The organism is Arthrobacter sp. NPDC093125 (assembly GCF_044754225.1).
Classification (GTDB): Bacteria; Actinomycetota; Actinomycetes; order Actinomycetales; family Micrococcaceae; genus Arthrobacter.
In genome coordinates this window covers 1-56,782 of record NZ_JBIVOQ010000001.1, presented here as the reverse complement: position 1 = coordinate 56,782, position 56,782 = coordinate 1, and the positions used below count along the sequence as shown (strand labels likewise).

General features: G+C 64.9%; 50 protein-coding genes and 2 tRNA genes (1 of these 52 cut by a window edge). 31 read left to right on the top strand and 21 right to left on the bottom strand.

From position 1 onward, the window contains the following. Positions 1-1,844, bottom strand: the 5' portion of a protein-coding gene (locus ACIP9X_RS00260; RefSeq protein WP_400477721.1) for a prolyl oligopeptidase family protein. 529 nt of this gene lie to the left of the window's left edge; 1,844 of the gene's 2,373 nt are visible here — the first part of the coding sequence; the start codon lies at positions 1,842-1,844; the stop codon falls past the left edge of the window. A gap of 61 nt (positions 1,845-1,905) precedes the next feature. On the opposite strand from ACIP9X_RS00260, the gene ACIP9X_RS00255 reads away from it, so the two are divergent. Beyond that, the gene (locus ACIP9X_RS00255) at positions 1,906-3,843 is read left to right on the top strand and encodes an FAD/NAD(P)-binding protein (protein WP_400477720.1); all 1,938 of its coding nucleotides are present in this window, start codon (positions 1,906-1,908) and stop codon (positions 3,841-3,843) included. A gap of 130 nt (positions 3,844-3,973) precedes the next feature. Here ACIP9X_RS00255 and ACIP9X_RS00250 read toward each other — a convergent pair whose 3' ends face one another. The 4 genes from ACIP9X_RS00250 to ACIP9X_RS00235 form a co-directional block, all read right to left on the bottom strand. Beyond that, on the bottom strand, positions 3,974-8,515 hold the full coding sequence (locus ACIP9X_RS00250; protein ID WP_400477719.1) for an ExeM/NucH family extracellular endonuclease: 4,542 nt from the start codon (positions 8,513-8,515) through the stop codon (positions 3,974-3,976). Positions 8,516-8,794: 279 nt separating this feature from the next. Next, positions 8,795-9,586 (bottom strand): VOC family protein, encoded by a 792-nt coding sequence (locus ACIP9X_RS00245; protein WP_400477718.1) that lies wholly within the window; start codon positions 9,584-9,586, stop codon positions 8,795-8,797. 105 nt (positions 9,587-9,691) lie between these two features. Further along, positions 9,692-9,823: a hypothetical protein gene (locus ACIP9X_RS00240; protein ID WP_400477717.1), complete on the bottom strand. Its 132-nt coding sequence runs from the start codon at positions 9,821-9,823 to the stop codon at positions 9,692-9,694. Positions 9,824-10,089: 266 nt separating this feature from the next. Further along, positions 10,090-10,177 (bottom strand) — tRNA-Ser (locus ACIP9X_RS00235). A 114-nt stretch (positions 10,178-10,291) separates the two neighbouring features. Here ACIP9X_RS00235 and ACIP9X_RS00230 point away from each other — a divergent pair. From ACIP9X_RS00230 to ACIP9X_RS00200, 7 genes are all read left to right on the top strand, one after another. Beyond that, entirely contained in the window at positions 10,292-11,275 is a 984-nt protein-coding gene (locus ACIP9X_RS00230) for an NAD(P)H-quinone oxidoreductase (RefSeq protein WP_400477716.1), read from the top strand. Next, entirely contained in the window at positions 11,275-11,823 is a 549-nt protein-coding gene (locus tag ACIP9X_RS00225; protein ID WP_400477715.1) for a PadR family transcriptional regulator, read from the top strand. Before ACIP9X_RS00230 ends, ACIP9X_RS00225 begins: the two co-directional genes overlap by 1 nt. Before the next feature lie 132 nt (positions 11,824-11,955). Further along, the gene (locus tag ACIP9X_RS00220; RefSeq protein ID WP_400478508.1) at positions 11,956-14,247 is read left to right on the top strand and encodes a carbon starvation CstA family protein; all 2,292 of its coding nucleotides are present in this window, start codon (positions 11,956-11,958) and stop codon (positions 14,245-14,247) included. Between the two features lie 14 nt (positions 14,248-14,261). Beyond that, positions 14,262-14,453, top strand: coding sequence for a YbdD/YjiX family protein (locus tag ACIP9X_RS00215; RefSeq protein ID WP_400477714.1), 192 nt, complete (start codon positions 14,262-14,264; stop codon positions 14,451-14,453). 163 nt (positions 14,454-14,616) lie between these two features. Next, positions 14,617-15,276 carry a bacterial proteasome activator family protein gene (locus ACIP9X_RS00210; protein ID WP_400477713.1) on the top strand — a complete coding sequence of 220 codons (660 nt, stop codon included), beginning with the start codon at positions 14,617-14,619 and terminating at the stop codon, positions 15,274-15,276. A gap of 6 nt (positions 15,277-15,282) precedes the next feature. After that, positions 15,283-15,744 carry a hypothetical protein gene (locus ACIP9X_RS00205; RefSeq protein ID WP_400477712.1) on the top strand — a complete coding sequence of 154 codons (462 nt, stop codon included), beginning with the start codon at positions 15,283-15,285 and terminating at the stop codon, positions 15,742-15,744. Between the two features lie 108 nt (positions 15,745-15,852). Then, positions 15,853-16,698 (top strand): aldo/keto reductase, encoded by an 846-nt coding sequence (locus ACIP9X_RS00200; RefSeq protein WP_400477711.1) that lies wholly within the window; start codon positions 15,853-15,855, stop codon positions 16,696-16,698. Between the two features lie 142 nt (positions 16,699-16,840). On the opposite strand, the gene ACIP9X_RS00195 is transcribed toward ACIP9X_RS00200, so the two are convergent. Then, entirely contained in the window at positions 16,841-17,020 is a 180-nt protein-coding gene (locus tag ACIP9X_RS00195) for a hypothetical protein (RefSeq protein WP_400477710.1), read from the bottom strand. 39 nt (positions 17,021-17,059) lie between these two features. Beyond that, positions 17,060-18,055, bottom strand: a complete 996-nt coding sequence (locus ACIP9X_RS00190) for a hypothetical protein (protein ID WP_400477709.1) — start codon at positions 18,053-18,055, stop codon at positions 17,060-17,062. Between the two features lie 218 nt (positions 18,056-18,273). On the opposite strand from ACIP9X_RS00190, the gene ACIP9X_RS00185 reads away from it, so the two are divergent. Together ACIP9X_RS00185 and ACIP9X_RS00180 are read left to right on the top strand one after the other, a co-directional pair. Beyond that, the gene (locus ACIP9X_RS00185) at positions 18,274-18,675 is read left to right on the top strand and encodes a hypothetical protein (protein WP_400477708.1); all 402 of its coding nucleotides are present in this window, start codon (positions 18,274-18,276) and stop codon (positions 18,673-18,675) included. 150 nt (positions 18,676-18,825) lie between these two features. Next, positions 18,826-19,299, top strand: coding sequence for an SRPBCC family protein (locus ACIP9X_RS00180; protein WP_400477707.1), 474 nt, complete (start codon positions 18,826-18,828; stop codon positions 19,297-19,299). 102 nt (positions 19,300-19,401) lie between these two features. Here ACIP9X_RS00180 and ACIP9X_RS00175 read toward each other — a convergent pair whose 3' ends face one another. Together ACIP9X_RS00175 and ACIP9X_RS00170 are read right to left on the bottom strand one after the other, a co-directional pair. Continuing rightward, positions 19,402-19,845: a cyclase gene (locus ACIP9X_RS00175; RefSeq protein ID WP_400477706.1), complete on the bottom strand. Its 444-nt coding sequence runs from the start codon at positions 19,843-19,845 to the stop codon at positions 19,402-19,404. A gap of 68 nt (positions 19,846-19,913) precedes the next feature. Continuing rightward, positions 19,914-20,750 (bottom strand): DUF427 domain-containing protein, encoded by an 837-nt coding sequence (locus ACIP9X_RS00170; protein WP_400477705.1) that lies wholly within the window; start codon positions 20,748-20,750, stop codon positions 19,914-19,916. A 144-nt stretch (positions 20,751-20,894) separates the two neighbouring features. Between ACIP9X_RS00170 and ACIP9X_RS00165 the strand changes: the two genes are divergently transcribed. Beyond that, positions 20,895-22,469 (top strand): sodium-dependent transporter, encoded by a 1,575-nt coding sequence (locus ACIP9X_RS00165; RefSeq protein ID WP_400477704.1) that lies wholly within the window; start codon positions 20,895-20,897, stop codon positions 22,467-22,469. Further along, positions 22,466-22,603 (top strand): methionine/alanine import family NSS transporter small subunit, encoded by a 138-nt coding sequence (locus ACIP9X_RS00160; RefSeq protein WP_400477703.1) that lies wholly within the window; start codon positions 22,466-22,468, stop codon positions 22,601-22,603. Before ACIP9X_RS00165 ends, ACIP9X_RS00160 begins: the two co-directional genes overlap by 4 nt. A 344-nt stretch (positions 22,604-22,947) precedes the next feature. Here the strand turns inward: ACIP9X_RS00160 and ACIP9X_RS00155 are convergent, their stop codons facing one another. After that, complete coding sequence (locus tag ACIP9X_RS00155; protein ID WP_400477702.1) at positions 22,948-23,364, bottom strand: CBS domain-containing protein; 417 nt, start codon at positions 23,362-23,364, stop codon at positions 22,948-22,950. A gap of 521 nt (positions 23,365-23,885) precedes the next feature. Beyond that, the gene (locus ACIP9X_RS00150) at positions 23,886-24,017 is read right to left on the bottom strand and encodes a hypothetical protein (RefSeq protein ID WP_400477701.1); all 132 of its coding nucleotides are present in this window, start codon (positions 24,015-24,017) and stop codon (positions 23,886-23,888) included. A 172-nt stretch (positions 24,018-24,189) separates the two neighbouring features. Here ACIP9X_RS00150 and ACIP9X_RS00145 point away from each other — a divergent pair, with 172 nt between their 5' ends. Continuing rightward, complete coding sequence (locus tag ACIP9X_RS00145) at positions 24,190-24,741, top strand: hypothetical protein (RefSeq protein WP_400477700.1); 552 nt, start codon at positions 24,190-24,192, stop codon at positions 24,739-24,741. A gap of 17 nt (positions 24,742-24,758) precedes the next feature. Here ACIP9X_RS00145 and ACIP9X_RS00140 read toward each other — a convergent pair whose 3' ends face one another. Next, positions 24,759-25,157 (bottom strand): nuclear transport factor 2 family protein, encoded by a 399-nt coding sequence (locus tag ACIP9X_RS00140; RefSeq protein ID WP_400477699.1) that lies wholly within the window; start codon positions 25,155-25,157, stop codon positions 24,759-24,761. Between the two features lie 109 nt (positions 25,158-25,266). On the opposite strand from ACIP9X_RS00140, the gene ACIP9X_RS00135 reads away from it, so the two are divergent. Beyond that, on the top strand, positions 25,267-25,707 hold the full coding sequence (locus ACIP9X_RS00135; protein ID WP_400477698.1) for a hypothetical protein: 441 nt from the start codon (positions 25,267-25,269) through the stop codon (positions 25,705-25,707). A gap of 149 nt (positions 25,708-25,856) precedes the next feature. Here ACIP9X_RS00135 and ACIP9X_RS00130 read toward each other — a convergent pair. The 4 genes from ACIP9X_RS00130 to tmk all read right to left on the bottom strand — a co-directional run bounded on the left by ACIP9X_RS00130 (position 25,857) and on the right by tmk (position 29,457). Next, positions 25,857-25,929: transfer RNA gene (locus ACIP9X_RS00130), tRNA-Thr, on the bottom strand. 94 nt (positions 25,930-26,023) lie between these two features. Next, complete coding sequence (locus ACIP9X_RS00125) at positions 26,024-27,601, bottom strand: alpha/beta hydrolase (RefSeq protein WP_400478507.1); 1,578 nt, start codon at positions 27,599-27,601, stop codon at positions 26,024-26,026. 60 nt (positions 27,602-27,661) lie between these two features. Further along, the gene (locus ACIP9X_RS00120) at positions 27,662-28,804 is read right to left on the bottom strand and encodes a DNA polymerase III subunit delta' (protein ID WP_400477697.1); all 1,143 of its coding nucleotides are present in this window, start codon (positions 28,802-28,804) and stop codon (positions 27,662-27,664) included. Beyond that, positions 28,801-29,457, bottom strand: coding sequence for a dTMP kinase (gene tmk / locus ACIP9X_RS00115; protein WP_400477696.1), 657 nt, complete (start codon positions 29,455-29,457; stop codon positions 28,801-28,803). Before tmk ends, ACIP9X_RS00120 begins: the two co-directional genes overlap by 4 nt. A gap of 83 nt (positions 29,458-29,540) precedes the next feature. Here tmk and ACIP9X_RS00110 point away from each other — a divergent pair, with 83 nt between their 5' ends. Together ACIP9X_RS00110 and ACIP9X_RS00105 are read left to right on the top strand one after the other, a co-directional pair. Beyond that, the gene (locus tag ACIP9X_RS00110; RefSeq protein WP_400477695.1) at positions 29,541-30,725 is read left to right on the top strand and encodes a trans-sulfuration enzyme family protein; all 1,185 of its coding nucleotides are present in this window, start codon (positions 29,541-29,543) and stop codon (positions 30,723-30,725) included. Between the two features lie 9 nt (positions 30,726-30,734). Then, a complete protein-coding gene (locus ACIP9X_RS00105; protein ID WP_400477694.1) occupies positions 30,735-31,091 on the top strand; it encodes a DUF2516 family protein in 357 nt (118 codons plus the stop codon). Positions 31,092-31,110: 19 nt separating this feature from the next. Here the strand turns inward: ACIP9X_RS00105 and ACIP9X_RS00100 are convergent, their stop codons facing one another. Continuing rightward, a complete protein-coding gene (locus ACIP9X_RS00100; RefSeq protein WP_400477693.1) occupies positions 31,111-31,941 on the bottom strand; it encodes a class I SAM-dependent methyltransferase in 831 nt (276 codons plus the stop codon). A 70-nt stretch (positions 31,942-32,011) separates the two neighbouring features. Between ACIP9X_RS00100 and ACIP9X_RS00095 the strand changes: the two genes are divergently transcribed. Beyond that, positions 32,012-32,758, top strand: a complete 747-nt coding sequence (locus ACIP9X_RS00095; RefSeq protein WP_400477692.1) for a phosphoglyceromutase — start codon at positions 32,012-32,014, stop codon at positions 32,756-32,758. Positions 32,759-32,857: 99 nt separating this feature from the next. Here the strand turns inward: ACIP9X_RS00095 and phoU are convergent, their stop codons facing one another. After that, positions 32,858-33,523 (bottom strand): phosphate signaling complex protein PhoU, encoded by a 666-nt coding sequence (gene phoU / locus ACIP9X_RS00090; RefSeq protein WP_400477691.1) that lies wholly within the window; start codon positions 33,521-33,523, stop codon positions 32,858-32,860. Positions 33,524-33,730: 207 nt separating this feature from the next. Here phoU and ACIP9X_RS00085 point away from each other — a divergent pair, with 207 nt between their 5' ends. Both ACIP9X_RS00085 and ACIP9X_RS00080 read left to right on the top strand, forming a co-directional pair. Beyond that, a complete protein-coding gene (locus ACIP9X_RS00085; protein WP_400478506.1) occupies positions 33,731-34,912 on the top strand; it encodes a sensor histidine kinase in 1,182 nt (393 codons plus the stop codon). Beyond that, positions 34,909-35,589, top strand: a complete 681-nt coding sequence (locus ACIP9X_RS00080) for a response regulator (RefSeq protein ID WP_400477690.1) — start codon at positions 34,909-34,911, stop codon at positions 35,587-35,589. Before ACIP9X_RS00085 ends, ACIP9X_RS00080 begins: the two co-directional genes overlap by 4 nt. 114 nt (positions 35,590-35,703) lie before the next feature. Here ACIP9X_RS00080 and ACIP9X_RS00075 read toward each other — a convergent pair whose 3' ends face one another. Next, on the bottom strand, positions 35,704-36,270 hold the full coding sequence (locus ACIP9X_RS00075; RefSeq protein WP_400478505.1) for a hypothetical protein: 567 nt from the start codon (positions 36,268-36,270) through the stop codon (positions 35,704-35,706). A gap of 328 nt (positions 36,271-36,598) precedes the next feature. Between ACIP9X_RS00075 and ACIP9X_RS00070 the strand changes: the two genes are divergently transcribed. The 6 genes from ACIP9X_RS00070 (at position 36,599) to rlmB (ending at position 41,607) form a co-directional block, all read left to right on the top strand. Continuing rightward, entirely contained in the window at positions 36,599-37,081 is a 483-nt protein-coding gene (locus tag ACIP9X_RS00070) for a CarD family transcriptional regulator (protein WP_400477689.1), read from the top strand. A 158-nt stretch (positions 37,082-37,239) separates the two neighbouring features. Continuing rightward, positions 37,240-38,022, top strand: coding sequence for a 2-C-methyl-D-erythritol 4-phosphate cytidylyltransferase (gene ispD, locus ACIP9X_RS00065; RefSeq protein WP_400477688.1), 783 nt, complete (start codon positions 37,240-37,242; stop codon positions 38,020-38,022). 77 nt (positions 38,023-38,099) lie between these two features. Next, the gene (ispF, locus tag ACIP9X_RS00060; protein ID WP_400478504.1) at positions 38,100-38,585 is read left to right on the top strand and encodes a 2-C-methyl-D-erythritol 2,4-cyclodiphosphate synthase; all 486 of its coding nucleotides are present in this window, start codon (positions 38,100-38,102) and stop codon (positions 38,583-38,585) included. 102 nt (positions 38,586-38,687) lie between these two features. Further along, the gene (locus tag ACIP9X_RS00055; protein WP_400477687.1) at positions 38,688-39,017 is read left to right on the top strand and encodes a hypothetical protein; all 330 of its coding nucleotides are present in this window, start codon (positions 38,688-38,690) and stop codon (positions 39,015-39,017) included. Between the two features lie 39 nt (positions 39,018-39,056). Continuing rightward, on the top strand, positions 39,057-40,511 hold the full coding sequence (cysS, locus tag ACIP9X_RS00050) for a cysteine--tRNA ligase (protein WP_400477686.1): 1,455 nt from the start codon (positions 39,057-39,059) through the stop codon (positions 40,509-40,511). 103 nt (positions 40,512-40,614) lie between these two features. Further along, on the top strand, positions 40,615-41,607 hold the full coding sequence (gene rlmB / locus ACIP9X_RS00045; RefSeq protein WP_400477685.1) for a 23S rRNA (guanosine(2251)-2'-O)-methyltransferase RlmB: 993 nt from the start codon (positions 40,615-40,617) through the stop codon (positions 41,605-41,607). A 266-nt stretch (positions 41,608-41,873) separates the two neighbouring features. Here the strand turns inward: rlmB and ACIP9X_RS00040 are convergent, their stop codons facing one another. Next, positions 41,874-42,683: a carbon-nitrogen hydrolase family protein gene (locus tag ACIP9X_RS00040; protein ID WP_400477684.1), complete on the bottom strand. Its 810-nt coding sequence runs from the start codon at positions 42,681-42,683 to the stop codon at positions 41,874-41,876. Positions 42,684-42,802: 119 nt separating this feature from the next. On the opposite strand from ACIP9X_RS00040, the gene glgX reads away from it, so the two are divergent. From glgX to ACIP9X_RS00025, 3 genes are read left to right on the top strand one after another with little or no spacing between them, the layout of a single operon-like run. Then, the gene (gene glgX, locus ACIP9X_RS00035; RefSeq protein WP_400477683.1) at positions 42,803-44,923 is read left to right on the top strand and encodes a glycogen debranching protein GlgX; all 2,121 of its coding nucleotides are present in this window, start codon (positions 42,803-42,805) and stop codon (positions 44,921-44,923) included. Between the two features lie 35 nt (positions 44,924-44,958). Next, positions 44,959-45,489, top strand: coding sequence for a ribonuclease domain-containing protein (locus ACIP9X_RS00030; protein ID WP_400478503.1), 531 nt, complete (start codon positions 44,959-44,961; stop codon positions 45,487-45,489). A gap of 4 nt (positions 45,490-45,493) precedes the next feature. Further along, complete coding sequence (locus ACIP9X_RS00025; protein WP_400477682.1) at positions 45,494-45,850, top strand: barstar family protein; 357 nt, start codon at positions 45,494-45,496, stop codon at positions 45,848-45,850. Between the two features lie 58 nt (positions 45,851-45,908). On the opposite strand, the gene glgP is transcribed toward ACIP9X_RS00025, so the two are convergent. Continuing rightward, positions 45,909-48,527, bottom strand: a complete 2,619-nt coding sequence (glgP, locus tag ACIP9X_RS00020; RefSeq protein WP_400477681.1) for an alpha-glucan family phosphorylase — start codon at positions 48,525-48,527, stop codon at positions 45,909-45,911. A 188-nt stretch (positions 48,528-48,715) separates the two neighbouring features. On the opposite strand from glgP, the gene ACIP9X_RS00015 reads away from it, so the two are divergent. The 3 genes from ACIP9X_RS00015 to ACIP9X_RS00005 are packed head-to-tail and all read left to right on the top strand — an operon-like array spanning position 48,716 to position 56,269. Continuing rightward, the gene (locus ACIP9X_RS00015; protein ID WP_400478502.1) at positions 48,716-50,731 is read left to right on the top strand and encodes an alpha-1,4-glucan--maltose-1-phosphate maltosyltransferase; all 2,016 of its coding nucleotides are present in this window, start codon (positions 48,716-48,718) and stop codon (positions 50,729-50,731) included. A 5-nt stretch (positions 50,732-50,736) separates the two neighbouring features. Next, positions 50,737-52,533, top strand: a complete 1,797-nt coding sequence (gene treS / locus ACIP9X_RS00010) for a maltose alpha-D-glucosyltransferase (RefSeq protein ID WP_400477680.1) — start codon at positions 50,737-50,739, stop codon at positions 52,531-52,533. Between the two features lies 1 nt (position 52,534). After that, positions 52,535-56,269, top strand: a complete 3,735-nt coding sequence (locus ACIP9X_RS00005) for a 1,4-alpha-glucan branching enzyme (protein ID WP_400477679.1) — start codon at positions 52,535-52,537, stop codon at positions 56,267-56,269. Positions 56,270-56,782 lie beyond the last annotated feature (513 nt).

Genomic DNA, 56,782 nt, shown 5'->3' with positions numbered 1-56,782 from the left:
TGCCGGTTCTCCTGCAGCGCCGCCCGATGCCAGGATGGCCCGTATTCGCCGCCGCCGCGGATATTCGCCACGACGTAGACTCCGCCCCGCCGGTGTGAAGCGGCTGAGCCGTCACCAGAAGCGCTAACACCCGCTCCGTCACCAGAAGCGCTAACACCCGCTCCGTCACCAGAAGCGCTGCCAGCCGCTCCGTCCCCGTTGGCGCTGGCAGGCACCGTCCGCCGCTCCAGCCAGGCGCGGCCCACGGCCCCGCTGTAGGCAGGGGTGCGGGAGACTTCGAAGCCGCCGTACCCGGACAGTTGGGTGGGGTTTTGTCCGTCCAGCACGAGGTCGCGCGAGGCGATCTGGAAGTACGGCACGCGGGTGCCGTCCTCGGATACGGCGAAGTGCTGCTGCACCTCATAGGCAGCGTCGTTGAAGAACGACGGCGATGCCTTGACCACCGCATGGCTGCTCACCACGCCGGCGTCCCCGGCAGGTACCGCGTCCAGTTCAGGGATGGAGCCACCGGCAGGAACTGCCCGTTTCAGGGTTCCGCGCGTCAGGGTGGTGGGGGTGGTGAAGCCGGTCGCGACCAGCCAGAAATCATCCCCGGCTCCTCGGGGAGCCCCGGAGGAAAGGCTGTCGGCGTCGTCCTCATCGTCCACGGCGTAGGCATTAACATCATGCAACGGCGGGCAGGCGTCCAGGAGCGAGGAGGCCCAGGCGCCGTCACCTGTGGAGGCGCTGCGGGACGGATCCAGCACGCGGATTTCGGAGGAGACGTCCCGCAGCAAGTTGAGCAGCAGGAAGTTCCGGGTCCAGCTCCAGGACTGCAGCGACGTTTGGGTGTCCGGCGTAAAGAGGACCGTGAGCCGGCGCTCGCCTGCGAGGTAGCGGTCAAAGTCCGCCGCGAGCAGCGATCCTGCTGGGTAGCTCGTGCTGTCCACCGTCCACTCGCCCTGGGGACGGAAGAGCAGCCACTCCCGGTGCAGGCTGAGGTTGACGTCAGTGGGCACGTCGATGGCTGTCCACGAGTCGCCGCACAGCACAGACGTAGTCCTGTTGAAGAAGTCGATCCAGTCCACGGCGAGGGTCCGCTCAAACCCCGGCGTATCGTCGTGAGCCACGATTGCCATCATGTGGTCCTCCGGGATCTCAAAGATCCGCGGTGCCTCGGTCAGCGACTGTCCGCGGCGCAGCCGGACCGCCGTCCGTGCATAGGAAGAGACTGTCCGCGGCAGGCCGTCGGCAGTGCTGGCCACCAGCAGCGTGTCCGCATCCAGCCACGAAACGTTCCCCTTCGCCGTCGGGAGGTCAAAACCTCCGCCGGCGGGGTCAACGAAAGTGCGGGTCTCGACGTCGAACTCGCGGTAGCGGTTGGCGTCGCCGCCGTCGGGCGAGAGGGCCAGCAGTGCCAGCCGGTAGGGCTGGCCGGGTTCGGGCCGGAGGAAATTCGCCCCGTGGAAGACCCATTCCTCACCCTCCGCTGCGGCGAGCGCGTCCACGTCCAGCAGGACGTCCCACTCGGGGTCGTCGCTGCAGTAGCTCTCCCACGTGGTGCGCCGCCACAGGCCCTTCGGGTTCTCCCGGTCCTTCCAGAAGTTGTAGTACCAGTCGCCGCGCTTGGTCACCATCGCGATCTTGTCCGTGGAGTCCAGCACTTCGAGGATCTCGCCTTCAAGGCGCTCGTATTCGGCGTCCTGGAGCAGGTCCTCGGTCCGGGCGTTCTGTTCACGCACCCAGGCCAGCTGTTCTTCGCCGTAGATGTCTTCCAGCCAGATGTTTTCGTCGGTAGGCTCGGGCGCGGTCCCTGTTGGAACGGCGTCCGGCGCGGAGGCTGAATCAGCTGCGGTGATGGTCATCGCCCCATCCAAACAACTTCGCGGCTCAGTCAGCAAGTCACATGCCGATACTCTGGATGCCGTGGTCACAACGCAAAGCATCCGGACGGTACTGATAGGTGCCGGCCCGAGGGGTACCAGCGTGCTGGAGCGGCTGCTGGCCAACTGGGCCGCCGCCGGTGCTGCCACCTCGGGCGCAGGCCTGCATATCGATGTGGTCGATCCCTACCCGGCCGGGCCCGGCCATGTCTGGCAGCCGGGGCAGTCGCGGCTCTACCTGATGAACACGCAGTCCTTCTACCCCACCCTCATCCCGGAGGACCCGCAGCTGGCCGCCCCCCTTGCCGGCACCACCTTCGACCGCTGGCGCGAATGCCGGCAGCAGGACCCGCTCCCCACCCTGACGGATGACGAACGGGCGGAACTAGCGGTCCTCAGGGCCGGCGATTTCCCCAGCCGTGCCCTGTACGGCCGGTACCTCCGGTCCACGCTCGAGGAGCTGCTCGCGGTGCTGCCCGACGGCGTCACAGTGGACTTCCACGAAACCGTCGCCACCGCGGCCCGTCCGGCAGGGGACGGAAAGTTCGACGTCGAACTGGCGGACGGCGCCCCGCTCACCGCTGACTCGGTAGTCTTCGCCCTGGGCCACCTGGACTCACGGCTGAACCCGGAGCAGCGCCAGCTGCACGCAGCGGCTGCCGAGCTGGGGCTGCGCTACTTCCCGCCAGCCGCTCCCGCCGACGTCGACTGGTCCGACGTTCCGCCGCGCGAACCGGTGCTGGTCCGCGGCATGGGGCTGAACTTCTTTGACGTCATGGGCCAGCTCACCGAGGGGCGTGGCGGCAAGTTCGTCGAGACTGGTGAGGTTTTGGAGTACGTGCCCTCAGGCCAGGAGCCACTGATCATTGCGGCTTCCCGCCGTGGCACTCCATACCGGGCCAAGGCGGCGCTTGAGGGCTATTACCCGGCCTCCGTATCCCTGAAGTACTTCACGCGTGTGGCGATGCAGCGCTTCGAGACCACCGGCATCGTCCCGGCCTTCGACCACGACCTCTGGCCCCTCCTGCACCGCGACGCCCTCTGGGCCTACTACTCCACGCTGGTGCGTTCCGAGCCTGATGCGCTGGCGGACTCCGCCGCCTTCCTGAAAGAACTGGATGAGGCGATGCACCCGCACGCCCACACGACGGTGAAGTGGGAGGAAGCGGTCCGTGCCGTCGTCGAAAGCCATGTCCGGGAAGAGGACAGGATCGACCTGCTGAGCCTCGCGGCGCCGCTGGCCGGACGCAGCTTCAGCTCCCGTGCGGAGCTGGACGCCGCCGTGATGGACTACCTCCTCGACGACGCCCGCCGGTCCGCCCGCGGCGAGGACGACCCCGTGAAAATGGCGATCGGTGCCCTGCACCATGGCCGTGCCGTGCTGAAATCAGTGGTGGCCGACGGCGGCATCACTGACGAGTCATGGGTCGCCGGCCTGCGCGGCTGGTTTGAGTCCTTTGTGGAAGGCCTGGCCAGCGGCCCCCCGGCGCTCCGGGCCGAGCAGCTGGCGGCGCTGGCGCAGGCCGGGGTGGTCAGCTTTGTGGGGCCAGACCCCAAATTCGGCGTGGATCGGAAAGCCGGACTGTTCACGGCCGTATCCCCCTGGGTAGACGGCGGCGCAGCGGAGGCCCGGACCATGGTGGAAGCCCTGGCCCCGGCCAACCGCGTGTCCGTCAATGAGTCCCCGCTGCTGGAACAGCTCCTGGCCGACGGCATCGTGCGGCCGCGGACCATGATGACGGTGGAAGGCACCCCGGTGCAGGCGACCGGGCTGGATGTCAGGCCGCACCCCTACCGTCCCGTGGCTGCCAATGGGGAAGTGGCCCACCGCCTGTTCGTGCTGGGTCTCCAGCTTTCGGCCACGCAGTGGGGAACGGCGATCGCCGCCGAGGCCGTGCAGCAGGGCGGCCCGGTCTACCCCAGCGGCCAGCGCACCCTGCGCGACGCCGACGAGATCGCCCGCGCCATCCTCCACCTCTGACGCTCCCTCAGACCCTGCCGCCCACTTCCGGACGCTCCCTCACGTCTCGCGGCCCTAAACCGGATGCTCCCTCAGATCCTGCGGGTTTTCCGGGAACGCTCTCGCAGCCATTATCTGTTGAGCCGTCAGGCTAACCTCTCAGGCACCTCCGGTACTCGGTCCACGCGATGGCGTACCTGATCCACCCCGCCAAGTCGTACCAGTTGACCGGCGGAACGGGGGCGGCGCACACCGGCGGGACAGGTCCGCTGGCTGCAACGGTGACGTCGGTTCTGACCACCGTTCCGGACTCTGCCGCCGTGAGGACCAGCGTTCCGACGCCGGCTGCAGCCTTGGCGGGAACCCTCAGATTCACTGTGGCTGCACCATCCGACACCGGAATGGTGCCAAGCGCAGTGGACGCTCCGGCGGAATCGGTGAACACCGCGCTCAGGGACTTGTTGACGGGGCTGCCCAGTGATGTCAGGTCCAGTTTGGAGAGCTGCAGCGTCATGGCGTCCCCTCCCTTGACCTCAGCAGCGGTGGAGTTGACCACGGCAATGGAGCGCCGCCGGAAGTCCGGTGCCACGGGGTTGTGCCCCTGGAGATACCTGATCCAGGCATCCCGGTCCACGAGTCCTGAATCCTCGGTACCCGAGCCCTCCTTGAAGATCCGGAAGTTGTCGCCGCCGGTGGCCAGGAAGCTGAACGTGCCGATCCGGTAAGACTTCGCAGGATCGATCAGGTTCCCGTTCACCCGGATGGACGTAATGCGGTCCCCCTCGGGACGGGCGGCATCGTAGGTGTAGTTCACGTTCCTGGACAGGCCCAGCTGCTGGTAGGGGCGGCTGGGAACCGTCCCGTCAGGGTTGGTCTGCCATTGCTGTTCCAGAAGCGTCTTGAATTGTGCACCCGACAGGGACGTGGTCCAGAGGTTGTTCACGAAGGGCAGGACCGAGTTGGCCTCCGCGTAGGTGATGGTTCCGTCCGGCACGAAGTACAGCTCATTCCGCAGTCCGCCGGGGTTTACGACGCCGATCTCGGCCCCACCGGCATCGGGAGCGTTGAGTGCGTCCACGAGGGAGTCAGCGACGAGGTTGCCCAAGGTGGACTCGCTGGCCCGGTCGTCCCGCTTGGCCGGTGTTGTCTCGGTGGCAGGCGTAAATGCCGTCGTGATATCAGCTGTCACCTTGCCCACAGGCTGGCCGCCAATCTCTGCCGCCTCCGCGAGGGCCCTCTTGACGATGGCGTCAACGGTGGCAACCCGGGGGTAGGCGGCCACCAGGTCGGCAGCCGGCGCGGTGGTGCGCTTGACGTTGCCGGCCTTGTAGCCGGTGACCTCCTTGGTCGCGGTGTCGATGGTCAGCTGGATCTGGCCGATGTTTTCCCCATAATTGCCCGTTTGGACGACGGGGCGGGTCTTGCCTGGAACGCCGGGCACCGGTGCGTCCCAGGCGTACTCCTTGTGCGTGTGGCCGTTGAAGATTGCGTCCACGTCGGCGGACGTTTCGGTGACCAGCTTGGCGAAGGGGCCGCCGGCGGCCACTTCCTGCTCCAGGGTGGCGCCTTCCGGCGTTCCGGCACCGGCGCCGTCGTGGTTTTCCACGATGATGACGTCGGCATGCTGCTCAGCCTTGATCCTGGCGGCGACACGGTTGATGGCGTCGACGGGGTCCCCGAAATCCAGCTCGCTGATCCCGGCGGGCGTGACCAGGGTCGGCACTTCCTGAGTCACGGTTCCGATGACGGCCACTTTGATGCCGCTCATCTCGAGGACCGTGAATTCCGGAAGGGCCGGCTCGGTGGTCCCCTTCTTGTACACATTCGCACCCAGGTACGGGAACTTGGCGCCGGTGGCGACGCGGTCACGCAAGTCAGCCCAGCCGCCGTCGAACTCGTGGTTGCCCACGGCGGAGGCTTTCACCTCGAGCGCGTTGAGGACATCAATGGTGGGCTGGTCTTTTGCGACAGCGGAGGCGAACAGCGAAGCTCCGATGTTGTCACCGGCGGAGAGGAATGCGGTGGCCCCGGGTGCGGCCTCGGCCCGCAGCTTCTCGATGGTGCCGGCGAACAGCACGGTGTTCGTGTCGATGCGGCCATGGAAATCGTTGATGCCCAGGAAGTTCAGGTCAACGGTCGCCGGCGTGACGGGCAGATCCAGGCCGACCACCACGGGGTCGTGGTCGCTGGCCCGGAACGGGTCCGCTGCATAGTAGTTGGTCACGTTGTTGTTATACCTGCTGTACTCCAACGCAACGGACTCTACCGAGTTGATGTTCCAGATGTCGGCGCCCGTTACCGCGGCGTCGGCGGCAGGCGAGGCCAGAACGTAGTCGAGCGAGCCCGTCAGGCCGCCAAAGAGGTACGAGTGCTTGGCCGTTCCATCGGGGTTCTTCGCCTTCTCGTCCTGGTTGACGTAGCCCGCGGCGGTGAGGACGTTGATCGGATCCTCCTTGGCGTAGGCGTTGAAGTCGCCCATCAGGAAGACCTTTTGCGTTCCCTTCGAGGCCTTCAGCCCGTCCGCGAACGCCAGCAGGGACTTCGCCTGCTCGGTGCGCGCAAGGTTTGAGGCTCCTTGCCCCTTGTCGGTGTCTTCCGGAGTGGCGGCTGATCCCTTGGACTTGAAGTGGTTGGCGATGGCGATGAACTTCTTGTCATCCGTGGCGCCAACCGGCTTGAACACCTGGGCCAGGGGCTTGCGTGCGCTCGCAAAGGCCACGGTGTCGTTATGAATGACGGATTCGCCCACCGGCTCAGCCACACCCTTCTTGAAAATGAAGGCGGTGCGGATCATGTCCTCGTCGGCCAGCGGGGGAGCGTTGGCCGGTGAGCGGACGTAGTCCCAGATTCCGGGGGTTGCGATGTTGAGTGCTTCCACGAGCTTCGCCAGGGCCTCGTCACGGTCCTTGCCGAACTGCGCGGAGTTTTCCACCTCCATGAGGGATACGACGTCGGCACCGGACTTTGTGATGGCCGCCACGATCTTGTCTTGCTGGCGTTTCAGGTTGTCCGCGTCCGCTGCCCCGCGAACGTCGCAGCCGTCCTTGACCGTGATGGGGTTGCCTTCCCGGTCAGTATAGAAATTGCAGCCCGCCACCTGGTCACCGGTGGTGGTGAAGTAGTTGAGCACATTGAAGGAGGCGATCTTCAGGTTTCCGCCCACGGCAGCGGGGGCATCCGTCCGCGTGGCGCCGAAGGATGCCGGCTGGACGGCGTCCGCATTTGCCGCCGTCAGGTGGGCCAGCGGCTGGAGTTTCCAGGCGTTGTTGGCGTAGCCGAGCACCACATTGGTTGTGAAGGTCACCGGGGAACCGACCCGGACGGGATCTGTGGGTGTCAGGTACGGCAGAACCTGGGCCTTCGTGGCGCTGTCTTTCAGGAAATTGGTGCTGGCGCCGTCGTCGAGCTTGATCCCGCGGGCGGCGTTGGCCGCAACTGCCGCTGCGTGCTCGGGCGAACCGTACGGAGCCACGGCAGTGGGCTGCGCGAGCGTGGTGGTACCGCCGGACAGGCCGATTTCGCCGTACTGGTTCAGGGCGTAGTTGTCCGTGACAGTGAATGGCCCCTGTGGCCTGAGCAGCATTCCTTCGAGCGCCTCGCGGTACGCCTCACCCGCGGGCAAGGAGAACCCGGTGGCCTTGACCTCGGGCGCCGCCTCCGTGAGCCTGGTCAGGCCGGCGGCGCTCGTGACCGAGATTTGGGTCATTCCATAGAACTCGCTGACAGTGCCCGTGATCTCCACGTACTCCCCGGCCCGGACAGCGTCCACAGTTGACGGGGAGAAGACGAAAACAGCGTCCGACGCCGCGTGGTTGGCGGGCGTAAGATCGCCGCCGGTTCCCGGCGTCTGCAGGTAGTAGCCAGCGAAGCCCCCGGTCGGGAAAACCGCAGTGACCCGGCCCCTCGTGGTCACCGCGGACCCGGCCAGCGGGCTCGCGGTCCCCGTTCCCTGGATCTCGGCGATGGTCTTTGATGCGGCGCCGGGAGCCGGGTCCGCGGGTTCTGAGGGAGCCGTGCCTTCCGTCTGGTTTGCTGCTCCTGGTGTGATGGCCGTGCTGAGCGTGAAATCGGCGGCGTTGTTGTTGCTGTCCCTGCCCGACGTGCGGTTCAGGCTCCGGACGTCTGTGGTGCTGGAGGGCGCTGCTGCTGACTGGGTCTCGAACGTGTTGGATGTTCCGTAACCCAGCAGGTCAGCGACGTTGTCCTGCTCCACGACGGAACCCGTCGGAAGGGGGTTGACGGCGGTGGACTGCCTGGCAAGCACGATGGTGCCGGTGGTTCCCGAAGGACTGAACCCTGGGGCGGATACATCTGCGGAGGGAAGATCGGGGGCCGTTGAAGCAGTGCTGTTGGTTCCGCCTTTGACGAGGAAGTAACCCTTCGCGGGGACTGTGCCGCTCAACTGTCCGGTGTAGCTGGGGGCTCCGGTCGCTGATGCCGCGCGGTACTGAAGAGACCAGCCCTCCAGCGAAACGGGAGTGTCCGAGGAGTTGTACAGCTCCACGAACTTGTTCTTGTAGGCTGCTCCGGCGCTGCCGCCGCTGAGGTAGGCCTCGTTGATGGTGATGGGCGATGATCCTGCAGCGGCCGGCGAGACCTCCACTGCATTTGCGGGGACAGCGTTCAGCGGGGCTGCAATGAGCCCCGCTGACAGCACTGCGCCCAGCGTAAATTTCCAAGGTGTTCGTTGCATCCGCTCTGGCTCTCACTAGGGTGTCCCGGGTAAGGGACCCAATGGAATGTGCACTCGTACTGCCAGCAGATGGACCGGACCTGGCATCTCGTGAGGCAGTTCCAGGCCATCAAAACAGGGCCGGATGAACGCGTGGTTGATGGCGCGTGCATTTGGCGGAACGCTCCCCAGCGGAACGGACTGCCCCCAGCCAGCACAAAGACTACCGGCCGGTAGCTCCATGGGAGGCTGCCGGCCGGTAATTTCTCCGGAGAATTTACTTGTGGATTTCTGGGACGCTTAGCCCTGGGCCCCCTGCCCGGTGTCCGCGACGATCTTGAACATCGCCCCGGTGGGGTCCGTCAGTGTGGCAATCCGCCCAAAGGGAGTGTCGTCCGGTCCCTCGACGACCTTGCCGCCCATTTCCACAGCTTTTGCGAGCGACGCATCAGTGTCCGAGACAGCGAAATAGACCTGCCAGCTCGACGGCATCTCTGCAGGAAGATAGCCGGAGGCGTCCAGAATGCCGGCCTTCGCCTCAGCGCCGGCGCCCAAGGTTGTGTAGCGGAACTCCGGGGTATCGCTCATGACGTCCGTGTTCCAGCCGAAAACCTGCTGGTAGAACTGCACGGCGGCGTCATAGTCCTTGGCGTGGAGCTCATGCCAGGCGGCGGTGCCGTCCTCCGCCACCAGTTCGTAGCCGCGCATTTCACGCGGCTGCCAGGCGCCGATGGAAGCGCCGGAAACGTCGCCGAAGATGGCCATGTGGCCCTGCTCCGGAACGTCCATGGGCGCGACAAACACCTGCCCGCCGTTGGCTGCGACAGCGTCGGCGGTGGCTGCGGCGTCATCGGTGCGCAGGTACGTGGACCACATATCGGGCAGGCCAGCCTGGTCAGCATCCTTCTGCATGATGCCGGCGACCATCTTGCCCTTCTTCAGGGCGGTGATGTAGCCGCCGTACTTCTCCTGGTCGCCGGACTGGAAGTCCCAGCCGAACAGTTCGCCATAGAACTGCTTCGCTGTGTCCGTGTTGGAGGTCATCAGATCAATCCAGCAAGGCGCGCCGGGCGTGATATCAGGGGTGGGCATAGTCAGCTCCTGGTGTCTGCCGCGGAGCACGTCCGCAGGTCAAAGGGATGTGGAGACAGCTCCGACCCTATGCCCGGGCTATGACAGTTTCAATGGTTCCGGCAGTCAGATCCGGTCCGAGTAGGACGTCCCGGGCTCGTTGTCGTCGTCTGCTTCCACCCATTCGATGAAGTCCTTGAGTGACATGCACCAGTAGTAGTCCGAGTACCTCAGGCCCTGCTTTTCTGTCTTGCTCACGACGGCGACCTCCCCCCGAAAAATCGATGCTGCCTGTAATGGTGCCCTTCCCGGACGGGGCAGGGGCACCGTGGTCTTACTAGTGAACGCCTCCGCCGCGGTTCGCGCATGAGTGGTGCGTACTCGAATTTTCCGGGTGCAGGTACTCGCCGGTACTTGTTTTTCAGGGCAGGGATTCCGTCCTACCTGTCCATGAAAAAAGGCCTGCCGGGCCAACCTCGCGGTTGGCCCGGCAGGCCTCTCATGTGCGCTCAGAATGCGCTGTGCGGAAGGTAAGAGATTCGAACTCTTGGTACGGGGTTACCGCACACTGGTTTTCAAGACCAGCTCCTTCGGCCGCTCGGACAACCTTCCTTGACTAGTAGTGTTTCATAGGCAGTTGGCTGCAACAAAAACTGAAATGTGGCAGTTGGTGCCGGCACACACTACTTTTGGGGCAGTAATCAGCAAGGAAATCGGGAGTTCTCCATGAAAGCCGTCTACATCTCTGAGCCGGGAGGCCCGGAAACGCTGGAAATCCGCGAGGTCCCGGCCCCGGTTCCAGGCCACGGCGAAGTCCTGATCGATGTTGTGGCGGCAGGGTTGAACCGCGCGGACGTGCAGCAGCGGAGGGGCTACTACCCGCCCCCTCCGGGCGCTTCGGAGGTCCCCGGCCTGGAAGTTTCCGGCCGCATCGCAGGCTTCGGCGAGGGAGTCACCAAGCCATTTTCCATCGGGGACAAAGTTGTGGCCTTGCTGGCCGGCGGCGGTTACGCCCAGCAGGTCTCGGTCCGCGCGGAGCAGGTTCTGAGAATTCCCGACGGCGTTGACCTGGTTACCGCTGCTGCCCTTCCGGAGGTCGCGGCGACGGTCTACTCGAACCTCGTCATGACAGCCCAGCTGCAGGCCGGTGAAACAGTCCTGATCCACGGAGCCACCGGCGGGATCGGGACCATGGCCATCCAGTTCGCGAAGGCAATCGGCGCCACTGTCGCCGCTACGGCCGGTACCGACGAGAAAGTCAGCACGGCCAAGGCCTTCCTGGGGGCCGACATCGCCATCAATTATGCGGAGGAGAACTTCGCGGAGAGCCTTCGGGCCCAGAATGACGGCAAAGGCGCGGACGTGATCCTGGACGTTGTGGGCGCCAAGTACCTGCAGCAGAACGTTGACGCGCTCGCAGATTATGGCCGGCTCGTCGTCATTGGCCTGCAGGGCGGCGCCAAGGGCGAACTGGACCTCGGGCAGCTGCTGCGGAAGCGCGCCGCCGTTGTGGCCACGGCGCTCCGGCCCAGGCCCGTCGAGGAGAAGGGCGTGATCATGACCGCTGTCCGGGATGCCGTCTGGCCCCTCGTCGCTGACGGCCGGATCCACCCCCTCGTGGCTAGGACGTTCCCGCTGGACCAGGTCAGGGCCGCCCACAAGTACTTCGATTCAGGCGAGCACGTCGGCAAGATCCTGCTGGTGATGTAGTGTCGGTCCGCCACAGCCTCCTTGCCCTGCTGCAGGAACGGCCGCGGTACGGATACCAGCTCAGGAGCGAGTTCCAGGACCGAACGGGCGCAGCCTGGCCGCTGAACATCGGGCAGGTCTATACGACGTTGGAACGCCTGGAACGCGACGGCCTCGTACGGAAGGAATCCGGCGCCGACGGCGGACAGGTCGTGTACAGCATCACCGACGAAGGGGCAGGCCAGGTCGATGCCTGGTTCTCGGCCCCCGTTGAACGTTCCAATCCGCCCCGGAATGAGCTGGCCATCAAGCTCTCGCTTGCCCTGTCGCTGCCCGGGGTGGATGCCGGGGCCATCATCCGGGCCCAGCGCGCAGCGTCGCTTGCCGTGCTGCAGGAGCACACCAAGGTAAGGCGCGACACCGCCACCAACCCGCGAAAGGCCGATCTTGCCTTGCTGCTGGTCCTGGACTCGCTGATCTTCCAGGCCGAGGCTGAGATTCGCTGGCTGGACCTCTGCGAAGCCCGCATGGCGCAGCTGGCTCCCAGTGGAAACGCCGCTGGCCGCTGATCAAGGACCGCTGGGCGCACCATTTCCCAACACCAGGTGATTCTGCATTCCGAACGCTTGCCCCCGTTGGTAGGGTGCGCCTGAGGGAATTGTCACATTTTGTAATCTCGAGGAGGAGACATGAGCAGCAGCATGCCTGGCGGCAGGGCTGGGACGGCCGATGAGGATCTGGAGCTGACGCACGATCCGTCGCTGCCGCCGACCGCGGTTGATGACGCAGTCCGCGAAGCCGAGGAGCGTAAGTGGACGCCCACGAAGATCGCGATCTGGTCGGCGATAGCACTTCTGGGCGGCGTGGCCTGGTTCATGCTGGCCATCATCAGAGGCGAGACCGTCAATGCGATCTGGTTCGTGTTTGCGTCCGTCTGCACCTACTTGATCGCCTACCGCTTCTACTCGAAGGTCATCGAGCGATACATCACCAAGCCGAACGACCGGCGCGCCACCCCGGCTGAATACAAAGCCGACGGAAAGGACTACGTCCGAACAGACCGCAACGTCCTGTTCGGCCATCACTTTGCGGCGATCGCGGGCGCCGGTCCGCTCGTGGGTCCGGTCATCGCGGCACAGATGGGGTACCTGCCCGGAACAATCTGGATCATCCTCGGCGTCGTCCTCGCCGGTGCTGTGCAGGACTACCTCGTCCTGTTCTTCTCCATGCGGCGGGGCGGCCGCTCCCTGGGCCAGATGGCCCGCGAGGAACTGGGCGTGATCGGCGGAACCGCCGCCCTCATCGCCACCCTGCTCATCATGGTGATCATCGTCGCGATCCTCGCCCTCGTCGTCGTGAACGCCCTGGGCGAAAGCCCGTGGGGCGTCTTCTCGGTGGGCATGACCATTCCCATTGCCCTCTTCATGGGGGTGTACCTGCGGTTCATCCGCCCGGGCAGGGTCCTGGAAGTTTCCCTGATCGGCTTCGTCCTGCTGATGGCCGCCATCATCGGAGGCGGCATTGTCGCGGAAACCGAGTGGGGCGCGGCGTTCTTCCACCTGGACAAGGTCACCATCGCCTGGGGCATCATCGTCTACGGCTTCATCGCCGCAATCCTGCCGGTCTGGCTGCTCCTCGCCCCGCGTGACTACCTCTCCACGTTCATGAAGATCGGCGTTATCGTCATGCTGGCGCTGGCCATCATCGTGGTCCGGCCCGAGATCAATGTCCCGGCGTTCAGCGAGTTCGCCAGCCGTGAGAACGGCCCGGTATTCCCCGGGGCGTTGTTCCCGTTCCTGTTCGTCACGATTGCCTGCGGCGCGCTCTCGGGTTTCCACGCCCTGATCTCCTCGGGCACCACCCCGAAACTGGTCGAGAAGGAACGCCAGACCCGCCTGATCGGCTACGGCGGCATGCTGATGGAGTCCTTCGTGGCCATCATGGCGCTCGTGGCGGCCATCTCCATCGACCGCGGACTGTACTTCGCCATGAACTCGCCGGCCGCTTTGACCGGCGGAACCGTGGAAACCGCGGCCACCTGGGTGAACAGCCTGGGGCTGTCCGGGGTGAACCTGACACCGGAGATCCTGTCGCAGACTGCTGCCAACGTCGGTGAGGAAAGCATTGTTTCCCGCACCGGCGGTGCACCCACGCTGGCCGTGGGTCTGGCCCACATCATGCAGCAGTTCATCGGCGGTACGGCGATGATGGCGTTCTGGTACCACTTCGCCATCATGTTCGAGGCGCTGTTCATCCTGACCGCGGTGGACGCCGGCACGCGCGTGGCCCGCTTCATGCTGCAGGACTCGATTGGCAACTTCGTCCCCAAGTTCAAGGAACACTCCTGGCGGCCGGGAGCCTGGCTCTGCACTGCCATCATGGTGGCCGCGTGGGGTGCGGTGCTGCTGATGGGCGTCACCGATCCGCTCGGCGGCATCAATACGCTCTTCCCGCTTTTCGGCATCGCCAACCAGCTGCTGGCCGCCATTGCCCTGTCGGTCTGCCTGGCCATCGCGGCCAAGCGCGGCTCCTTCAAGTACATCTGGATCGTGGCGCTGCCGCTGGCCTTCGCGGCCGTGGTCACCATCACCGCCAGCGCGTACAAGATCTTCTCGCCGGTGCCCGCCGTCGGGTACTTCGCCAACAACGCGGCCTTCTCCAAGGCCCTGGCCGAGGGGAAGACTGAGTTCGGCACCGCGAAGACCGTGGCGGCCATGGAGGCCGTGGTCCGCAACACCATGATCCAAGGATGGCTTTCGGTGATTTTCGTGGTCCTGAGCATCATCGTCATCATCACGGCGCTGATCGCCACGGTGAAGGCCTTCCGGAACGAAGGCGGCGGGATTGCCCACACCGACCACGAGGACCCGGCTCTGCCGTCGAGGGTCTACGCGCCGTCAGGCTTCATCCCCACTCCGTCGGAGCGTGAGCTGGTGGCAGAGTGGAACAAAGTCCCGGCTGAACAGCGGCTCGAAAAGCCCGTGCACCACTGAGGCGGAGCCCGACAATGAGCGCGATAGTCGAAGGATTACGGGGCGTTGCCCGGTACCTTGGCGGTGTGATGGGGGCGGACGCTTACCAAAAATATCTGGAGCATTATGCCGCCGCCGGGCACCGGAGCCCGCCCCTGACTGAGCGGGAATTCTGGCGGGACCGGACCGATCGCCAGGACAGCAACCCGCAGGGCCGGTGCTGCTGACCTGACGATGTCACCGTGGCGCCGCCGGACACTCCAACGTCCGACGGCGCCACGGCCTTTTCTGCCGAGGCCACCGTTCTCTTTCGGCTGGCAATGGGCAGACGCCCATCAAGAAGCTTCATCGACTGGACTCCCGGTTCCGGGGCCGTGAGAGTATGAACCCATGAGCGATCCGAACGACACTCAAACCACCCCCGCTGACGCGTCAGATGCAACTTCCGAGGCGCCCCAGCCCGGCGACGACTTCCCGGTGGAGGGCACCGCCATTGAGGCTGAACCGCTGCCGCTGGATGGCGACAAGCCGGCTGACCCGTCCAAGCCCAAGGGCAGCAGCCTGCAGGATCTCGTGGATGAGCCCGCCAAGGTGATGCGGATCGGCACCATGATCCGGCAACTGCTGGAAGAAGTGAAAGCCGCGCCGCTGGATGATGCTGCCCGCGGTCGGCTCGCCGAAATCCACGAGCGCTCCATCAAGGAACTCGAGGACGGACTGGCCCCGGAGCTCGTCGAGGAGCTGGATCGGATCAGCTTGCCTTTCCCGGATGATGCCACCCCGTCGGACGCTGAACTGCGGATTGCCCAGGCCCAGCTCGTGGGCTGGCTTGAAGGACTGTTCCACGGCATCCAGACCGCCATTGCCGCGCAACACGCGGCGCGGGAACATGCCATGACGCAGTTGCGGCAGCTCCCGCCTGGGACTGTCATTGCTCCGGGCGTTGTGATCGGCGAGAACGGCGAGCCGCAGCGGGCCAAGTCCCCCCAGCAGCCGGCCGGTCCCCTGCCGCCGGAGACCCCGGACCACGGCCCGGGTCAGTACCTGTAGGTGGGCTTGGGGTTCTTCACTGCCGCCCGGCAAGGGCGGAAAGACGACGCCGAACTCGGCAAAGGCCTGTGGCGCCGGGCGCACGACCGTTTCCACCGTGGACTGGACCGCTACCACCAGGTCCTGGAGGGCGTTGAGGACGAGCCCCTGTACGCGGAACTCGTCGACATCGCCAACCAGCTCGCGGAACTCTCGGGCCGTGTCCGGAGAGTCTGCGTGGAAGCCCAGCGGCTTTCTCCGAGCGAGGGGCTGGACATCCCGCACTCGCTCTCCGGCGTCCACCGGGCACTGTCGAAGGCGGGCAACTCGCTGGCCGCGACGGCCGAGGCGGCAGCCATGCTCCGGCTTGCTGTCGGGCCGGTTCCGGTAGGCGCGGCGTCGGTCTGGAGAAGGGCGGAGATGGTGTTTGAACAGGTGGCGGAGGCCGAGCGTCTACTCGCCGCGGCAGGCCCGGTTCCGGAGATGTGATTTGGGAGTCGGGGGTGCCGAAATATTCCCTGCCGAGGGCATTAAGCGCCTAGCTTACTTGCCGGTAATTTCCTGTGTCCGCCCGGCCCCGCTTGGCAGTATAGACAAATGACTTCTTCACCGACACTGACATTCAATGACGGCAACACCATCCCCCAGCTCGGCTACGGAGTATGGCAGGTGGAAGACGACGTGGCCGAGAAGGTCGTCTTCCAGGCGTTCCAGGCAGGGTTCCGCCACATCGACACCGCAAAGATCTACGGCAATGAGTCCGGAGTGGGCCGCGCCATCGCGAGCTCCGGGCTGTCGCCGGAAGAAATCTTCATCACCACCAAGCTGTGGAACTCGGACCAGGGCTACGAGTCGACGCTCGCGGCGTTCGAGGAGTCCATGGAGCGTCTTGGCCTGGAAACGCTGGACCTCTACCTGATCCACTGGCTCCAGCCGAAGCAGGACAAGTACGTGGACACCTGGAAGGCGCTGATTGAGCTGCAGAAGCGCGGCAGGGTGAAGTCGATCGGCGTCTCGAACTTCACGATCGAGGGGTTGCAGCGCATCATCGACGAAACCGGCGTGGTGCCCGCCATTAACCAGGTGGAACTGCACCCGTTCTTCAACCAGGCTGAATTGCGGGAGTTCAATGCGTCCAAGGGAATCCTCACGCAGGCCTGGTCCCCATTGGGCCAGGGCGGCGAGCTTCTGGAAGACCCTACCGTCACGGCCATTGCGGACAAGCACGGTGCAACGCCGGCGCAGGTGGTTATCGCGTGGCACCTGGCCATCGGAAACGTGGTCATTCCCAAGACGGTGACAGAGTCCCGGATCCGTGAAAACTACACGGCCCTGGAGATCACCCTCGATGCCGCTGACATCGAATCCATCAATGGGCTGGACCGTACGGCTTCGGGAACCGGACGCATCGGCCCTGACCCGGCGATCTCCGACTTCGCCTAGCCAGCCCGGACGACATAGCCAGCCCGGACGACATAGCCAGCCCGGACAAACGTCCCGGGGAGCAGGCCCCGTCGCACTGAACTGCTGTTTCGGCAGCGGTTTCCAGCGCGGCGGGGCCTGCCCCATGCCGGCACCAATGCGGTCAGGCCGCGACTTGCTCCTGACGGACGGCCACTGCATCGACAATGGCCCAGTCGTCCTCGCATGCCAGGCGGCGGCTGATGAACCGCTCGGCCTCAGCCGAAGTATCGAAGATCTCGGTCCTGATCCGTCCGCAGTCGGCTTCGAAGTACGTGACGTGGAATTCGTGGTTCATTTCCATGACTCCATGGTGCAGCCGGGGTCTGACATTTTTAGTTCTTCAGTCCGGTGTGTTGCGGAGACGGAGCACACGCTCCTTCGCCAGCACCGCTGTACGCCGGCTCTTCTCGGCGGAGCGGGCATGTTGCTTTGCCTCTGCCGCTGCTGTTTCGCGCTCTTTCCGCACGGCGTCCAAGGACTCTTCCAGCGTTCTCAGCCGTTGTCTGGTCTCACTGATGTCGGCTGTCAGGCGGGCGAACTCCTCAGCCGCCTCGTTAACGGCGTCCTCACGCGCCTCGGCCTCCGCCACTGCCGCCGAGGCCGCGGCTTCTGCCTCAGCGAGTGCTGCTTCGGCTTTCTCCAGAAGAGAGGGCGACGGCGGCCGCGGGGTCCGGTTCACGGCCTGCAGACGGGGTTTGTCCGGACCGGCCGCGGGGCGGCGTTTGGATTGCGCCTGGGTCTCCGGGCGGGTCCTGGCAGGAGGTTTCGGGCCCGCAGCTTTGCGGGCGGTCGGTTTGGGCGGCTCAGGGACGTGACCGAGGGCGGAAGGGACGGCGACCGCGCCTTCGAGATCAACCCGGTCCACGCCGTCGGCGTTGAGAACACGCAGGAGCATTCCGCTTTGCACGGCAGCCGCAGCGGCGGCATCGGCAGTTGCAGCCCGCAGTGTTTCCTCCACCTCGGCGGCCACTGGGGCGCTGACCGGCCTGCCCTGTTGCTCTGCTGCGAGGCGGGCTGCGCTGACGGCTTCGGTGAGGAGCTTGCGCCGCTCCCGTGACAGCTCCCGCAGGGCTGCGGCGTCAAGCGCTGCCTGGGCGCCCTGCATCGTTTGGCCCAGGTCGCGGAGCTGCCGGACGGCGTCCGGATCGTGGTGGGCCAGCATGTTGACGGTCCAGGCTGCGGCGGACGGCTTGGGCAGGGCTTTGATGGCTTGGGACAACTGGCGGTTCGATTCCGCTGCCGCAGCCTTGGCCGCAGCGGTTCGGGCAGCGACGAATTCGTCGAAGGGCAGCGCATAAAGGCGCCCGGCAACGTCGGCAAGCTCCTGCTCTTCCATGCCAGCCATCTTAGGACGGCGGTGATCGGGAACTGATTAAGGGCCGACGGCGGCTGGGGGACACCGCCCTGGTCTCAGACAGGCGGTTCCGCCGCCGGCCCAGCTCCGGTGTTCCATTTCTTATTATCGTCTTTTTCCACGTGTAGAGAAGAGGGCGGCATCTTCCGCAAATACGCTTCGGTGTGTTGGTATGGCCTGACCGTGAGAAAGGCGTGACCATGACTGAAGAGAATCTTCCGGATGAAGAACTTGAAGTTGTCCAGGATGACGACGTCCTGCTTGACGCGACCCCGGGTGCGGCGTCCTCGTTGGAACTGGACCCTGTTTTCGGAGAGCCGGACAGCTACCCCGGGGCTGCGGAGAATAATCCTGACCGGTGGCAGGAGGATCCGCTGTTGCAGGAGGAAGCAGTTTCGGGGGAGGAAGAGGATTTCCTGAGTGAGCAGACGCTGCGTGATGAGACCCGGGGAACGGCAGACGTACCGACCATCGGTGAAGCCGCTGCCGACGTGGATTTCGGCGAGGTTCCTCCGGGCGAGGAAGCGGATGCAAGTGACGACCAGGCGAATTTTGGCGGGTCTCCGCTTAGTCAGTTCGATCCGGACGACCTCGAGCGCTGACGCCCCCGGGACTCGCGGGAGGGGAACCTGCCGGGTCTGGACACAGATAGACAGCAGACTTACCGTTCAGGAGTAGTGGTTGCCTGCTCCGTTGGGGCGGGAACTGCTGCCGGTCCGATTCGGGCCGCCCGTTACGACAGGAGGAAGCAGATGGAAACCGTTGAAGAGACTGTTGATGTCGCAGTCCCGGTCCGTACGGCGTATAACCAGTGGACGCAGTTCGAATCCTTTCCGCAGTTCATGTCCGGGGTGGAATCCGTGACACAGCTGACCGACACAACCAATCACTGGGTTACGAAGGTCGGCGGTGTGAAGCGCGAGTTTGACACCGAGATTGTTGACCAGGAGCCTGACGACCGGATCGCCTGGCGCAGCACTGACGGCAAATCGCATGCCGGCATCATCAGGTTCACCCCTCTGGATGCCAACCACACCAAAGTGAAGGTCCACTTCGAGTGGGCTCCGGAAACCGTCACTGAGAAAGCAGGAGCGGCTCTCAAGATTGACGAAATGCAGGTCAAAGCCGACATGCGTAAGTTCAAGGACTTCATCGAATCACGCGGCACCGAAACCGGTGGATGGCGTGGGGAAGTCGAGGACACCGGCCCGACCGGGCAGTTCTAAATCTGCAGCTACCGGAGAGGAGCTAAGTCTCCTTCTCCAAGGAGTTCTCCATCGAGCGTCGGGGCTTCTCTGTACTGATCCGTACAGGCGTCCCGGCGCCCGTCATGCCGCCGCGATGTAGCTGTTGCGGGCCGCAATCAGGCGCTGCAGGTACTTGGCGAGGATGAGTTGCTCCAGGACGCGTCCGATGATCCCGAAAGGCGCTGAGAACTCGATCCGGTCAACCATGACTGCACCGCCGCTTTCGGACGTGAACTCGTGGACGTGCCGGAAATGCTTGAACGGACCACGGACCTGCTCATCGACGAACCGCAGAGGCGCCTGCATCTCAGAGATGCGGCTCGTCATCCGCAGCGGGATGCCGAAGTGCCAGGCCCGCCACGTCACCTCCTCGCCTTCGGAGATGACTCCGGAGGTAACGCCAGCGATCGCGGTCTCCCGCGATTTGGCCATTGACCCGGTATGGGCGTCGATGCTCCGCGACAGGTCGAACAACCGCTCCCGGCTCATGGTCGTCCGCGTCGTGCACTCGAAGTAGACCGTCATAGCTGAAGTATGCCAGCAGGCTGGCAGCGCATTTGGTCCTGGGCGGGGTCCAATCGTTTTCCCTGAGGCTAGGACCAGGGCGTCACCGGATGTTGCTGCGGCTCGCCGTCCACAAACAGGTCCGCCCGCTCATTGAAGAAGCAGATGAGCCCGTGGATCTGCTGCGCATCGATGAGCCGGGAGTCATAGGCCCAGGCGATGTTCCTGCCGCCGTCTGATCCGGGGAAGCTCCAGTACCTGGCCTCGCCCTTGTAGGGGCAGACGGTACGGCGCGGGCTTGCCTCGAGCAGGTCCAGCCGTACGTCCTCTGCCGGGATGTAGTAACGCACAGGGAGCAGGGTTTCGTAGAGTAGCTGTGCGCCCGTAGTGTCGGCGAGCGTCACGCCGTCGAACTTAACTTCGATGCGCCGCCGCGTGGCGCGGATGTCCACGCGGTGGAACGGGTCGCGTGGGTGGCCGATTATTTCCTCGTCGTCCTCGAGCCAATGGAAAGCGCCGAAATCCAGCACAACGTATCCCTCCAGATCCGGATCGGAGGGCCGGAAGGCTGCATATGGGGCCGTCAACGTGGAAGTAGCGACGTCGAGTTCCTCACCGTGCGCTGTGTGCCGCCTGAACCCCGTTCGCGGGTCCAGCCCGGGTGGTGCTTCACCCATAAGCCGGACGGGATATTCGTCCTGCGCACTGTCCTCGCCAGGCGAGGCCGGGAGCTCCAGCTGTACCAGCAGGTCTTTCTCGGGAACAGCGAAAACAGGCGTGACGCGTTTCGGTACCCAGATCAGGAGCGCCTCTTGGGTATCGACGACGGGACTTCCGTTGATGTCCGCCCGGACCCTTTTGGATGTGGGCTGGTACCGAAGGTCCGGGAAAGCGCCGAAGATAAGCTCAGACAGTTTTGTGGCCATGCATTCAGCGTGGGCACAAGGACGCCAAGCGTCAACGCCTGATCGACTTGAGGCGCCGACCGGTGCGCGTGGAGAACCGCCGATCCGGGGGTGGTGTGCCCGGCAGGACTTTCGTGCAGTGACTGCACGAAGTAGAGCCCCGGAATGAGCACTTCATCATCAGCCCGCCCCTCGGCGCCGGTGAAGAGGGAAACCTTCTCGTCGCGAAGGCTTTTCATCCTGTCCGCCATCGGCTCCGCAGTCGGCCTCGGCAACATCTGGCGCTTCCCCTACATCGCCTATGACAACGGTGGCGGGGCCTTCCTGCTTCCCTACCTTGCGGCTCTGCTGACAGCCGGCATCCCGCTGCTGTTCCTTGACTATGCCGTCGGGCACAAGTTCCGGGGCTCAGCACCGTTGGCCTATCGTCGGCTGCACAGAGCCGCCGAGCCGCTGGGCTGGTGGCAGGTGCTGGTCTGCTTCGTCATCGCGGCCTATTACGCGGTGATCATTGCCTGGTCGCTGATGTACATGATCTTCTCCTTTACTGAAGCCTGGGGCGACGACGCTGAGGGCTTCTTCTTTGGGAACTTCCTGGCTGTTGCCGAAGCGCCGGGCCTGGGCTTCGAGTTCGTACCCTCGGTGTTCTTCCCGCTGCTGCTGGTCTGGGCTGCTGTCATTGCCATCATGGTGGCCGGTATACGCAAGGGCATATCGCGCGCGAACGCTGTCCTGCTGCCGCTGCTGATGGTGATGTTCCTCCTGCTGGTGGTCCAATCCCTCTTCCTGCCCGGGGCGGCGGATGGCCTGAACGCATTCTTCACCCCAGACTGGTCCGCTCTCGGCAACCCGTCAGTATGGGCTGCGGCGTATGGACATATCTTCTTCTCACTCTCCGTGGGCTACGGCATTATGGTCACGTACTCCTCCTACCTCAAGCGCCGGACGGACCTGACCGGGTCCGGCATGGTGGTTGCCTTCTCCAACTCCGGCTTCGAGATCCTGGCGGGCATCGGCGTCTTCGCGGCCCTGGGCTTCATGGCGCAGGCTTCCGGAGCTGCAGTGGGCGACGTGGTGACCCAAGGCATTGGCCTGGCCTTCATTGCATTTCCCACTATCGTGTCGCAGGCTCCCTTCGGCGCACTCATGGGAGTGCTGTTCTTCGGCTCCCTGGTGTTCGCCGGCATCACATCGTTGATTTCCGTGCTGGAGGTGATTGTCGCCGCCGTGCAGGACAAGCTGGGCTGGGGCCGGGTCCAGGCCTCCGTGGTGGTCAGCGTCCTGGTTGCAGCGGTCTCGCTGGGGCTGTTCCCGACGGCGACAGGCCTGTACCTGCTGGACACCTCCGATGCCTTCGTCAACAGCTTCGGCATCACGCTCGGAGCCCTGGTGACCGTAGTAGTGCTGGCTTGGTTCCTGCGCAAGCTTCCACTGTTGTCCGCCCACCTCAACCGGATTTCGACCATCAAGATGCGCCGGACCTGGATGGTGCTGGTGGCAGGCGTCGTGCCGCTCGCGCTGATCTACATGGTGGCCAATGAATTCATCACCAAGATCTCCACCACCTACGAGGGTTACCCCGCCTGGTTCGTCGCAATATTCGGCTGGGGCATGGCCGGTGGCCTGATCTTCCTCGCGCTGGCACTGACCTTCATTCCATGGAGCAGCCGGTCCAAAGCCCACCTCGACCCTGAATACGACTCTGTGGTGGCAAACGAAGCAAAGGAGACGGCGCTGTGACACCCATCGCCATCACCATGATGATCGTCGCCATCGTCACGGTCTGGGGGGGCCTGGCGCTGGCACTGGTAAACCTTCAAAGGCACCCGGAAGACGAAGGGGCGCTGCCCGAAGAGCAGGCCTGGGAGCTCTGACGGGTCCGGACCGTGGGATTCAGTCATGGCGGGGGAGACGCGGACAAAGCGCGCCTTCGAGGCCATCCTCGGCAAAACACAGAGGTAGCCTTGGACTGCGCTCCAGGTCGCAACGAGGGGGATCCATGCAGTACAGAACTAGGTTGATGGTTTCGGTCGCGGCTTTCGCGGCTATGGCTGGAGTCGGAAATCTGACGTTTGTGCTGAACAAACTTCCCGATATTCACTGGTCGAGCCTTGCGGCCGGAATTTTCGGAGGCGTTGTTGCTGTTGTGCTGGCCCTCATTTTGGGCACGGAGCATCGCGCAAGCCGGCACTAATCATGGGCCCCAGCGTGGCGGAGCCTAGTAGAAGGAAATGAGTTCTACCAGTTCCCCGACGCGGTCCTCTGGGTAGTTCCGGGCGATGTCCGCCTGTGTGAGGATACCGACCAGGTCATGGCCGTCGATGACCGGGAGCCGGCGGACCTGGTGCTCTCCCATGGTCCTGATCGCGTCTTCGATGGAATCGTCCGCGCCGATGGTCACGGGCTTGCCCTGGCCAAAATCCCCGGCCTTGGCCGTGCGGGGGTCACCGCCTTCCGCGAAGCATTTGATGACAATGTCGCGGTCGGTGATCATGCCTTTGAGTCGGTTGTCCTCTCCGCAAATAGGCAGGGCGCCGACGTCCAACTCTTTCATTTTCCGGGCAGCTGCTTCCAGCGTTTCGTTTTCACCGATGCATTCAACGCCGCCGGTCATAATGTCACGTGCTGTCGTCATGGCGCTCTCCTGAAACTGAGTGGCTGAGTTTTTGTAGACCGGGCCCGTGCCGCTGTCGTCAGTTTGGCGCCAGGCACATCAACGGTCACGGCTTCAGGCTAAGTACGGTCAGCGTTAGTGTCCAGAGCCTAAAGGTCGCCGCATAGAGATACGGATGTTCCCATGCCTAAACCTCGTCGCGTTGCTTCCGTCAGGACGGATCAAGCCCTGCCTGCAACGGCACGCTCTAACGGCTTCCCCAAAGGCAGTAGCGGCAGCCAGGCGCCCTTTCCGGCATCGTTGAATTCCGTTATTTATAAGTTATGGCCCTGCCTGTAAAAAATACTGTCAGGGCAATGATGTGTGTCTAGTCTTTGACTAATGCCGCCGGCCCTGATCTTTGAGGTTTGAGCGGACAGACACCGCGCGTAAAAGCGCATTCGGGGGGACTCTACAAACATGACTTCCAACCGCTTCAGAATCTATGGCGCCGCGACTGTCGCCGGTATTGCCGTCAGCCTCGTTCTTTCAGCCTGCGGGCCTCAGCCTGCGGAGAATGCCGCCGCGGAAAGTGTGACGGCGGACAGTACGGCTCCCAGCACGAGGGCCGCGACATCGTCGTCGACGGCCCGTGCCACCCCCAGCCGCACAGCTACTCCCACAGCAGCTGCCAAAGCCGTCGCACCTTCTCCAGTAGCTGCGGCCCACCCCGTGGCGCCGGCCGCACCCGCTGTGCCTGCACCTGTAGCTCCCGCCCGGCCAGAGGTGCCTGCGGAGCCGGGCCGGCCGGCACCTGCCGCACCCGCTGCGCCTGCACCTCAAATTCCGGCCCAGCCGGTGGTGCCTGTGGCGCCGGTCCAGCCCGCACTGAAAGCGTTCACGTTCTCTGATGGGCACATTTCCTTCTCCTACCCGGCTTCCTGGTCCGTCCGGACCGAGCGGGGGCCGGGCCGGGAGGGGCCTCCCCGGCAGGTCGAAGCGATCGTCTCGGACCGGACCGGCTCTGACCTGTTCAGTGTCTCAAGCGGCGCCGACGCGATCGGCTGCACGGCGGGACCCGCCCACCGCACCGTGCTCGATAAAGCAGCCACCCCAGGAATGCGTGAGGTCGATGGCACCACGCCGCTGTTCTTATTCATCGTGGAACGCATCACCGGTCAGGACCGGTACGCAATGGCGATCATGAACCCCCGCAACCTGCAGGAGGGGGACGTCGGTTCACACTGCACACTGCTCGTGATGGGTAACGGCGGCGCGCTGAACCGGGTCATCTTTGACCAGCCGTTTTACCCGGTCGCCAAGTCGGCTTTCCCCAACCGGCAGGCGGCGAAAGCATGGATGGCCACGGAGCAGTACGCTCAGCTCAAGGCCCTGATAATGAGCCTGCGATACTCCTAGCGGTTGCTGCTGCGCCGTCAGGGCGTTACGGTGTCGCCGTGGCGGTGGACTACCTTCCATTCGCCGCCTTCGCGGCGATAGATCTGCGTGGCTCGCAGGACGTAACTGCGCGGCTCGCCGTCCACTGAAGCTGAGGTGTGTTCCAGGCCTGCCGTGTAGGCCATATCGCCCACAACGCCATACGCCAGCAACTCAAACTTGTACGACGTGCAGTTAGAGAACTGCCTTGCAAGGCTGGTGAACAAATCGTCCAGTTCCTGTTGCCCGAAGGCGTTGCGCCACGCTCCCAGGACACTCACCTGCTCCTCGCGGGACCAGAGCGCGCGGCGCGGGGCGGCGTCGCCGTTGTGGATGGCCAGTTCCGCGTCATACAACGCAGACGTCACCCACGCCAGAAAATCATCGGAGTCAGCCATGTCTCAGTATGCTCCCGGCATCGCAGCCATGGAAGAAAATCTCAGCCATAGAAGAAAGGAGAAGGCTGCCCAAACGGTGCAAGTGGCAGGCCGTTAGGCTCGGCTTGTGATGAGTTCGCAGAACGGCAAGGAACGCTACGTCGTCCGCCCGTGGTGGAGGGGAAGGTCGCTGCCCTGGGCGGGCCTGGTCGTGCTCTCCATTGTCCTGACAGGTGTTGCCCTGGAACGGACAGCGTTCTTTGTCTACGAGCCTGTCCCGGTGTTCATTGAGCGGCTGCGCGTGGGCCGGCTGTGCATGCTGGCCGGATCTGCCGCGTCGCTTGCAGCAGCAATATGGTCGCAGGTCCGCGGGAACCCGCTGTGGGTGACGGTCTGTGTGGCCGCGCCGGCCGCCCTGGCCGGTCTGGCGACCATGATTATGACGCCTCCGTCCCTGGCCCCGCAGATCGCCGGCCTTATCGCCCTGCCGGCGGCACTGGCTGGGCTCGTAGGGGGAGTGACTGCCAGGAACAGAAAACCGGGCGTGGCGCAGGCCAGCCCGGAATGGTAGCTACTCGTTCCACAACGTGATGGACGACCACCGGTCTCTGGACCTCGAAGGAGCTCCAAGGGTGTCCTGACCTCAAACGGAGGCGAGCGCTTAACCAGCAAAAAACCCCGTATCGCCACTGGATCAGCGACGATACGGGGTTTTGCCCGAGCTTCCTATCAGAATCGAACTGATGACCTTTTCATTACGAGTGAAACGCTCTACCGACTGAGCTAAGGAAGCACCGCATGACTGACCGGGAAAACCCGTCTGGTTCATGCAAGAGTCAACTGTAATAGAGTCCCTGCGTCCGGGTCAAAATGGCCGGAGGGGGAGATCAGCAGACGGTGTTGTCTGCCGGCTTCTTGCCTTCGACCAAGTAGGAGTCGACAGCGTCTCCGATGCAGCTGTTGGCCCGGCCGTAGGCCGTGTGGCCTTCGCCCTTCCACGTCAGCAGCGAAGCGTTGCCCAGCTGCTTGCGGAGGGAGCTGGCCCACTCGACCGGGGTGGCCGGATCTCCGGTGGTACCGACTACAACGATGGGGGATTCACCGGTGTATTCAACGGCAGCCGGAGCGGACCGGACGTTCTTGTAGGGCCAGTTAGTGCAGTTAGTGGCGCCGTAAGCGAAGAAGTATCCCAGCGTCGGCGACGCCTCGCGGAGCTTCTGCTCCTCTTCCCGCATGGCAGCAGGATCACTGTTCATCGGGTAGTCCAGGCAGTTGATCGCCGAGAACGCGAATGTTGTGTTCGAGGTGTATTTGCCGTTCGAACTGCGGTTGGCGCCGAGGTCCGCCAGGCGGAGCATGAGGCTGACGTCGCCCTTGGTGGCAGCCTCCAGCGCCTGTGTCAGGGCGGGCCAGTTTTCGTTGGCGTACAGGGGCACGATAAGTCCGCTGGCAAAGGTGTTGCCGCCCACGATCCGGCCGTCCTTCGCCTCGCGCGGGTTGGCAGTGACCGACTGGATCATGTCGCTGATCTGCTGGACACCGTCTTCAACGGTGCCGCTCAACGGGCAGCTTTCCTGCCGCAGGCAGTGCCCGACATAGGCGTGGAGTGCCTTGTCGAATGCCTTCGCCTGGCCCAGCGTGATGTCCTCAGCTCCGAGGGAGGGATCTACGGCTCCATCGAGCAGCATCCGTCCGACATTGTCCGGGAACAGCGAGGCGTAGGTGGCGCCTAGGAAGGTTCCGTAGGAGAAGCCCGCATAGTTGAGTTTCGCGTCGTTGACCACCGCGCGGAGGATGTCGAGGTCCTTGGCTGCACTCACGGTGTCGATATGTCCCAGCGCGGGCCCTGTCTGCTGGGCGCACTTTTCGGCAATTGCCTTGTTGTCGGCGAGGAGTGTGGCCAGTCCGGCGTCTGTTTCCGGGGTGTAGATCTTCGCCCGGGCCTCGTCCCGTTCCTTGTCCGTCAGGCAGGTCACCGGGGCGGAGCGCTTCACTCCGCGGGGGTCGAAACCGATGAGGTCGTAGTTTGCCCGCACCTTGTCGGAGAAGTTGGTGAAGCCGGCATCCCGGACGAAGTCGTAACCGGATGCCCCCGGCCCGCCGGGATTGACCAGCAGGCTCCCTTGCTTGTCTTTTCCGCTGCTGGGGATCTTGAGGGCCGCGAGTTCGATGGTTTCGCCGTCCGGCTTGGCGTAGTTCAGCGGCGCCTTGACCTTGGCGCACTGCATCTCCTCCTCGCAGGACTCCCACACAACGCTCTGGGAGTAAAAGTCCTCCAGACCTTCGGGAGCCGCCGCTGCTATGGACGGATCCGCCTGGCCCGTTGAGTTCCCCTGCTGCCCGCCGTCCTGGGAGCCCCCGAAGAGGGTGCACGATGTCAGGAACAGGACCACCGCCATCGCTCCGGCAGCCCGCACTGCGGTCGCGAACGAGCGCGATCGCGCGGTCAGGGGAGGTGTGGACATCATGCTGTTCTCCTTGGCAGAGCGTTTGGCGGCATCGGGGCAGGCCGGATGTGGGCTGGCCTAGATCAGGCCGGTGGCCATTGCCTCTATGGTCAAAAGCGGTGCGACGTTGGTGGTGGTGATGCGTTTCCTCGCCTTGTTGATGGCGTCCATCCTGGCGAGGGTGACCTCAGGGCCCGAACGGCCCGCGAAGTCCTCCAGCTCACCCCTGAGCTCAACGTTCACGAGCTCCACGGAATTCCCCATCTGGACAATGAGCACATCCCGGTAGAAGGAGAGGAGATCGGTCAGCGTCCGGTCCAGGGAGTCGGTGATGGAACGTTTCGCGCGCCGTTTCTGGTCGTCCTCAAGCTGTTTGACCTGGCTGCGCATGGCTGGCGGCAGCTGTCCGCTCTCGGGGGCGCCCAGCGTGGCCAGCAGTGCGGCCTTCTCGGCGGCGTCGCGCTCCTCATTGGAGCTGTTGGCTTCCTCGGTGGCGATCTTCACAAGTTTATCAGCCATCATGACGGCGGCTGTGACGCCCCGGAGGCCCAGCGGGAAGCGCACCGTCTCCAGCCGGCGTTCCCTTGCCTCCGCATCACGCGCCAGCCGGCGTGCGATTCCCACGTGGCTTTGCGCCGCGCGAGCCGCGCGTTCGGCGAGGTCCGGAGCCACGCCGTCGCGCTTGACCAGCAGAGCGGCAACGTCCTCAGCAGGGGGAAGACGCAGCGCCACAGCCCGGCACCGGGACCGGATGGTCACCAGGACATCGGCAGGGGAGGGGGCACACAGCATCCAGATGGTCCGTGGCGTGGGTTCCTCGATGGCCTTCAGCAGAACGTTGGTGGTACGTTCCGCCATGCGGTCGGCGTCCTCCACCACGATGATCCGCCACCGGCCCGACGACGGCCTGTTGCCGGCCGTGGAAACGAGTTCCCGCGCTTCCTCAATGGTGATGGTCACCTTTTCGGTGCGGACAAAGACGACGTCGGCGTGCGTTTCTCCGAGGATGGTCCTGCATGCGTGGCACTCGCCGCAGCCGCGCCGGGCGACGTCGTCCTGGTCGCAATTCAGCGCGGCGGCGAAGGCTTTCGCTGCGTTGGAGCGGCCCGATCCCGGAGGTCCGGTGAACAGCCAGGCATGCGTCAGGCCGTCACCCATCGCCGCCTGCTGCAGCTGGGTCACGACGGCGGACTGGCCCTGCAGGTCATCCCACACCGTCATCGCGGGCTCCCGGCGGACGCTGCAAGCAGCTGGTCCACGCGGTCCAGGATCCGCGCGGCGAGCTCGTCCACGGACTGCTGCGCCTCAAGGACGAGGTAGCTGTCCGGCCGGGAAGCGGCAAGGTCCAAGAACGCCTGCCGGATCCGGGCGTGGAACTCATCGGCTTCCGATTCCAGCCGGTCCTCTGCGGCGTCGCCGGCGGTGCGGCGGCTGCGGCCGTCGGCGGGGTGGACGTCCAGCAGCACGGTGAGGTCAGGCTGCAGCCCTGAGGTGGCCCACTCGTTGATGCTTCGAACGGCATCTGTTCCGAGGTCTCTGCCGGCCCCCTGGTAAGCGACAGAGGAGTCGATGTAACGGTCCGTCAGCACCACTTCGCCGCGTTCCAGCGCGGGCCGGATCACCTGGCTGGCATGCGCGGCGCGGGAGGCGGCGAAAATCAGTGCCTCGGTATGGGCGTCGATGTGGCCGTGGCCGTGTTCGAGGACCAGGGAGCGCAGCTTCTCACCGATCGGGGTTCCGCCCGGTTCCCGGGTCCGCAGCACGGTCAGGCCGCGGGCTTCCAGCGCTCCGGCCAGCCGGGCGGCCTGGGTGGACTTGCCGGCGCCGTCACCGCCTTCGAAGGCGATGAACAATCCGGGACTCTGTTTATTCACTCATCCAGCGTACCGACTCCCGCCGACAGTAAGCCCTGCGGCCGCTTTTTTCCCACAGCCGGAGCCCAACGTACCCTTTGATCATGAGTCTTTCCCAACAGCGTGCCGCGTCCCTTTCGGCTGAGACGGTGGTTGTGGCCGCCGGCCGGCCGCCCCGCGAACGGGACGAGCCTGTTAACCCGCCGATCGTGCTGTCCTCCACATACTTCGGAACCGGCGCCCTGGACGACGGCGACCGCGGCTACGGCCGCTACTCCAACCCCACCTGGGACCCCTTCGAAGAAGCGCTGGGGCAGCTTGAAGGCGCCTCCCTGCCGGGCCTGCTCTACGCGTCCGGCCTGGCTGCCGTCAGCTCAGCCCTTTCGCTCATCCCCGCCGGGGGAGCGCTCGTCATGCCGTCCCACAGCTATGCCGGTTCGCTGGTGATGGCGTCCGAACTGGCAGAAAAAGGCTTCATCGAGCTCCGCACAGTGGACATCGCCGATACCGATGCCGTCCTCGCCCAGCTCGCTCCTGCCGGCGGGAAGCCTGCGGCCATGCTGTGGCTGGAAAGCCCCACGAATCCCATGCTGGGCATAGCGGACATCCGTGCCCTGACCCAGGCTGCGCACGACGCCGGGGCCATCGTCGTCACGGACAACACCTTCTCCACGCCGCTGGTGCAGCAGCCGCTTGCCCTGGGTTCCGACGTCGTCCTTCACTCGGTGACCAAATACCTGGCCGGCCACTCCGACGTCGTGCTCGGCGCCCTGGTGACGTCCGATCCGGAACTGCGGAACACCCTGCTTCACCACCGCATCATCCACGGCGCCATCGCGGGCCCGTTCGAGGCGTGGCTGGCACTGCGCGGCCTGCGGACACTGGCGCTGCGCATCGAGCGCTCGCAGGCCTCCGCGGCTGTGCTGGCCGAGAGGCTCACCGCACACCCGCAGGTCGAAAGCGTCCGCTACCCGGGCCTCGCCACCGATCCTGGCCATGACCGGGCCAAGTCCCAGATGACCGGCTTCGGATCCATCCTCTGCATCCAAGTGGCCCCTGCGGGAGATGTCAGCGGCGCCGACGCCGCGGACAAACTGGTCCGTTCGCTGCAGCTGTGGCTGCCCGCCACGTCGCTCGGTGGCGTGGAGTCGTTGATCGAACGACGACGGCGGCACGCAGCCGAGCCGGCCAGCGTCCCGGAGAATCTGGTGCGGTTGAGCGTGGGCATCGAAAACGTCGAGGACCTTTGGTCCGATTTGCAGCAGGCTTTGGACGCCTTGGACAGATAGGCTTGTCAGGTGGACGGAACAGTACTGATCAGAGTTGTCGAAAGCGCGGTCTACTACATCCTGGGACTGGTGGCGCTGGTCCTTGAAGTGTGGGCCTTCTTCGACTGTGTCCGCCACAGGGCCAACGCCTTTGAAGCCGTGGGCAAGAGGACCAAGACGTTCTGGCTGGCGCTCACGGGCGGCAGCCTGGCGATCGGCGCCTTGTCGGTACTTGGCGGCGGGGGAGGCGGGCTGATTGGGCCGTTCGGCCTTTTCGGCCTCGCGGCCGTCGTGGCAGCCTGCGTTTACCTGGCGGATGTCCGGCCCGCGGTCAAGGACGCCGGCCGCGGCGGCAGCCGCAACACAGGCCCCTACGGCCCCTGGTGACCTAAACCTGCGGGGCCATCTACACCGGCGGCGACACGGCTTCCCAGCCCACCGTAAGTTCCCCCAGGCGCCAGCGCGACGGTCCGTCGTGGACGGGCCACCCGCCATCGCGCAGCATCCGGCACATGGTAGTCCAGCGCTGCCGGTTCCCGAAGGCTGCCAGCGCCGCCGACTCCAGCCACGCGCGGTCCATGGCCTGCAGCAGCGCATGTATGGGTTCGCCGGGGACGTTGCGGTGGATGAGGGCTTTGGGCAGGCGTTCGGCCACTTCCGACGGCAGTTCGAAGCTGCCGAACCGCATGGACATGCTCAGCGTGAGCGGACGGTCGGAATCCAGTGCAATCCACGTGACGCGCCGGCCGATCTCGTCGCAGGTCCCGTCGATGAACAGCCCATGCGGCGCGAGCCGGTCCTGCACCAGACGCCAGATCCCGCCGACATCCGCCTCCTCGTACTGGCGCAGCACATTGAAGGCACGGACCAGGACCGGGTTTCCTGGCACCGGGATTTCGAATCCTCCGAGCAGGAAGCTGAGTCCCGGGCGCTCCAGTGCCCTGGCGGCCTGCACGCGTTCGGGCTCGATTTCAACGCCGTACAGGCGGACGCCCGGCCGGACGGCGGAGAGCCGCTCAAAAAGTTCGACGGCGGTGGCCGGCGAGGCGCCATAGCCGAGGTCAACTACCAGCGGATCAGCCGCTGACCGGAGCCGCCAGCCCTGAGGCCCGGCGAGCCAGCGGTCCACCCGGCGCATGCGGTTGGGGTTGGTGGTGCCGCGGGTGACGTTGCCGACCGGACGTCCGCCGCTGCCCCGGCTGCCGGAATGCACCACCCGCTCTGCTTTTTGAACCACCGAACCAGACTATCCTGCGGGAAATGTAACGGACGGCGGCGTTAGTCACTGCTCGGCTAGGATGAAAATCATGACTTACAAGCTGATTCTGCTGCGCCACGGCCACAGCGAATGGAATGCCAAGAACCTCTTCACCGGCTGGGTGGACGTTGACCTCAACGACCAGGGCCGCGAGGAAGCAGCCCGCGGGGGCGAGCTCCTGGTTGAGCACAATGTGCTCCCGGACATCCTCTACACATCGCTCCTGAAGCGGGCCATCAACACGGCCAACATCTCCCTTGACAAGGCTGACCGCGGCTGGATCCCGGTCAAGCGCGACTGGCGCCTCAACGAGCGTCACTACGGCGCCCTGCAGGGCAAGGACAAGGCCCAGACCCTCGCCGAGTACGGTGAGGATCAGTTCATGGAATGGCGTCGGTCCTACGACACCCCGCCGCCGCCCCTGGACGACAACTCCGAGTTCTCCCAGGCGCGTGACCCCCGTTACGCCGACCTCGGCGATGACCTGCCCCGTACCGAATGCCTCAAGGACGTCCTGGTCCGGCTGCTTCCGTACTGGGAATCGGACATCAAGGAAGACCTCAAGGCAGGCAAGACGGTTCTCGTCACCGCCCACGGCAACTCCCTGCGCGCCCTGGTGAAGCACCTGGACGGCATCAGCGACGAAGCCATTGCCAGCCTCAACATCCCCACGGGCATTCCGCTCGTGTACGACCTGGACGAGAACTTCCAGCCGATCAAGCCGGGCGGAACGTACCTTGACCCCGAGGCCGCCGAGGAAGCCATCCTGGCTGTGGCCAACCAGGGCAAGAAGTAAGGCTTCGAAACCACAGACGACGGCGGCCCGGTCACTTTGGTGACCGGGCCGCCGTCGTCCGCTGTTTTGCGGTGTGCCTAATGCAGTGGTGCTTCTGCGTCAGCCATGCTCGATGCTGCTGTTGGGGTGCCACGCGCCCGTCACGAGGTAGGTGACCTTCTGCGCCACGGATACGCCGTGGTCCGCGAAACGCTCGAAGTACCGGCTCGCCAGGGCCACGTCAACCGTGGTGGCCGGGGTTTCCTGCCAGTCGCTGCGGGCGATGGCCTTGAACACGCTCACGTGCAGGTCGTTGACCTCCGAGTTCGCCTTCAGGATGTCCCGGGCAACTTCCAGGTCGCGGGTTTCCAGCAGCTGCGTAAGCTTGTTGGCGATCACGATGTCGTGCTCGGCAAAGCTCTTGAAAGTCTCCGTGAGGGAACCCGGGATCACCGTGGACGGGAAGCGGAGGCGCGCCAGCTGCGCGATGTGGCGTGCGAGATCGCCCATGCGCTCCAGCGAGGCGCTCATCCGCAGCGAGCCCACGATCATGCGCAGGTCGCTGGCCACCGGCCCCTGGAGGGCGAGGATGTCGATGGCCCGCTCGTCAAGGCTGTTCTGCAGGAAGTCGATCCGGGCATCAGCCGCGATGACGTCCTGGGCCAGATCGACGTCGGCCACTTCAAACGACGTGGTTGCCTTGGTGATCGCTTCGCTGACCAGCTTTGACATTTCGATGAGGTCTTCGCCCACCTGGGCGAGCTCTTCCTGAAAAACCTTACGCACGTAGGCGTCCTTTCCTTGGAAACCCAGCCCCGCCGTATGGGGCGGTCAGAGTCTCGTATCACCGTTCCGGCAGTCCAACCCGCCACTCTTCCAGTGTCGGGTGAACTGTTACGCACCTCTAGATGAACGTTAGCTGAATCCGCCCCGTTCTGGTCCCGGAACCGCTGATCGGGCATTTCGAAAGCATAAGCTGGAGCCGTGGATCCTATGCTCATCGGTGTCATCGCCGGCCTGATCGGCCTGTCGTTCGGCGTCTTCGGTGTGCTCGCTTTCAGGGTCAGCGAGCAGCAGCGGAAGATTGTCGACGTCGAAATCGATGAGCCGTCGCTTCCCCCGGGCGCCGCTGAAGTGCTCGCCGTCATCGGCAAGGCCTTCGTGGTGGTGGACGCCATCGACGGCGTGGTCCGGGCAAGCCCGGCCGCCTATGCCTACGGGCTGGTGCGGGGCCACACGGTGGTGCACCGGGAGCTGCTGGACATGACAGCGAATGTCCGCCGCGACGGCGTGATCCTGGAAAAGCGGCTCGAGCTTCCGAGAGGCCCCCTCGGCCAGGGCGCCATCATCGTCCAGGTCCGGGCAGCAATGCTCGGGGAGGAATACATTCTCCTGCTGGCCGACGACCGGACCGAGATCACTCGCACGGAGGAAATCCGCAACGACTTCGTGGCGAACGTGTCCCATGAATTGAAGACACCGGTGGGCGCACTGTCCCTGCTGGCGGAGGCGATCGAATCCTCTGCGGATGACGAAGAGGCCGTCCGCCGCTTTGCGGCCCGCATGCACAAGGAGTCGGCCCGGCTTGCCGCGCTGGTGCAGGACATCATCGAACTCTCCCGCCTACAGGGCGCAAACGTTGCGCAGCAGGGCCAGGAAGTGGACATCAACGACGTGGTCTCGGAGGCGGTGGACCGCTCGCAGCTGCCGGCCGAGAGCAAGAACATCCACATCGTCATCGGGGGGCGGGTCGACGCGAAGGTCTACGGCGACCAGGACCTCCTGGTGACCGCCCTGCGCAACCTGATCGACAACGCCATCCGCTATTCACCTGAGAACACGAGGGTGGGGATCGGACTGCGGGCCAAGGAAGGCCTCGTCTCGATCTCGGTGACTGACCAGGGCGAGGGCCTTTCGGCCGAGGACCAGGAGCGCGTGTTCGAACGCTTTTACCGCGTGGATTCCGCGCGGTCACGGCACACCGGCGGCACCGGGCTTGGCCTGAGCATCGTCAAGCATGTCGTCTCCAACCACGGCGGGGAGGTCACCCTGTGGTCGCAGCCGGGCCAGGGGTCCACGTTCACGCTGCGCCTGCCGGAGATGGAAGGGCAGGCATCCCATGCAAAAGAACCAAAGGACGCCGCAGGCGTTCAAGAACGAGGAGTTACCGCTTGAGCAGGATTCTTATTGTGGAGGACGAGGAATCGTTCAGCGATCCCCTGTCCTATCTGCTGGGCAAGGAAGGCTTTGAAGTTGAGGTCGTGGACAACGGCCTGGATGCGATCACGGAATTCGACCGCAACGGAGCTGACCTTGTGCTGCTGGACCTGCAGCTGCCAGGCCTGTCCGGGACCGAGGTCTGCCGCCAGCTGCGCCAGCGCTCCGGCGTCCCCGTGATCATGCTGACCGCCAAGGATACGGAAATCGACAAGGTGGTGGGGCTCGAACTCGGCGCCGACGACTACGTCACCAAGCCGTACTCATCGCGGGAACTGGTCGCGCGCGTCCGGGCAGTGCTCCGGCGGCAGGGGGAGCCGGAGGAACTCGTCGCCAGCACGGTGCAGGCCGGTCCGGTCCGGATGGACGTTGAACGCCACGTTGTCAGCGTGGGCGGGGAACAGGTGGCGCTCCCGCTGAAGGAATTTGAACTCCTCGAGATGCTGCTCCGGAATTCCGGCCGGGTGCTGACCCGCGGACAGCTGATCGACAGGGTCTGGGGATCGGACTACGTGGGTGACACGAAGACCCTCGACGTCCACGTCAAGCGCCTGCGCAGCAAGATCGAACCCGACCCCTCGCTTCCGCGTTACCTGGTGACCGTCCGGGGCCTCGGCTACAAGTTCGAGCCGTAGGCGGACTCGGCTTCACTGCCCGCTAAACGGCCGGACCGAGCATCCGGGCTTAATACCTGAAGGAGGGGATCCCCGTGGGGATCCCCTCCTTCAGGTATTAACGACTCGGCAGTGTCAGTGGCCGCCCTCGGTGGGCGTGGCACCTTCGGTGTGGGCGCCATCAGTGTGCGTGCCGGTTTCGCTCGGAGTCGGCGTCGGGGTGCTGCCCCCGGGCAGGTAGGCCTGGTATTCCTTCAGCGTGCCGTCGACAACCGGAATCTTGACGGTCTCGTTCACGTTGGTGCCGTCTTCACGGACGGTGATGTCCACGAGCGAACCCGGGCGGCCGCCGGCGGTGCTCAGGATGGCCGGGTCCGTGGACTCGTTGAGCAGCGTGTAGGAGTTCTTCTTGACCGGGATCTCGGTCTGGGCGCCTTCGGCTCCGCTCAGGGTGACCTTGACGTCGTTCGAAGAGGAGTTGTAGACAGCACCGATCACGCGTCCGGGCTGGTTCTCGCCTGCGGCAACGATCAGCATGTTCCGCAGCTGCACCGGTCCGACGTCGGAGCGTGTTCCGTCCGAGGCGGCGTACTGCTCGGAGGTCTGCTGGGCGTTAATGTAGCCGCAGCCGGTCAGGGTGAGCAGTCCGATGCTCAGGGCGGCAGCCGCCATGGCCATCTTGCCGCGCTGGCCCCGGTTCATCGCAGTGAAACGCACGTCACGCACTCCTAGAAAAGTCTTGAAACTTGGTTTAGCCATAGCCTATCGGCAAACACGGCTGAACAAGGATTCCCGCCGTACACAATAGCGCCTGTTTCAGGACCCCGTCGGCGTCGAACAAGGCCTGCGGACTACCGCCGCGTAGCGCTTGTCGGCGCTGGGGTGATGCACTATTATCCGCGTTCGTCAAGGGGTCTGAGCCCCCAGTTCTGCCCATTTTCCGCGTATTTCCGCGGTTCAGGGCCCCGATCCATGCCAGTCATATGCCTTAATCGTGATAAACTGGTCTGCGGGAAAGGGGAAAGTCCACATGGTTTTTGAGGTCGGCGAGACAGTAGTTTACCCTCACCACGGTGCAGCAAAAATTGAAGAAATCAAGATGCGCACTGTCAAGGGCGAAGAGAAGATGTATCTCAAGCTCAAGGTGGCTCAGGGTGATCTGACCATTGAAGTTCCAGCAGAAAACGTTGACCTCGTTGGGGTACGCGACGTAGTGGGCAAGGAAGGCTTGGAGCACGTGTTCGATGTGCTTCGTGCCGAGTTCACTGAAGAGCCCACCAACTGGTCGCGCCGTTACAAGGCAAATCTGGAGAAGCTTGCTTCCGGTGACGTCATCAAGGTTGCAGAGGTCGTCCGCGACCTGTGGCGCCGGGATCACGATCGGGGCCTTTCCGCAGGTGAGAAGCGAATGCTGGCCAAGGCACGGCAGATTCTGATTTCAGAATTGGCTTTGGCCGAGAGGACCGACGAAGAGAAGGCTGCAAGCGTTCTCGACGAGGTTCTGGCTTCCTGAGAATTGAACCCCGGTGGCAGAGTGCCGCCGGGGTTTCTTCTTGCCCAAAAACACCCAACTGGGTAGCTGCTCGGGTCGTTCCCAGCTCCCAGAACGACCACAGCTGCTACTGAGTTGGGTGTTAGAGGGGAGCGCGGCCGGGACGTAGGCTAGTCGGCATGAACGATGCAGCCACGCGACCCGTAACCGCCGTCATCCTCGTCGCCGCAGGTTCCGGGCAGCGGCTTGGGTACGGCATGCCCAAGGCGGCGGTGCCCCTGGGCGGCGAACCGATCCTTCTGCACGCGCTACGCGGCATCGTTGCGGCCGGCGTGGCCAGCCAGGTATGCATCGCGCTGCCCGCCGCCGACGCCGGGCTCCGGCAGCTGATCGAGGATTTCAGGGTTGAGTTGGCGGACGGCGGTCCCCTCCTGACAATGGTCGACGGCGGGGCCACCAGGGCGGATTCCGTCCGGTCAGCGCTGGCTGCAGTGGAGGAAGGAACGGAGGCCGTCCTTGTTCATGATGCCGCCCGTGCCCTCACGCCCGAGTCTGTCTTCCACCGGGTGGCGCAGGCGCTGGCCAACGGAGCCTCCGCTGTCATCCCGGTCATCCCCGTGGTGGATACGGTCAAGACCGTCGCCGCCACCGGCGGCAACGACGCTGACATCGCGCCCTTGGTCGTCACGGGCACGGTGTCCCGGCAGGAGCTGCGCGCAGTCCAGACCCCGCAGGGATTCAAGGTGGACACCCTGAAGGCCGCCCACGAGGCGGCAGCAGGCTTTGATGAGAGCACGGCGGCAGCTGTCACCGACGACGCCATGCTGGTGGAGCTCCTTGGTGAGCCGGTGCACGCCGTGCGCGGAGCCAGTCAGTCCCTGAAAATCACCACGCCGCTGGACCTCATCCTCGCCGAAGGCCTCCTCGAGGGTCCCCTCGGCGCGCGCTGGGTGGAAGGCTGACGGCGTGAGCCCGGACGGCGCGCCTAGAGATGATGAGTGAAGACAGCATGAGCGCAGCAGAAAAGGAAAGCACCCGCATGATCCTGCCCCGCACCGGAATCGGCATTGACGTCCACGCTTTCGCGCCGGAGGGTGCGAGCAGGCCACTCTGGCTGGGCGGACTGTTCTGGGAGGGGGAGCGCGGGCTCGCAGGCCATTCCGACGGCGACGCCGTGGCCCATGCGGCGGCCGACGCCCTGTTCTCCGCCTGCGGGATTGGCGACCTCGGAACGCACTTCGGCACCGACCGCCCGGAGTTCGCCGGGGCCTCGGGAGTTACCCTCCTGACAGAAGCGGCACGAATCGTCCGGGCCTCCGGGTTCGAAATAGGCAACGTGGCGGTGCAGTTCGTGGCGAACCGACCCAAGTTCGGGCCGCGCCGAGAAGAGTCGCAGCGCGTCCTGACGGAAGCCGCCGGAGCGCCAGTCAGCGTCACGGCCACCACGAGCGACAGCCTGGGATTCACCGGCAGGGGCGAGGGCATCTCGGCGGTGGCCACGGCCTTGGTCTATCCGGCGACCTGAACATTCCCGGGTCTCTGCTCAGCCTGCAATCACCTACGCTGGAAGAAGGACCTGCGGCGCGCCCGCCGGCACCATCTGTACCGCAACACCAGGAGACCTCCCGTGAAAAAGCTGATTCCCGCCGTCGTGATTGCCTGCCTGCTGCTTACAGGCTGCGGCAACGGCACGCCCAGGATGAGCGTCGGCGAGAGCTGTACATTCCTCAACAGCGATACGTTCAAGCCCAGTGGAAACCAGCAGCAGCAGGCGGACCAGATCGCGAAACACTACCAGGAGATCGCCGACAAGGTGGCCCCCGAAATCGCGGACCCGATCGAGAAGATGGCCAACGTCATGAAGCAGGTGGCCGGCACCGCCCTGGGCGACAAGAACGAGGCCCAGATCGCCGAGCTGACCAAACAGAACAACCGGATCGGCGATGTCTGCAAGTAAGCGGGCCGTGCAAACTGGGCCATCAGCTAATCTGGAGCGGTGACCCTGCGCTTTTACGACACTGCATCCGCCGAAGTCCGCGACTTCGTTCCCCTCGTACCGGGCAAGGCGAGCCTGTATTACTGCGGCGCCACAGTGCAGGGCATGCCGCACGTCGGGCACATCCGTTCGGCGATCGCCTTTGACCAGCTCACCCGCTGGCTGCAGTACCACGGGTTCCGGGTCACAGTGGTCCGGAACGTCACGGACATCGACGACAAAATCCTCGCCAAGTCCGAGGCGTCCTTCCACCCGGACTTCGAGCAGGAACCCGGCGCCGTCCCCGAAGAGGAATGGTGGGCGCTGGCCTACCGGTACGAGCAGGAGTTCCTCAAGGCCTACGACGTCCTCGGCGTCTCCCGGCCCACGTATGAACCCCGCGCCACCGGCCACATCCCTGAGATGCACGCGCTCATCCAGCAGCTCATCGACCGCGGCCACGCCTACCCTGCGCTGGACGGGTCCGGCGATGTCTACTTCGACGTCCGCTCCTGGAACAAGTACGGCTCCCTGACGCGCCAGAAAATTGACGACATGCAAGGCGCCGCGGACGCGGACCCGCGCGGCAAGAAGGACCCGCGGGACTTCGCGCTGTGGAAGGGGCACAAGGAAGGCGAGCCGACGACGGCGGGATGGGTTTCGCCTTGGGGCACCGGCCGTCCCGGCTGGCACCTCGAGTGCTCCGCAATGGCCAGCAAGTATTTGGGCACAGAGTTCGACATTCACGGCGGCGGGCTCGACCTGCGCTTCCCGCACCACGAGAACGAGATGGCCCAGTCCCAGGCCGCCGGACAGGGCTTCGCCAACTTCTGGATGCACAACGGCATGGTCACCTACCAGGGCGAAAAGATGTCGAAGTCCGTTGGGAACACCGTGAGCCCGGCCGAAATGCTGGAGCTCGCTCCGCCGCGGGTCGTCCGCTACTACCTTGGGCAGGCGCAGTACCGCTCGGTGCTGGACTACCAGCCGACGTCCCTGCAGGAGGCGACTGCCGCCGTCGAACGCATTGACGGCTTTATCGCCCGTGCGGTGCGGGCGCTGTCCACGGACGGTTCCCTGCTCTTCGGCAGTTCAGGCGAGGTGCCGGACGCCTTTGCCGCCGCCATGGACGATGACCTCAACGTCCCGCAGGCCCTCGCGGTGCTGCATGACACCGTCCGGGCAGGAAATTCGGCGCTGACCGCCGGGGATCTCGGCACCGCACGGCAGGCGCTTGCCGGCGTGAACGACATGCTCCGGGTACTGGGGATCAACGACGCCGCTCAGCCGGCCGCCGACAACGAAGCGACGGCGGCGCTTGGCGTACTCGTGGAGGCGCAGCTCGCGGCCCGCGCCGACGCCCGCGCCCGGAAGGACTGGCCGGCTTCGGACGCCATCCGGGACACCCTCACCGCTGCCGGCATCCTGGTCGAGGACAGCGCCGACGGACCCACCTGGAGCCTGCAGCGCGGTTGAGCAGAGCGGCTGAACCGGTGGCGTCCACCCGCTCTGCTCAACGATTTAACTTGAGTCAGTAGACTGGAGTTCAGACTTACTCAATTCAATCAAGGGTGGAATCATGGCCAACAACGGTCGCCCGGGCGCAATCCGCAAGAACAAGAAGGGCCCCACCACCGGAACCGGTGGCCATGGCCGTAAGGCTCTCGAGGGCAAGGGACCAACCCCCAAGGCCGAGGACCGCACTTACCACAAGGCGCACAAGAACAAGCAGCTTGCCGAGCGCGCCGCTGCCAAGCGGCCCGGCAGCCCCCGCGGTGCCGGTGCCCGGTCGGGCCCGAAGGGCCGCGCCATGGAGGAAGTCGTCACCGGCCGCAACTCCGTGGTTGAAGCGCTTCGCGCCGGCATTCCGGCCAAGGCGCTGCACGTGGCCGTCCGCATCGAAATGGACGACCGCGTCAAGGAGTCCCTTAAGATCGCCGCCGAGCGAGGCATCCCGCTGCTCGAGACCGGCAAGCCCGAGCTCGACCGCATGACCGACGACGCCGTACACCAGGGCCTCGTGCTGCAGATCCCGCCGTACGAATACCAGGACGCCTACGACCTCGCCGAAGAAACTATTGAGAAGTGGAAGAAGGGGCACGTTTCCAATGCGCCTCTGTTCGTGGCGCTGGACGGCATCACGGACCCCCGCAACCTCGGCGCCATCATCCGCTCCGTCTCCGCGTTCAGCGGCCATGGCGTGATCGTCCCCGAGCGCCGTTCCGTGGGTGTCACGGCCTCCGCATGGAAGACCAGCGCCGGCGCCGCCGTCCGCGTCCCCGTGGCCCGCGCTTCGAACCTGAACAACGCCCTGAAGCAGTTCAAGGGCATGGGAATGTTCGTTCTGGGGCTCGACGGCGACGGCGATGTATCGTTGCCCGACCTCAGCCTGGCCACGGAGCCGGTCTGCATCGTGGTCGGCTCTGAGGGCAAGGGCCTGAGCCGCCTGGTCCGGGAAAACTGCGACCAGATCGTCTCGATCCCGATCGACTCCGCCATGGAGTCCCTGAACGCCTCAATGGCGGTCGGCATCTCCCTCTACGAAATCTCCCGCCAGCGCGCCACCAAATAACCCCGCCCAGACCGCAAAGGCAAACCGCCCGCCGCGGTTCGGTGGTGAGGTCACCCCTGCGCGATAGCGGCTACAAACGCTCCCTCAGCTTTCGCAGGAAATTCGGGAACGCTTCCTCAGCTTTCGCCGCGAAACGGCACACGCTTCCGCATGTGATTGCGGAAGCGTGTGCGTTTTTCCTGCAAGAGCTGCAGGAGGGTTCCGTTTTAAGCGACGAGAGCTGAGGAAGCGTTTTGTTGGTGGGGCACACGAGGCGCTGGCGGCCCTTAGAACTCGCGGCGGTTGGCCAGGACTGGGAGCTTGGCGCGGGCTTCCTTGACGACGGCGGGATCCAGGTCGGCGAACAGGAGGCCGGGGGCGCCGTCGAGCTCGCTGAGGACCTCCCCGAAAGGCGACACAACGGCGCTGTGGCCGACGCCCGTGGGTGCCGCGCCGTGCGGCTCGGTGCCCTGGGTGGCGGGGTCGCCTTGGCCGCAGGCGAGGACGTAGGTGGTGGTGTCGACGGCACGGGCGCGGGCCAGGAGCTTCCACTGGTCGACCTTGCCCGGACCGGCTCCCCAGGAAGCGCAGATGATGTTCGCGGCGGCCCCGCGGTCGGCGTTGGCGGTGAAGAGGGACGGGAAACGGATGTCGTAGCAGGTGGCCAGGCCGAAGGTGAGCCCACCGGCGTCGAACGTTACGGGGCCTGACCCGGCATCCACGGTGTCCGACTCGAGGAAGCCGAACGCGTCGAAGAGGTGCACCTTGTCGTAGCTGGTGTCCACGCCGGGGCCGGTGACCAGCAGTGTGTTCCGAACCTTCCCGCGGCCGCCATCCGGTGCGGAGCCCGGGGTGAACATGCCGGTAACGATCACGATTCCCAGCTCGGCGGCAATCGAACGGACCCGGTTGGCCCACGGACCGTCGAGTGGCTCTGCGATGTCGTGCAGGGAATTGCCGAACGCGCGCATGGTTGCTTCGGGGAACACAACGAGTTCGGCGCCGCCCCCCTTTGCCTGGCGGGCGTACTCCTCCAGCACCTCGAGGTTGCGCTCCGCCTCACGGCCGGTGATGATCTGGGCCAGTGCAATCTTCACGAATACCTCCACCTTTTGGCGTTTTTCCGGGCGGCAGCAGGCCACAGCCGGCAATCGAATCGTCACATGCCGGAACAGATCGGCTTTTGAGCGCGACGCTTAAGCTTTAATCGATAGTAATGCCCCTAATTGATACAGCCTCGACAGTGGACGCCGCTCAGGCGTTCCCCCTTGGCGTAAGTTCCGTTGGACCGGGACCCTCTGGAGCCGGCTCTCCGGGCAGCCGCGCGAGGGTGGCTGTCTACGCGCCGGGCGTGCAGACACTGGAGATTGCGTATCAGGCGCCAGGCGGCGAGTGGAGGCTCCACACGCTGCCAAACGTGTCCAGGGGCGTCCATTACGGCGTGGTGGACGCCTTCCCTGTAGGGTCCCGCTACGGCTTCCGCCCTGCCGCCGACCGCCAGGTCCTGCCGCTCACAGTTCCCACAACGGATTTTGACGACGACGGCGGCAGTCAGCCGCTGCTTCTCGATCCCTACGGGCGGGGCGTGGATCAACGCAACGGTTTCCTCACCAGTGTGAGGACGTCCAGCGATTTTGACTGGGGCCAGGACCAGCGGCTGCACACGCCCTGGCGGAACACGATCATCTATGAGGCGCACGTCCGCGGGCAGAGCATGCTGCACCCAGACATTCCGGAGACCCTGCGCGGCACCTATGCGGGCATGGGTCATCCTGCAATGATCGAGCACCTGACGGGCCTGGGAGTCACGGCAGTACAGTTGCTGCCCGTTCACTTCCACCTCGACGAACCGCATCTGCAGGATCTTGGCCTGACGAATTACTGGGGCTACAACACGGCGGCATTCTTTGCCCCGCACCCGGCCTATGCGACCAAGTCAGCGCAGGAGTCGGGACCGCAGGCGGTCCAGGACGAGTTCAAGGGCATGGTCAAGCTCCTGCACGCCGCCGGCATCGAGGTTCTCCTGGACGTGGTCTACAACCACACGGCGGAGGGCGGGCCGGACGGGAACACCTTCGGCTTCCGCGGCCTGGGGGAGCGGAGCTATTACCGCACCGACGGCAGCGGCAGGTACGTCGACACCACCGGCTGCGGGAACACCCTGAATTTTGCTGAACCCCGCGTTGTCCAGTTGGTACTGGATTCGCTCCGGTACTGGGTAAACGAGTTCCATATCGACGGATTCCGCTTCGACCTCGCCGTGGCGCTCTGCAGGAACGCGGCCAACGAATTCGATCCCAAGCATCCTTTCCTGACCGAAGTGGCGGCGGATCCGGTGCTCTCGGGCGTAAAGCTCATCGCCGAACCCTGGGACGTGGGCCACGGAGGCTGGCAGACCGGCCGCTTCCCGGGCGGCTGGGTGGACTGGAACGACCATTACCGCGATGCCATGCGTTCGTTCTGGGTTGCGGACCGTGCCGCCATCGACGGCGGCGGCCAAGGGGGTTCCGTGGCGCGGCTGGCAGACGCCATCTCCGGTTCGGCAAGCCTCTTTGAGGCCTCAGGCCGCTCCCGCCTCGCATCCCTGAACTACATCGCCTCGCACGACGGCTTCACCATGACGGACCTCGTCTCCTACGACCGCAAGCACAATGAGGCCAACGGGGAGCAGAACCGGGACGGGCACGGCGACAACCGCAGCTACAACCACGGGTTTGAGGGCCGGACCGAGGATGAAGCCATCCTTGCCCGGCGTGCCCAGACGCGGCGGAACCTGATGGCATCGCTCATGATCTCACTCGGCGTTCCCATGATCACCGCCGGCGATGAACTTGGCCGGACCCAGCAAGGGAACAACAACGCGTATTGCCAGGACAACCCGCTTACGTGGATCGACTGGACGAGCACCCCGGAATCCCACGCCATGCTCCGGAGCACTAAGCGCGTGATCCGGCTCCGCAAGGAGTTCCTGGCCGGGCAGCCGCATGACTATCCCGCGCGCGACGCCAACTCCTTCCTGTACTGGTTTGATGAGAACGGCCAGCCCATGACCACGGAGCGGTGGAACGACCCGAAGCACCGCATCGTGCAGCTGCTGCTCGGCTCTGATGACGGTCAGGTGGCCGGGCTCATTGTTGTCAACGGCGGACGCGACGATGTGATGGTCATGCTTCCGAAGTTCGCCAAGGACGGCGGCAAGGACGAAGGCGCCGGAGTTCGGACGTTCGAATTGCGGGTCACTACGTCCGAACTCCACGACCAGCGCCAGGGCATCAACGTGGCACCCGGCGACCGGGATCTGGTGCAGGCCAACACCATCAACATCTACCGCGCCTAGTACGGGCCTGGCACGAAGGACGGGAACGCTTGAATATGCGCAGGCTGCTGGCCGCGGTAGTGCTGACTGTGCTGTTGGGCGTGGCGCTCGTCGTGTCCAACGGACTGCAGCTCCAAACGGGTGGGCAGGCCCCTGCAGAATCCGGCAGCGCGCAGCCCAGTCCCGGGCAAGGCACAACGCAACCTGGCCCCACGCAACCCGGCCCCGCACGGTCCGGCACGCTGCCGCCGTCGTCCCTCCCGCCGTCGGCTCCCGACGGCGGAGCGGCCGCCAACCCGTCACGGCTCCCAACCATCAGGGAATCGCAACTCCCGCGCGAAGGGCGCGCCACCCTTGCGCTCATCCGCCGCGGAGGGCCGTTTCCCTACGAACGCGACGGCGTGACCTTCGGAAATTTTGAGCGCATCCTGCCGCGGAAATCGGGCGGCTATTACAGGGAGTACACCGTGCCGACTCCCGGCGAGTCTGACCGCGGGGCCCGCAGGATCGTCGCGGGCAAGGCCGGCGAAAAGTACTACTCGGCCGATCACTACGAGTCGTTCAAATTCATAGCAGAGGGTAAATAGCTCCGTGAAGATCTATTCGGCAGACACCTGGACCGTTGACGAACTGCGTGACCAGGCAGCTGATGCGGGCCGGCGCAGCCTCGTGGTCCCGGCTGCCGGCTCCAAGAAGGCGGTACTTGCCACCTTCGGGGAGGCCCTGCAGTTCCCGGAGCACTACGGCGTCAACCTGGACGCCCTCAACGACTCCCTCCATGACTTCGCCGATGCCATCTCGGACAACGGCGAAGACCCGCTGACGGTGATCTGGGAAGTGGCCGCTGCCTTCCGCAGCGACCGCTCCTTCGGCGTCATCTGCGAGATCCTCCAGGACGCTGAGAGCTACGCCGGCAAGGACCTCACGGTCATAGCCGTCTGCCTGTAGGCCCTCTCAGACGTAGGCACGGTGGCCCGTCAGCGACGGACCACCCTGACGTGAGAGCCTACGCGTTGACGACCAACCCCAGTTCGGCCTTGGATGCCAGCGCCTCGTGTTTGGGAAGCACCCGCACCGTGTAGCCGAAGGATCCGGAGCGGTCGATCACGATGGACCCCGTGAACAGATACCGGCCGTTGCCCAGTTCGTCCTTGGGCTCGAGCTCCACGAGCGTCACGTTGGCGAGTTCATCGCTTTCCTCGGCCTGTCCGTAGGCGACCTCCACGGCAACGTCGTTCGGCGTCAGGTTGTGCAGCCCCACGTAGGCGTTGACCTGGAGGGTGTCGCCGATCTGCGGATCCTCGGACACGCCCAGGGAATCCACGTGCTCAACGTGGAGCTGCGGCCAGGCAGCCCGCACCTTGGTGGTCCACGCCGCGAGCTTCCTGGACTGAACGAAGGAGTTGGCAACCGCGTGCCGCCCGGAAACAGCAGCTGGCCTGTACAGGACGTTGACGTAGTCCCTAAGCATTCGCTCGGCCGACACTGCCGGTCCGAGGTGCGCGAGCGTGTGCTTGATCATGGACACCCAGTGCGTGGGGATCTTCTCGTGGCCGGTGTCGGACGGACCGGCGGCGCCTGCTGCTTCAGACGTGGTGTTGCCGTAGAACCGTGGCGCCACCTGGGTCTCGAGCAGCTCGTACAGGGCGGCGGCCTCGATGTCGTCGCGCTCATCGGCCGAGGCCCCGTTGTTGGCGGTCGGAATCGCCCAACCGTTTTCGCCGTCGTACATCTCGTCCCACCAGCCGTCGAGCACCGAAAGGTTGAGGGAACCGTTGATCGCTGCCTTCATGCCCGACGTGCCGCAGGCTTCCAGCGGACGCAGCGGGTTGTTCAGCCAGACGTCGCAGCCCGGGAACAGGGTGCGGGCCATGGCGATGTCGTAGTTCGGCAGGAAGACGATGCGGTGGCGGACCTTGGGGTCGTCCGTGAAACGCACCAGGTCCTGGATCATCTTCTTGCCCGCGTCGTCCGCAGGATGGGATTTGCCGGCGATGACCAGCTGGATCGGGTGCTCCTTGTGCAGCAGGAGCGCCTTGAGGCGCTCGGGCTCGCGGAGCATCAGCGTCAGCCGCTTGTAGGTGGGAACGCGGCGGGCGAAGCCGATGGTCAGGACATCGGGATCAAGGACGGAATCGGTCCAGGCGAGCTCAGCATCAGCGGCACCGCGCTTCTTCCAGGCTGCCCGAAGCCGGCGCCGGACGTCCTCGACGAGCGCGGCACGCATGTCGCGCCGCACCTGCCAGACTTCCGCGTCGCTGACGTTGTAGGCCAGATCCCAGCGGCCCGTCGCCTCGGCCTCGGCCCCGAACCGTTCCCGGGCCAGCTTGGAGATTCTCGAGTCGACCCATGTGGGCACGTGCACGCCGTTGGTCACGGACGTGATGGGCACTTCCGAGTGGTCGAACCCGGGCCAGAGCGCGGAAAACATGCCGCGGGACACTTCGCCGTGGAGCTTGGCCACTCCGTTGGCGCGCTGGGCGAGGCGCAGGCCCATGACGGCCATGTTGAACACGAACGGATTCCCGTCCGCGAAGTTCTCGCGGCCCAGGTCGAGGATCCGGGACGTGGGAACATCAGGGGCGAGCCCCGCCTCGAAGAAGTGCTGGATCTGGGCGGCCTCGAAACGGTCGATGCCGGCCGGGACGGGGGTATGGGTGGTGAAAACGGTGGACGCACGTCCGGCGGCGAGTGCTTCGTCGAAGGTGAGCGCTTCCTCGCCCGCCATCAGCTCCTGGATCCGCTCGACGCCGAGGAAGCCGGCATGGCCTTCGTTGGTGTGAAACACCTCCGGCGCGGGCGTGCCGGTCAGGCGCTGGTAAGCGCGCAGCGCCTTCACCCCACCCATGCCCAGCAGCAGTTCCTGCTGCAGCCGGTGGTCACCGCCGCCGCCGTACAGCCGGTCCGTGATGCCGCGGGCGGCGTCGTCGTTGCCGGGAACGTTGGAGTCCAACAGCAGGAGGGGGACACGCCCGACGTCGGCACGCCAGATATGCGCCGCAAGGCGCCGGCCGTTGGGCAGCGGCAGCGAGATCTCGAGGGGCTTCCCGCTGCCGTCAGCGGACGGTTCCCGCAACAGCGTCAGCGGCAGGCCGTCCGGATCGATGACCGGATACGTCTCCTGCTGCCAGGCGTCCCGGGACAGGGACTGCTTGAAGTATCCGGCCTGGTACAGCAGGCCCACGCCGATCAGCGGAACACCGAGGTCCGATGCTGCCTTGAGGTGGTCGCCCGCCAGGATGCCGAGGCCGCCCGAATACTGCGGCAGGACCTCCGTGATGCCGAACTCCGGGGAGAAGTAAGCGATGGAAGCAGGGGCGTCCTCGCCCAGGCTCTGGTACCAGCGCGGCTCCTCAAGGTACCGGTCAAGATCATCTGCGGCGGCACGCACCCGGGCCACCACATCCGGGTCGGTGGCCAGCCGGTGCATCTCTTCGCGGCCCACGAGCCCCAGGAAACTCACCGGATCATTGCCGCATTCGGCCCATACCTTGGGACTCAGGCCTTCGAAGAGTTCCCGGGTGGGCCGGTGCCACGACCAGCGCAGATTGGTGGCCAAACGGGCCAGCGGCCTGATCGGCTCGGGAAGAACGGTACGGACAGTAAATCTGCGGATTGCCTTCACTTGCGCCACACTAATCGAGAAGGTGAACCTCAGGAACTGCTTTCGATTACATTCCGGTAAATGACGGATCAGCAGGCAGATTTAGTTCGCACGCTTAGCAATGGCTGCCATTTATCGCTAATGTCGAGCCTGTGACGACTAACACGCGAACCAGTGCCCCAGCCAAGCAGACGCCCACCGCTTCGATCATGGATGGCCTTCGATTCGGCCGTTTCCCGATCACAAGTGTTCAACCGGTAGTCGAAGGCGGGAAGTTTCCCGCTAAGGCGCTACCGGGTGAAGACATCGTCGTTAGTGCAAAATCCTTCCGGGAAGGCCACGACCAGCTGGGCGTCAGCGCCGTCCTGCTCGACCCGAAGGGCAAGGAGCGCCAGCGCGTCCGGCTGCACCCCCCGCGCGGTGACCGCGGCAAGGGCACGGACCTGTGGGAAGGCCGGCTGACCCCCACCTCGACGGGCCGCTGGTCCTTCGTGATCGAGGCCTGGCACGACCGCTACGGGACCTGGCACCACAACGCCGAGGTGAAGGTCGAGGCGGGCATCGACGTCGAACTGATGCTCGACGAGGGAGCCGCGCTGCTGTCGCAGGCCGCGGAGGAGTCCTTCCGCAACTCCGCCGACCGGAACACGCTCCGCGCCGCCGTCGTCGGTCTCTCCGACACGGCAAAGTCCGCCGAAGAGCGGCTGGCGGCCGGCTTCAGCCCGGAGGTCACCGAAATTGTCGGGCGTGAGCCCATCCGCGAGCTGGTCACCGTTTCTGAACCGTTCCCCCTGCTGGTGGAGCGCGACCTCGCCGGCCGAGGCTCCTGGTACGAGTTCTTTCCGCGCTCCGAGGGCGCCGTCAAGAACCACGAGACCGGGCAGTGGACCTCCGGCAACTTCCGCACGGCCGCCAAGCGCCTGGAAGCCGTCGCCGACATGGGCTTCGACATCATCTACATGCCGCCCATCCACCCGATCGGCGTGCAGCACCGCAAGGGCCCGAACAACACGCTCATCGCCGGCCCCAACGACCCCGGATCCCCTTGGGCCATCGGGGCGAAGGAGGGCGGCCATGACGCCATCCACCCCGACCTGGGCACGTTCGAAGACTTCGACGCCTTCGTCTCCCGCGCCAACGAACTGGGCCTGGAAGTAGCACTCGACCTGGCGCTGCAGGCCGCCCCGGACCACCCCTGGGTCGCCGAGCACCCGGAATGGTTCACCACCCGGGTCGACGGAAGCATCGCCTACGCCGAAAACCCGCCCAAGAAGTACCAGGACATCTACCCGCTGAACTTCGACAATGATCCCGAGGGCCTGTCCAGGGAAATCCTGCGCATCGTCGAGCTCTGGGTCAGCCACGGCGTCAAGGTCTTCCGTGTGGACAACCCCCACACCAAGCCGGTGTGGTTCTGGGAATGGCTCATCGCCAAGGTCAACAAGAAGAACCCCGACGTCGTGTTCCTCGCCGAGGCCTTCACCCGGCCGGCCATGATGCACGCGCTCGGCAGGGCCGGCTTCCAGCAGTCCTACACGTACTTCACCTGGCGAAACACGAAGAAGGAGCTGGAGGAGTACTTCCACGAGGTCAGCCACGTTTCGCCGGCCTTCTTCCGCCCGAACTTCTTCGTCAACACCCCTGACATCCTCACGGAGTACCTGCAGTACGGCGGTCCGGCCGCCTTCAAGATCCGGGCTGCTCTCGCGGCAACCGCAAGCCCGCTGTGGGGCGTCTACGCCGGCTACGAACTGTACGAGCACGTGGCAAGGCCGGGCGCCGAGGAGTACATCGACAATGAGAAGTTCGAGTACAAGGCCAGGGACTGGGATGCTGCTGCCGCATCCGGCCGGAGCCTGGCGCCGTACCTCACTAGGCTCAACGAGATCCGCAAGGCCCATCCGGCCCTGGGGGACCTGCAGAACCTGACCCTGCATCACAGCACCGACGACGCCACGATCGTGTACTCCAAGCACAAGACCCTTCCGGACGGCACCAAGGACACCATCATCGTGGTGGTCAACGTGGACCCGCACAGCACCAGGGAAAGCACGGTGTCGCTCGACCTCGCCGCGCTGGAGCTCGGCCCGGATGACCTCACGCAAAACGGCGGCTTCAGGGTGGATGACCTGATCTCAGGCCAGTCCTGGGAATGGGGCGAGTACAACTACGTCAGACTCGATTCCCACATCGAACCTGCACACATCCTGAACATCCGGAGGTAGCCTCAGTGAGTTTCAGCCCGCCGACATCCACGCACCACTTCACACCAAAGAGCACATTCGAGCTCAACGCGCCGGGACTGCAACACGATCCACTGTGGTACAGGAAAGCGGTGTTCTATGAAGTGCTGGTGCGCGGCTTTGCGGATGCCAACGCGGACGGGTCGGGAGACTTCCACGGTCTGATTGACAAACTCGACTACCTGCAGTGGCTGGGGGTGGACTGCCTCTGGCTGCCTCCGTTCTTCCAGTCACCGCTGCGCGACGGCGGTTATGACATCTCCGACTACAACTCGGTGCTGGACGAATTCGGGACCATCAGTGACTTCAAGCGGCTCGTCGCCGAAGCCCATGCGCGCGGCGTCCGGGTCATCATCGACCTGCCGCTGAACCACACATCGGACCAGCACCCCTGGTTCCAGGAGTCCCGCAAGGACCCGGACGGTCCCTTCGGCGACTTCTACGTGTGGAGCGACACGGACGAGAAATACCAGGACGCCCGCATCATCTTCGTGGACACCGAAGAGTCGAACTGGACGTTCGATCCCATCCGGCGCCAGTTCTTCTGGCACCGCTTCTTCAGCCACCAGCCCGACCTCAACTTTGAGAACCCCAAAGTCATCGACGCCGTGTTCGACGTCGTGCGGTTCTGGCTGGACCAGGGAATCGACGGCTTCCGCGCCGACGCCATCCCGTACCTCTACGAGGAGGAAGGCACCAACTGCGAAAACCTGCCCGCCACCCACGAATTCCTGCGCAAGCTGCGCAAGATGGTGGATGAAAGCTACCCGGGCAGGGTGATCATCGCCGAGGCCAACCAGCCGCCGAACGAGGTCGTGGAGTACTTCGGAACGGAAGAAGAACCGGAATGCCACATGGCCTTCCACTTTCCGATCATGCCGCGGCTGTACTACGCCCTGCGCGACCAGAAGGCGGCCCCGATCATCGAGACGATGCACGACACGCCGGACATCCCGGAGGGCGCCCAGTGGGGCACGTTCCTGCGGAACCACGACGAGCTGACGCTCGAAATGGTCACCGCCGACGAGCGTGCCGCGATGCTGGGCTGGTACGCCCCGGACCCGCGCATGCGCGCCAACATCGGCATCAGGCGGCGCCTGGCGCCGCTGCTGGACAACTCCCGGGCAGAGATCGAACTCATCAACGCCCTGCTGCTGTCCCTGCCGGGCAGCCCCTTCCTTTACTACGGGGACGAGATCGGCATGGGAGACAACATCTGGCTCGAAGACCGTGACGCCGTCCGTACCCCCATGCAGTGGAACCCGGACCGAAACGCAGGCTTCTCCAATGCCGATCCGGGCAAGCTGTACCTGCCGGTGATCCAGTCGCTGGTCTACAACTACAGCATGGCCAACGTTGAAGCGGAGGCCGCCCACTCCGGATCCCTGCTTCGGTGGACGAGGCAGATCCTGAGTGTCCGGCGTAACCACGCGGCGTTCGGGCTGGGCACCTTCAAGCATGTGGAAGCCGACCACGAAGTGGTGCTGGCCTACTTGCGCGAACTTCCCGAAGGCAACACGGCCGGTGAGCCCGCTGAAACCATTCTCTGCGCCTTCAACCTCTCCCAGCACCCGGTGTCGTCAACGCTGAGGTTGCCGCAGTTCGCCGGCCGCGGGCTGCGCGACGTCTTCGGCGGACAGCCGTTCCCGGGCGTGGGGGAGGACGGCAACCTGACCCTCACGCTGGGCAGCCACGACTTCTTCTGGCTGCGCCTGCGTTCCGCCGCCTCCAACCCCGCATCTCCTTTCACCCAGGCGATGCCCGTCCTGTCGATTGAGGGCTGAGATGAGCCAATCAACACTGACCCCCACACTCAAAGAGCTGCTCCGCCAGTGGCTGCCCCGCCAGCGCTGGTTCCCGGTAAAGGCGGGAGCTTTCTCGCTGGACCCGGTAGGCGGCTTCCTCCTGAACGACTCATTTGATGAGGTCGGCCTTGAGGTGTTCCTCGCCTCCGTGGTTTCGGAAACGCCCGACGGCGGCCGCCGCACCGATGTGGTCCAGGTGCCGCTCAGCTACCGCCGCGACCCCCTGCCCGGCGCGGAGCGCGCCCTCGTGGGTGAAAGCGACCACCCCGAACTGGGACACCGCTGGATCTACGACGGCGTCCACGACCCCGTGTTCATCGCAGCGTGGCTTGACCTCATGCGGACAGAGGGCTCCGCTGCGGCCGGCGCCGCCAGCGGCCACCTCTCCGGAGGCGGCCAGCCGCTTCCGCAGGCGACCGGAACAGTGCGCGTCCTGTCAGGCGAGCAGTCCAACACTTCCGTCATCATCGACGACGGCGACTCCGCGGCTATCGTGAAATTCTTCCGTGTGCTTTCCGCCGGCCGGAACCCGGAGGTTGAGGTCGGCGCAGCCCTTTCCGCTGCGCGCACCACGGAAGTACCCGCCACCCTCGGCTGGGTCACCGGCGAGTGGTTCCCGCAGACGGGCACGGCCGGTGCGCCTGACCGGGCTCAAGGTGAACTGGCGGTGGCACACGAGTTCCTGGCCGGCGGCCGTGACGCCTGGAGGCTCGCGGTCGGGGCTGCCGCAGCGGGAGCCGACTTCACCCAGGAGGCACACGCCCTCGGCCATGCCACGGCCACCGTCCACCGGCGGCTTGCAGAGACCCTGGGGGTGTCTAAGGAAGCTGTCCCCGGCGGAATCATTGCGCCCGGAGTAGCCCAGCGTGTGCGGCAGGCCTGGACGGAAGCCGGTCCCGCCGTCGGACCGTATGACAACGAACTGGAACTGCTGCTTGCAGACCTTGAGGGCACTCCGGCCGGCGCGCTGCAGCGCATCCACGGGGACCTCCACCTCGGCCAGATCCTCCAGGTTCCCGGCCGCGACGGCGGACCGGACCGCTGGGCGATCCTCGATTTCGAGGGTGAGCCGCTCCGGCCCATCGCGGAACGGAACTTTCCGGACGTCCCCCTGCGGGACGTGCTGGGCATGCTCCGCTCCTTCGACTACGCCGCGGGTGCCGCCGAGCGTGAGAGCAGTGATGCCCGCGTTCCGGAGGCCTGGGTTGATGACTGCACCGAGGCCTTCCTGGCCGGCTACTCGGAAGTCACACCCGGCACCGTTGACAGGAACTCGCCGCTCTTTGTGGCATTGTGGCTGGACAAGGCGCTTTACGAAGTCGTCTATGAGATGCGCAACAGGCCGGACTGGCTGGCCATCCCGGCGAATGCGGCCAGGCGGCTCCTCAGCAGTAAAGGCACCGGCGAACCGGCCGGCGCCGCAGCGGAAGGTAAAAACATGACAGGCTCTGTACCCACAGATCGGCCCCACGCGCCCCTTCACGTGGATGCGCATACGCTCTCCCGTGTGGCTGCCGGTGAGCACCATGCCCCACACTCCGTGCTTGGTGCCCACCTGGATGACTACGGCCAGGTGACCATCCGAACCGTGAAGCACATGGCCGAAGCGGTGACCGTAGTAACCGAGGCGGGCTCCGTCCCGATGACCCATGAGGCCGAAGGCGTCTGGGTGGCCGTACTCGAGCCGCTCCAGACCGGGCATGTGCCGGACTACCGCCTGGACGTGACGTACGAAGGCCTGGAACCGGTCAGGGTCGACGAGCCTTACCGCTACCTCCCGACCGTTGGGGAAGTTGACCTGCACCTGATCGGGGAGGGCCGCCACGAAAAGCTGTGGACCGTCCTGGGCGCCCACGTGCAGCACTACAAGTCCGCGCTTGGAGACATCGACGGCGTGTCCTTCGCCGTGTGGGCCCCCAACGCCGAGGCTGTGCGCATCAAGGGTGACTTCAACTCCTGGGACGGGCGGGAGTACTCTCTGCGTTCCCTTGGTTCCTCCGGCATCTGGGAACTCTTCGTCCCCGGCGTCGGGGCCGGCGCGTGCTACAAGTTCGAGATCAAGACCAGGGGCGGCTACTGGGTTGAAAAAGCCGACCCCCTGGCCTTCGGCACGGAGGTGCCGCCGCTGACAGCCTCCAGGGTTGTGGAATCCCACTACCGGTTCGAGGACGCCGACTGGATGAAGGCGCGCGCTGAGCGGGATCCGCACAACTCGCCCATGAGCGTCTACGAGGTCCACCTTGGATCCTGGCGCCTTGGACTGGGCTACCGCGAACTGGCCAAGGAACTCGTCGAATACGTCAAGTGGCTGGGCTTCAGCCATGTCGAGTTCATGCCCGTGGCAGAACACCCCTTCGGAGGCTCATGGGGCTACCAGGTCACCTCCTACTTTGCGCCGACGTCCCGCTTCGGGCACCCGGACGAGTTCCGCTACCTGGTGGATGCGCTCCACCAGGCCGGCATCGGAGTCATCCTTGACTGGGTTCCGGCGCACTTCCCGAAGGACAACTGGGCCCTGGCCCAGTTCGACGGCCAGCCGCTGTACGAGCACGCCGATCCGAACCTGGGGGAGCACCCGGACTGGGGCACCCTGATCTTCGACTTCGGCCGCACCGAGGTCCGCAACTTCCTGGTGGCAAACGCGCTCTACTGGCTGGACGAGTTCCACATCGACGGCCTGCGCGTGGACGCCGTGGCGTCCATGCTCTACCTGGACTACTCCCGGGAGGACGGCCAATGGCAGCCGAACCGCTTCGGCGGACGGGAAAACCTGGAGGCCATCTCGTTCCTGCAGGAGGCCAACGCCACGGTGTACAAGACGCACCCGGGCGCGGTCATGATCGCCGAGGAATCCACCGCGTTCCCGGGCGTGACCGGACCGACGAGCCACGGCGGACTCGGCTTTGGGCTCAAGTGGAACATGGGCTGGATGCATGACACGCTGAAGTACATGTCGGAAGATCCGGTGAACCGCAAGTGGCACCACGGAACGGTCACGTTCTCGCTGGTCTACGCCTTCACCGAGAACTTCCTCCTGCCCATCAGCCATGACGAGGTTGTCCACGGCAAGGGCTCGATGCTGCGCAAAATGCCGGGCGACCGCTGGCAGCAGCTGGCGAGCCTGCGCGCCTTCCTCGGCTACCAGTGGGCACATCCCGGTAAGCAGCTCATCTTCATGGGCACGGAATTCGGCCAGGAAGCCGAATGGTCAGAGCAGCACGGCCTCGACTGGTGGCTGGCAGACATCCCGGCCCACAACGGCATCCAGCTGCTGACCAAGGACCTGAATGAGCTGTACAAGTCCACGCCGGCGCTTTACTCACGTGACAACGAGCCCGGCGGCTTCCAGTGGATCAACGGGGCAGACGCGGACCGCAACGTCCTGACTTTCGTCCGTTGGGACAAGGACAGCAACCCCGTCGTCTTCGCCGTCAACTTCTCCGGAGCCCCCCACAAGGACTACGCCCTGGGTGTCCCCGCTGCCGGCGGATGGACTGAAGTGCTCAACACCGACGCCGCAGCATATGGCGGGTCCGGTGTTTTGAACACCGGGACGCTGACCGCGGAGGACGAAGGCACCGACGGCCAGCCCGCCACGCTGACGGTGACCCTGCCCCCGCTCGGCGCCGCCTACTTCAAGCCGACCGGCACAGGCGCCAAGTCCCTGCCGGTGAAGCCAGCCCAGGCGGAACTGCCGGAGACTACGGTTAGCTAGGGGACTACGGTTAGCTAGGGCGGCGGAGAGCTAGAGACGCTGCACAGCATCCTGAAGAGGCCCGGATCCCTGGGATTCCGGGCCTCTTCCGCTGTTCGTGACTGGCTGGCTCAGTATCCGGAGAGCTGCCCTGGAGCCGGGTTGGCGTCCGGGAAAAGTAGTGGTAGAGTTTATTTCCGCGCCGCTCCCCGGAGTCGGTCGGATCAGCGAGTGAGATGCCCAAAACATCATGGACTTGCAGAGGCCGATTTGACTAGGATGGTGAGAGCAGGTAAGTTTGGAAAGTTGCTCCGGAGCGATCCTGAACGGGTGTTTGGGTGGTGCCGGGTGTGTCTGTTGTTTGAGAACTCAATAGTGTGCCAAGTTTGTTGATACCGATTTTTTATTAAATTGGTTGAATTGCCGGGCTGCGCCTGCCCCTGTGGGTGTGGTCTGGTGTTTTGGCTGGTTTCAAATTTTGTGCAGCCTGGTTCCGCGTTATTTCCGCGGTTTCTGGTTGTGTCTGTTTTTCTT

What these genes read in the sequence shown, in the direction of transcription:
- ACIP9X_RS00170 (WP_400477705.1), bottom strand. Translation starts at nt 20,750, where the DNA reads ATGGCCACAAAACTGTCTGAGCTTATCTTCGGCGCTTTCCCGGACCTT.
- rlmB (WP_400477685.1), top strand. Translation starts at nt 40,615, where the DNA reads ATGGCCAACAACGGTCGCCCGGGCGCAATCCGCAAGAACAAGAAGGGC.
- ACIP9X_RS00085 (WP_400478506.1), top strand. Translation starts at nt 33,731, where the DNA reads ATGCTCATCGGTGTCATCGCCGGCCTGATCGGCCTGTCGTTCGGCGTC.
- ACIP9X_RS00180 (WP_400477707.1), top strand. Translation starts at nt 18,826, where the DNA reads ATGGAAACCGTTGAAGAGACTGTTGATGTCGCAGTCCCGGTCCGTACG.
- ACIP9X_RS00230 (WP_400477716.1), top strand. Translation starts at nt 10,292, where the DNA reads ATGAAAGCCGTCTACATCTCTGAGCCGGGAGGCCCGGAAACGCTGGAA.
- ACIP9X_RS00135 (WP_400477698.1), top strand. Translation starts at nt 25,267, where the DNA reads ATGAGTTCGCAGAACGGCAAGGAACGCTACGTCGTCCGCCCGTGGTGG.
- ACIP9X_RS00200 (WP_400477711.1), top strand. Translation starts at nt 15,853, where the DNA reads ATGACTTCTTCACCGACACTGACATTCAATGACGGCAACACCATCCCC.
- ACIP9X_RS00095 (WP_400477692.1), top strand. Translation starts at nt 32,012, where the DNA reads ATGACTTACAAGCTGATTCTGCTGCGCCACGGCCACAGCGAATGGAAT.
- glgX (WP_400477683.1), top strand. Translation starts at nt 42,803, where the DNA reads ATGCCCCTAATTGATACAGCCTCGACAGTGGACGCCGCTCAGGCGTTC.
- ACIP9X_RS00125 (WP_400478507.1), bottom strand. Translation starts at nt 27,601, where the DNA reads ATGTCCACACCTCCCCTGACCGCGCGATCGCGCTCGTTCGCGACCGCA.
- ACIP9X_RS00215 (WP_400477714.1), top strand. Translation starts at nt 14,262, where the DNA reads ATGAGCGCGATAGTCGAAGGATTACGGGGCGTTGCCCGGTACCTTGGC.
- ACIP9X_RS00140 (WP_400477699.1), bottom strand. Translation starts at nt 25,157, where the DNA reads ATGGCTGACTCCGATGATTTTCTGGCGTGGGTGACGTCTGCGTTGTAT.
- ACIP9X_RS00155 (WP_400477702.1), bottom strand. Translation starts at nt 23,364, where the DNA reads ATGACGACAGCACGTGACATTATGACCGGCGGCGTTGAATGCATCGGT.
- ACIP9X_RS00005 (WP_400477679.1), top strand. Translation starts at nt 52,535, where the DNA reads ATGAGCCAATCAACACTGACCCCCACACTCAAAGAGCTGCTCCGCCAG.
- ACIP9X_RS00250 (WP_400477719.1), bottom strand. Translation starts at nt 8,515, where the DNA reads ATGCAACGAACACCTTGGAAATTTACGCTGGGCGCAGTGCTGTCAGCG.
- ACIP9X_RS00165 (WP_400477704.1), top strand. Translation starts at nt 20,895, where the DNA reads ATGAGCACTTCATCATCAGCCCGCCCCTCGGCGCCGGTGAAGAGGGAA.
- ACIP9X_RS00195 (WP_400477710.1), bottom strand. Translation starts at nt 17,020, where the DNA reads ATGGAAATGAACCACGAATTCCACGTCACGTACTTCGAAGCCGACTGC.
- ACIP9X_RS00120 (WP_400477697.1), bottom strand. Translation starts at nt 28,804, where the DNA reads ATGACGGTGTGGGATGACCTGCAGGGCCAGTCCGCCGTCGTGACCCAG.
- ACIP9X_RS00175 (WP_400477706.1), bottom strand. Translation starts at nt 19,845, where the DNA reads ATGACGGTCTACTTCGAGTGCACGACGCGGACGACCATGAGCCGGGAG.
- ACIP9X_RS00210 (WP_400477713.1), top strand. Translation starts at nt 14,617, where the DNA reads ATGAGCGATCCGAACGACACTCAAACCACCCCCGCTGACGCGTCAGAT.
- ACIP9X_RS00015 (WP_400478502.1), top strand. Translation starts at nt 48,716, where the DNA reads ATGGATGGCCTTCGATTCGGCCGTTTCCCGATCACAAGTGTTCAACCG.
- ACIP9X_RS00070 (WP_400477689.1), top strand. Translation starts at nt 36,599, where the DNA reads ATGGTTTTTGAGGTCGGCGAGACAGTAGTTTACCCTCACCACGGTGCA.
- ACIP9X_RS00220 (WP_400478508.1), top strand. Translation starts at nt 11,956, where the DNA reads ATGCCTGGCGGCAGGGCTGGGACGGCCGATGAGGATCTGGAGCTGACG.
- ACIP9X_RS00190 (WP_400477709.1), bottom strand. Translation starts at nt 18,055, where the DNA reads ATGGAAGAGCAGGAGCTTGCCGACGTTGCCGGGCGCCTTTATGCGCTG.
- ispF (WP_400478504.1), top strand. Translation starts at nt 38,100, where the DNA reads ATGATCCTGCCCCGCACCGGAATCGGCATTGACGTCCACGCTTTCGCG.
- ACIP9X_RS00110 (WP_400477695.1), top strand. Translation starts at nt 29,541, where the DNA reads ATGAGTCTTTCCCAACAGCGTGCCGCGTCCCTTTCGGCTGAGACGGTG.
- ACIP9X_RS00185 (WP_400477708.1), top strand. Translation starts at nt 18,274, where the DNA reads ATGACTGAAGAGAATCTTCCGGATGAAGAACTTGAAGTTGTCCAGGAT.
- ACIP9X_RS00030 (WP_400478503.1), top strand. Translation starts at nt 44,959, where the DNA reads ATGCGCAGGCTGCTGGCCGCGGTAGTGCTGACTGTGCTGTTGGGCGTG.
- ispD (WP_400477688.1), top strand. Translation starts at nt 37,240, where the DNA reads ATGAACGATGCAGCCACGCGACCCGTAACCGCCGTCATCCTCGTCGCC.
- ACIP9X_RS00075 (WP_400478505.1), bottom strand. Translation starts at nt 36,270, where the DNA reads ATGAACCGGGGCCAGCGCGGCAAGATGGCCATGGCGGCTGCCGCCCTG.
- ACIP9X_RS00245 (WP_400477718.1), bottom strand. Translation starts at nt 9,586, where the DNA reads ATGCCCACCCCTGATATCACGCCCGGCGCGCCTTGCTGGATTGATCTG.